At 40.6% G+C, this 57,671-nt stretch carries 53 protein-coding genes and 4 pseudogenes (1 of these 57 running past the window's edge); 6 read left to right on the plus strand and 51 right to left on the minus strand.

Annotated elements, in window-relative coordinates; all coding sequences use genetic code 11:
• Window positions 1–90: 90 nt before the first annotated feature.
• The 35 genes and pseudogenes from M3661_RS24420 to M3661_RS24590 all read right to left on the minus strand — a co-directional run bounded on the left by M3661_RS24420 (window position 91) and on the right by M3661_RS24590 (window position 35,213).
• Complete coding sequence (locus M3661_RS24420; RefSeq protein WP_251489389.1) at window positions 91–660, minus strand: serine hydrolase domain-containing protein; 570 nt, start codon at window positions 658–660, stop codon at window positions 91–93.
• A gap of 129 nt (window positions 661–789) precedes the next feature.
• Window positions 790–1,299, minus strand: coding sequence for a hypothetical protein (locus tag M3661_RS24425; protein ID WP_251489390.1), 510 nt, complete (start codon window positions 1,297–1,299; stop codon window positions 790–792).
• 41 nt (window positions 1,300–1,340) lie between these two features.
• Window positions 1,341–1,943, minus strand: a complete 603-nt coding sequence (locus tag M3661_RS24430) for a hypothetical protein (protein ID WP_139070708.1) — start codon at window positions 1,941–1,943, stop codon at window positions 1,341–1,343.
• Between the two features lie 85 nt (window positions 1,944–2,028).
• Window positions 2,029–2,496, minus strand: coding sequence for a hypothetical protein (locus tag M3661_RS24435; protein WP_251489391.1), 468 nt, complete (start codon window positions 2,494–2,496; stop codon window positions 2,029–2,031).
• Window positions 2,497–2,629: 133 nt separating this feature from the next.
• Window positions 2,630–3,277: a DUF1963 domain-containing protein gene (locus M3661_RS24440; RefSeq protein WP_065292458.1), complete on the minus strand. Its 648-nt coding sequence runs from the start codon at window positions 3,275–3,277 to the stop codon at window positions 2,630–2,632.
• A gap of 530 nt (window positions 3,278–3,807) precedes the next feature.
• Window positions 3,808–4,329 carry a hypothetical protein gene (locus tag M3661_RS24445; RefSeq protein ID WP_251489393.1) on the minus strand — a complete coding sequence of 174 codons (522 nt, stop codon included), beginning with the start codon at window positions 4,327–4,329 and terminating at the stop codon, window positions 3,808–3,810.
• Between the two features lie 61 nt (window positions 4,330–4,390).
• On the minus strand, window positions 4,391–5,137 hold the full coding sequence (locus M3661_RS24450; protein ID WP_251489395.1) for a hypothetical protein: 747 nt from the start codon (window positions 5,135–5,137) through the stop codon (window positions 4,391–4,393).
• Window positions 5,138–5,246: 109 nt separating this feature from the next.
• Window positions 5,247–5,639: a DUF4240 domain-containing protein gene (locus M3661_RS24455; RefSeq protein ID WP_251489397.1), complete on the minus strand. Its 393-nt coding sequence runs from the start codon at window positions 5,637–5,639 to the stop codon at window positions 5,247–5,249.
• Between the two features lie 58 nt (window positions 5,640–5,697).
• Complete coding sequence (locus M3661_RS24460; protein ID WP_251489399.1) at window positions 5,698–6,393, minus strand: hypothetical protein; 696 nt, start codon at window positions 6,391–6,393, stop codon at window positions 5,698–5,700.
• A gap of 105 nt (window positions 6,394–6,498) precedes the next feature.
• Window positions 6,499–7,068: an SMI1/KNR4 family protein gene (locus M3661_RS24465; protein ID WP_251489401.1), complete on the minus strand. Its 570-nt coding sequence runs from the start codon at window positions 7,066–7,068 to the stop codon at window positions 6,499–6,501.
• A gap of 186 nt (window positions 7,069–7,254) precedes the next feature.
• On the minus strand, window positions 7,255–8,217 hold the full coding sequence (locus M3661_RS31080) for a DUF5713 family protein (RefSeq protein ID WP_483874666.1): 963 nt from the start codon (window positions 8,215–8,217) through the stop codon (window positions 7,255–7,257).
• 110 nt (window positions 8,218–8,327) lie between these two features.
• Window positions 8,328–9,188, minus strand: a complete 861-nt coding sequence (locus M3661_RS24475; RefSeq protein ID WP_021252872.1) for a MurR/RpiR family transcriptional regulator — start codon at window positions 9,186–9,188, stop codon at window positions 8,328–8,330.
• Between the two features lie 608 nt (window positions 9,189–9,796).
• A complete protein-coding gene (locus tag M3661_RS24480; protein WP_251489403.1) occupies window positions 9,797–10,501 on the minus strand; it encodes an N-acetylmannosamine-6-phosphate 2-epimerase in 705 nt (234 codons plus the stop codon).
• A gap of 142 nt (window positions 10,502–10,643) precedes the next feature.
• Window positions 10,644–12,239 (minus strand): FAD-dependent oxidoreductase, encoded by a 1,596-nt coding sequence (locus M3661_RS24485; RefSeq protein ID WP_251489405.1) that lies wholly within the window; start codon window positions 12,237–12,239, stop codon window positions 10,644–10,646.
• A gap of 76 nt (window positions 12,240–12,315) precedes the next feature.
• Window positions 12,316–13,854, minus strand: coding sequence for a DUF4127 family protein (locus M3661_RS24490; RefSeq protein ID WP_065292847.1), 1,539 nt, complete (start codon window positions 13,852–13,854; stop codon window positions 12,316–12,318).
• A 15-nt stretch (window positions 13,855–13,869) separates the two neighbouring features.
• Window positions 13,870–14,700 carry a carbohydrate ABC transporter permease gene (locus tag M3661_RS24495; protein ID WP_251489406.1) on the minus strand — a complete coding sequence of 277 codons (831 nt, stop codon included), beginning with the start codon at window positions 14,698–14,700 and terminating at the stop codon, window positions 13,870–13,872.
• A gap of 12 nt (window positions 14,701–14,712) precedes the next feature.
• Window positions 14,713–15,606, minus strand: coding sequence for a carbohydrate ABC transporter permease (locus M3661_RS24500; RefSeq protein WP_021252878.1), 894 nt, complete (start codon window positions 15,604–15,606; stop codon window positions 14,713–14,715).
• 102 nt (window positions 15,607–15,708) lie between these two features.
• On the minus strand, window positions 15,709–17,013 hold the full coding sequence (locus M3661_RS24505) for an ABC transporter substrate-binding protein (protein WP_251489409.1): 1,305 nt from the start codon (window positions 17,011–17,013) through the stop codon (window positions 15,709–15,711).
• A 374-nt stretch (window positions 17,014–17,387) separates the two neighbouring features.
• Window positions 17,388–20,753, minus strand: coding sequence for a family 10 glycosylhydrolase (locus tag M3661_RS24510; RefSeq protein ID WP_251489411.1), 3,366 nt, complete (start codon window positions 20,751–20,753; stop codon window positions 17,388–17,390).
• A gap of 347 nt (window positions 20,754–21,100) precedes the next feature.
• Complete coding sequence (locus M3661_RS24515; RefSeq protein WP_251489413.1) at window positions 21,101–21,604, minus strand: SMI1/KNR4 family protein; 504 nt, start codon at window positions 21,602–21,604, stop codon at window positions 21,101–21,103.
• Window positions 21,605–21,654: 50 nt separating this feature from the next.
• On the minus strand, window positions 21,655–22,389 hold the full coding sequence (locus M3661_RS24520; RefSeq protein WP_251489416.1) for a leucine-rich repeat domain-containing protein: 735 nt from the start codon (window positions 22,387–22,389) through the stop codon (window positions 21,655–21,657).
• Between the two features lie 102 nt (window positions 22,390–22,491).
• Window positions 22,492–23,346: a hypothetical protein gene (locus tag M3661_RS24525; RefSeq protein WP_021258272.1), complete on the minus strand. Its 855-nt coding sequence runs from the start codon at window positions 23,344–23,346 to the stop codon at window positions 22,492–22,494.
• A 60-nt stretch (window positions 23,347–23,406) separates the two neighbouring features.
• Window positions 23,407–24,234, minus strand: coding sequence for a hypothetical protein (locus M3661_RS24530; RefSeq protein WP_021258273.1), 828 nt, complete (start codon window positions 24,232–24,234; stop codon window positions 23,407–23,409).
• A gap of 50 nt (window positions 24,235–24,284) precedes the next feature.
• Entirely contained in the window at window positions 24,285–24,686 is a 402-nt protein-coding gene (locus M3661_RS24535; protein WP_251489417.1) for a DUF2750 domain-containing protein, read from the minus strand.
• A 52-nt stretch (window positions 24,687–24,738) separates the two neighbouring features.
• The gene (locus tag M3661_RS24540; RefSeq protein ID WP_251489419.1) at window positions 24,739–25,197 is read right to left on the minus strand and encodes a hypothetical protein; all 459 of its coding nucleotides are present in this window, start codon (window positions 25,195–25,197) and stop codon (window positions 24,739–24,741) included.
• 12 nt (window positions 25,198–25,209) lie between these two features.
• Entirely contained in the window at window positions 25,210–25,692 is a 483-nt protein-coding gene (locus tag M3661_RS24545; RefSeq protein ID WP_251489421.1) for a hypothetical protein, read from the minus strand.
• Window positions 25,693–25,799: 107 nt separating this feature from the next.
• On the minus strand, window positions 25,800–26,213 hold the full coding sequence (locus tag M3661_RS24550) for a DUF6630 family protein (RefSeq protein ID WP_251489423.1): 414 nt from the start codon (window positions 26,211–26,213) through the stop codon (window positions 25,800–25,802).
• Between the two features lie 34 nt (window positions 26,214–26,247).
• Window positions 26,248–27,102, minus strand: a complete 855-nt coding sequence (locus tag M3661_RS24555; RefSeq protein WP_251489425.1) for a hypothetical protein — start codon at window positions 27,100–27,102, stop codon at window positions 26,248–26,250.
• 17 nt (window positions 27,103–27,119) lie between these two features.
• A complete protein-coding gene (locus M3661_RS24560) occupies window positions 27,120–27,725 on the minus strand; it encodes a hypothetical protein (RefSeq protein WP_251489427.1) in 606 nt (201 codons plus the stop codon).
• A 112-nt stretch (window positions 27,726–27,837) separates the two neighbouring features.
• Window positions 27,838–28,455: pseudogene (locus tag M3661_RS24565) on the minus strand (transposase); the annotation flags it as partial.
• A gap of 205 nt (window positions 28,456–28,660) precedes the next feature.
• The gene (locus M3661_RS24570) at window positions 28,661–30,400 is read right to left on the minus strand and encodes an ABC transporter ATP-binding protein (protein ID WP_251489429.1); all 1,740 of its coding nucleotides are present in this window, start codon (window positions 30,398–30,400) and stop codon (window positions 28,661–28,663) included.
• Window positions 30,400–32,100: an ABC transporter ATP-binding protein gene (locus M3661_RS24575; protein WP_397376554.1), complete on the minus strand. Its 1,701-nt coding sequence runs from the start codon at window positions 32,098–32,100 to the stop codon at window positions 30,400–30,402. Before M3661_RS24575 ends, M3661_RS24570 begins: the two co-directional genes overlap by 1 nt.
• Before the next feature lie 247 nt (window positions 32,101–32,347).
• Window positions 32,348–32,950: an MptD family putative ECF transporter S component gene (locus tag M3661_RS24580; RefSeq protein ID WP_251489433.1), complete on the minus strand. Its 603-nt coding sequence runs from the start codon at window positions 32,948–32,950 to the stop codon at window positions 32,348–32,350.
• Window positions 32,917–34,392 (minus strand): ABC transporter ATP-binding protein, encoded by a 1,476-nt coding sequence (locus tag M3661_RS24585; protein ID WP_251489435.1) that lies wholly within the window; start codon window positions 34,390–34,392, stop codon window positions 32,917–32,919. Before M3661_RS24585 ends, M3661_RS24580 begins: the two co-directional genes overlap by 34 nt.
• Before the next feature lie 62 nt (window positions 34,393–34,454).
• Window positions 34,455–35,213, minus strand: coding sequence for an energy-coupling factor transporter transmembrane component T family protein (locus M3661_RS24590; protein ID WP_251489437.1), 759 nt, complete (start codon window positions 35,211–35,213; stop codon window positions 34,455–34,457).
• A 315-nt stretch (window positions 35,214–35,528) separates the two neighbouring features.
• Here M3661_RS24590 and M3661_RS24595 point away from each other — a divergent pair, with 315 nt between their 5' ends.
• Together M3661_RS24595 and M3661_RS24600 are read left to right on the plus strand one after the other, a co-directional pair.
• Window positions 35,529–36,521 carry a helix-turn-helix transcriptional regulator gene (locus M3661_RS24595; protein WP_251489439.1) on the plus strand — a complete coding sequence of 331 codons (993 nt, stop codon included), beginning with the start codon at window positions 35,529–35,531 and terminating at the stop codon, window positions 36,519–36,521.
• Complete coding sequence (locus tag M3661_RS24600) at window positions 36,518–36,934, plus strand: metal-dependent transcriptional regulator (protein WP_065292862.1); 417 nt, start codon at window positions 36,518–36,520, stop codon at window positions 36,932–36,934. Before M3661_RS24595 ends, M3661_RS24600 begins: the two co-directional genes overlap by 4 nt.
• 40 nt (window positions 36,935–36,974) lie before the next feature.
• Here M3661_RS24600 and M3661_RS24605 read toward each other — a convergent pair whose 3' ends face one another.
• Window positions 36,975–37,718, minus strand: coding sequence for a dioxygenase family protein (locus tag M3661_RS24605; protein ID WP_251489441.1), 744 nt, complete (start codon window positions 37,716–37,718; stop codon window positions 36,975–36,977).
• 255 nt (window positions 37,719–37,973) lie between these two features.
• Window positions 37,974–39,193, minus strand: a pseudogene (locus M3661_RS24610) (amidohydrolase).
• Between the two features lie 260 nt (window positions 39,194–39,453).
• Between M3661_RS24610 and M3661_RS24615 the strand changes: the two are divergent.
• Both M3661_RS24615 and M3661_RS24620 read left to right on the plus strand, forming a co-directional pair.
• On the plus strand, window positions 39,454–40,092 hold the full coding sequence (locus tag M3661_RS24615; RefSeq protein WP_251489443.1) for a hypothetical protein: 639 nt from the start codon (window positions 39,454–39,456) through the stop codon (window positions 40,090–40,092).
• Between the two features lie 548 nt (window positions 40,093–40,640).
• Window positions 40,641–41,297, plus strand: coding sequence for a hypothetical protein (locus M3661_RS24620; protein ID WP_251489445.1), 657 nt, complete (start codon window positions 40,641–40,643; stop codon window positions 41,295–41,297).
• Between the two features lie 196 nt (window positions 41,298–41,493).
• Here the strand turns inward: M3661_RS24620 and M3661_RS24625 are convergent, their stop codons facing one another.
• From M3661_RS24625 to M3661_RS24640, 4 genes and pseudogenes are all read right to left on the minus strand, one after another.
• The gene (locus M3661_RS24625; RefSeq protein ID WP_251489448.1) at window positions 41,494–41,772 is read right to left on the minus strand and encodes a hypothetical protein; all 279 of its coding nucleotides are present in this window, start codon (window positions 41,770–41,772) and stop codon (window positions 41,494–41,496) included.
• A 242-nt stretch (window positions 41,773–42,014) separates the two neighbouring features.
• Window positions 42,015–42,179 (minus strand): Spo0E family sporulation regulatory protein-aspartic acid phosphatase, encoded by a 165-nt coding sequence (locus tag M3661_RS24630; protein WP_251489450.1) that lies wholly within the window; start codon window positions 42,177–42,179, stop codon window positions 42,015–42,017.
• Window positions 42,180–42,417: 238 nt separating this feature from the next.
• A complete protein-coding gene (locus M3661_RS24635; RefSeq protein ID WP_251489452.1) occupies window positions 42,418–43,698 on the minus strand; it encodes a helix-turn-helix domain-containing protein in 1,281 nt (426 codons plus the stop codon).
• Between the two features lie 369 nt (window positions 43,699–44,067).
• Window positions 44,068–44,379 (minus strand): annotated as a pseudogene (locus tag M3661_RS24640) (deaminase); the annotation flags it as partial.
• A gap of 250 nt (window positions 44,380–44,629) precedes the next feature.
• On the opposite strand from M3661_RS24640, the gene M3661_RS24645 reads away from it, so the two are divergent.
• Window positions 44,630–45,463, plus strand: coding sequence for a LysR family transcriptional regulator (locus tag M3661_RS24645; RefSeq protein ID WP_251489516.1), 834 nt, complete (start codon window positions 44,630–44,632; stop codon window positions 45,461–45,463).
• A 427-nt stretch (window positions 45,464–45,890) separates the two neighbouring features.
• Here the strand turns inward: M3661_RS24645 and M3661_RS24650 are convergent, their stop codons facing one another.
• From M3661_RS24650 to M3661_RS30860, 9 genes and pseudogenes are all read right to left on the minus strand, one after another.
• The gene (locus tag M3661_RS24650; RefSeq protein ID WP_251489454.1) at window positions 45,891–47,507 is read right to left on the minus strand and encodes a type I restriction-modification system subunit M; all 1,617 of its coding nucleotides are present in this window, start codon (window positions 47,505–47,507) and stop codon (window positions 45,891–45,893) included.
• An 18-nt stretch (window positions 47,508–47,525) separates the two neighbouring features.
• Complete coding sequence (locus tag M3661_RS30855) at window positions 47,526–48,743, minus strand: restriction endonuclease subunit S (RefSeq protein ID WP_397376553.1); 1,218 nt, start codon at window positions 48,741–48,743, stop codon at window positions 47,526–47,528.
• Between the two features lie 13 nt (window positions 48,744–48,756).
• Window positions 48,757–49,662: an AbiJ-NTD4 domain-containing protein gene (locus tag M3661_RS24665; protein WP_251489456.1), complete on the minus strand. Its 906-nt coding sequence runs from the start codon at window positions 49,660–49,662 to the stop codon at window positions 48,757–48,759.
• A gap of 41 nt (window positions 49,663–49,703) precedes the next feature.
• Window positions 49,704–52,760, minus strand: coding sequence for a type I restriction endonuclease subunit R (locus tag M3661_RS24670; protein WP_251489457.1), 3,057 nt, complete (start codon window positions 52,758–52,760; stop codon window positions 49,704–49,706).
• A complete protein-coding gene (locus M3661_RS24675; protein ID WP_251489459.1) occupies window positions 52,757–53,398 on the minus strand; it encodes a restriction endonuclease subunit S in 642 nt (213 codons plus the stop codon). The genes M3661_RS24670 and M3661_RS24675 overlap by 4 nt, the downstream gene beginning before the upstream one ends.
• A 1,064-nt stretch (window positions 53,399–54,462) precedes the next feature.
• Window positions 54,463–55,083, minus strand: coding sequence for a DUF6985 domain-containing protein (locus M3661_RS24680; RefSeq protein ID WP_251489461.1), 621 nt, complete (start codon window positions 55,081–55,083; stop codon window positions 54,463–54,465).
• A 162-nt stretch (window positions 55,084–55,245) separates the two neighbouring features.
• Complete coding sequence (locus M3661_RS24685) at window positions 55,246–55,920, minus strand: hypothetical protein (protein WP_251489462.1); 675 nt, start codon at window positions 55,918–55,920, stop codon at window positions 55,246–55,248.
• A 147-nt stretch (window positions 55,921–56,067) separates the two neighbouring features.
• Window positions 56,068–56,637, minus strand: coding sequence for an SF0329 family protein (locus M3661_RS24690; protein ID WP_065292871.1), 570 nt, complete (start codon window positions 56,635–56,637; stop codon window positions 56,068–56,070).
• A 275-nt stretch (window positions 56,638–56,912) separates the two neighbouring features.
• Window positions 56,913–57,032 (minus strand): annotated as a pseudogene (locus M3661_RS30860) (phosphonoacetaldehyde hydrolase); the annotation flags it as partial.
• A 38-nt stretch (window positions 57,033–57,070) separates the two neighbouring features.
• Here M3661_RS30860 and M3661_RS24695 point away from each other — a divergent pair.
• Window positions 57,071–57,304, plus strand: a complete 234-nt coding sequence (locus tag M3661_RS24695) for a DeoR/GlpR family DNA-binding transcription regulator (protein WP_397376555.1) — start codon at window positions 57,071–57,073, stop codon at window positions 57,302–57,304.
• Window positions 57,305–57,423: 119 nt separating this feature from the next.
• Here M3661_RS24695 and M3661_RS24700 read toward each other — a convergent pair whose 3' ends face one another.
• A protein-coding gene (locus M3661_RS24700; protein ID WP_036591706.1) for a GAP family protein crosses the window boundary here: on the minus strand, window positions 57,424–57,671 show its final stretch. 388 nt of this gene lie beyond the right edge of the window; 248 of the gene's 636 nt are visible here — the last part of the coding sequence; its start codon lies beyond the right edge, outside the window; the stop codon is at window positions 57,424–57,426.

Consider the following 57,671-nt stretch of genomic DNA (forward strand, 5'->3'; position numbering starts at 1 on the left):
ATCTGTTTCTTGAAATCATCTGTAAATGTTCGTCTTATTCTTGGCATAGTAGATCCGCTCCTTGTTATGATGTGTTAATTCTACTAGCCCTTAATTTTTCTGTCCAACTAAGTGTAGCCGATCTATATAACTAAAGCTTTTGCCTGGGATAAACTCTAATTCAGAATCGCTAACGGTTTTTACAATATCATTTGGATTCCATTCTTTGCTGTAGTCAAAATTGAAATTCGGCTTTAAATAATCCGGAATTCCCGAGCTATGACTTAGTAGATGACTTATTGTAATGGACTCTCCATTCGGAAAGTCTGGAAAGTATTGCGAAATTGGATTATCTACGTTTAGAAGTCCCTTTTCTACTAGTTGCATGACTGCTACTGCAGTGAATGTTTTAGATAATGAAGCAATCTGATAGAGCGTGCTTGGGTTATTCGGTAAATCAGTAGCTGCCAATCCATAACCTTTTGTAAATAAAACTTCCCCCTCCTTTGCAACTAGGACGGTTCCCTGAAATTTTTCATTTATCAAATATTGATCGATTTTATCAGGAACGCTTCCAGATAAATTACTATGGTTGTTACGTCCAAATACTAGCAAAGCTCCTATAGACACGATTACAATTACAAGAATAGTAATAGAGAAAATCTTTAAGAATTTTTTCATATGTATACCTCTCAGTCTATTCTTTAAACGAAACCAAAATTCTGACCTTTTACCCCAATTAACAGTTTTTTATCATATAAAAGCTTCCCTATTTCATGTAGGCGTTCTCCTGGAACTGTCCACAGCCAATTACCTTGCCCTATTTCTTGGATTTAAGGCAAGCCACCAACTATGATTATTCTCCATATATAAATCTAAACTTTCACCTTTGCCCCAAATTGTGTCATATGAAAAATATCCAAAGTTGATTATTTTATCATCTAAGTAAGCACTTAATAGATCTACAAGAGTTTGTGTATGGTTCATTTCTAAGCTTGTATTGAAGAAAATCTGTAACTCTCTACTGGGTTTATCAAACCTTACCCCATATTCCCAAGAGCTTGGAACCTTCATGCTTTTGCCCTTGAATATCGTAAATGAAAATAAACTTTCCAAACTTCCTTCATTCATCTCATTACATTCACTCTGAAACTTGTTAAGGCTCTTCCTCTCTAACTTCTGATAGTTCACATCGTAGCTAACACTTTTAAGCGGAAAACCAATGTTAGAGAAAAGCTCAACAGATTTTTTTATCCATTCTGAGACACTGCCGCAATAGCCATAAATATTACAGTTAATTCTTCCGTTTTCTGTATCCATTATTAAACCTCTTTTCAAGATTGTTTTATGAAGAAATAATATCAGCCTTGTTCCATGACAGAACATATGTGTTTATACTTTTTTTCAAAGTTCTTTCTAAAATATTCATTCCCGTCCTTATTTAATTTTTTTTCTTCAAAAGCCCAAGATAATAAATATTCTTGAAAACTATTATCTAAATCCAAATCTAATGGAATAATTTTGTCTACAGATATTTCACTATCATTCGATGTAGTAATAAGTTTTCGCGCCCTTATCACAATAGGCAATTCTATCCACTCTTTGTAAGAGCCTACTATTTTTATTACTTCTATATCGTTCAAAACATTAAAAATAATCTTGTCAGAAACAAGATCATTTATAAAAAATTTTTTCATAAACGAAACACGTTTATTACTGTCATTTATCTCAGAAAATAAATGCAAAAAATCAGAACTTTGTTTTATTAAAAAAACACTAGTAAAGTTTATAAAATACTCTGCACAACTTTGTAACATCGTTGTTGGAGAGGTATCATGCTCAACTTCCATTACTAGAGAGAGAATCTTTGAAAACTCTTTTTTATTTGACCAAAGATTTTTCATTCTTTCTTCATCTCTATAGTAGTAAATTATTATACTCAAAATATCCGTTTTTCCCCTCATTTGCATCTCCCTATTGGCTCTCATCCACCTGCTCTATACTGGCGTCTGCCTACCATAGCTCCTCCAACTTTTCTGGTAAAATTGACTAATGGAATCTTTCGAGATTTTCAAGTAAATCAAAATCTACTAGATTGGTACCATTATATCCAGTCTCTCTCAAGACCTGTCGTAGTTGCTGCAATAGCTTGAGCCATTCTTTTATAAATAAATCAGTTTTCATCGTAATGCTCTCATAACCATCACGACTATCCCAATTAATGTTAATATCACATTTTCCAATTTTACATATCCATGTTTCGAAAAATGCTTGACTTGGGAAAGTTACGACAAACCGCTCTTCTCTTTTTTTGATTGCCTCTAACATCTTAACAACATCACTTATGCCATCGGCTATTTGTGTTCCATAATTGATTCTTAATGAGGTATCATGCCATTTCATTGTAAAGTGTTGGTTATTAACATGCCTATTATCTAGTGCTTCCGATATCGTTGTATCTTCTGGATCACGTATTCCAATCTTAAAATTTGGGTTAATTATGATTTCAAATTCCACTTTACTCACCCCAAGGACATTTAACTTTTGCATGACTATCTTTTCTAACAAAAAAACATATGTAAAGAATGAGCTTATGACGTCTTCTTCTTTATATATGTTCGGGAGCTTGTATATTTGAAAAGTTATTCTTCTAAGTGCATTGTGTAAAAAATACACCTGCATTATTCTGATCAACATTTTTATTTATAAACAAATATCCGGTCGAGTCACTGACGCAAAATATATCATGAAACCCTTCAGGGAAATCGCCGCCATAAATTTGTAGGCAAAATTGATAATCAGCCAGACCCACGTCTTCTATTTGTAACAGAGAGGGTGTATGCCCAATCAACGAACCACAGTAAATCTCTCCATCATCCAACTCCTCTCCATCTACTTCTTCTTCTAAATCTAAATTCAATTCATCCCCTAAAATGAACTCTTGTGCTGGTATCAAGAACTCTGATTCATTTCGAATATTACCTACTTCGTGTAATAAAACTCTCGTGTATCCTTTTCTAATGTTTTGTAACTCTTCGTTATCACCATGAAAAGTTATTACATCTAGAAAGTAATCATCCTTGCTATACGTTGTAAACACGGATAGTACCTGTTCTTTTGGCAAGTTTACATCTAACGTTTTATTAAGAAAATCCGTTGGCAAGCTTAATACGAGTGTTAATTTATCTCCATCTGGGTTTAATGGCCAATCCATATTTTCAGGCAGGAAGCTATATCCACCAAGCCGTGGTACATTGGATTCATTTTCAACATCTTTAAAGGTAATTTCAACTGACATCTTTACAACACATCCTTGTCGTTTCTTTAAGAATCTTTAAATCTCTCCTGTTAATCCCCCTGCTATTCACATTCCTATATAATTACGTCCTGTTCATCCTCCCACCATACTTCGACATAAATCGAGTTAAATCCTACCAGTAAAATGAACTGTGTTTAAAACGTCAAAAGCCTGCCCAAAGGCAAGCTTTTTTATTTGAGACATGTCCCATATCGTATTATTGATGACCCTCGTGACAGTTGAGTAGCATCCAAGCCACCTCTGAATTCAAAACATTAAAGCTCTACTTCACCTGCTTGATCTTGCCCTAGATGAACAAGTGGAACAGGAGAATAAATAAACGTATCCCCGCCATCTTCAAGCTTATACATGATACAAAACAAAGCTGAACCTCGCTGATCGCCACTCGGTATAGAGAAAATCATAGCTGAACAACGCAGCTCAGCAGAATGAACGCTTGCACATAGATCTTTATAAGTAATTGCAGCGAGGCAATTCCCTGATTCCTCCTCTTTTCGAAATCGAGCTATTCAGAATAATTGAAAAGGTAATTTTTTCGATAGCCCCTTTTTTATCTTTTCAATTTCTTCAATGGCTTTTTGTTTCCAATGCTCCTTAAGTCTAAAATCTTCATCATAAAAATCCTTGTTATGAAGTTGCAAAATTAAATCTGCTAATTCAAACCACTCTAATATATGTATTGAAACATTCTGCATATTTTCTGGACTAAAATCTTCAAGATCATGATCATAAAAAAGTACTGTTGGTGGTGATTTACTATCATCAATATCGATTATCCAAAAATCGCCTCTGCCAGTTTCGGCGAATATCCAATGGCTTTCTTTAAGTTCACTAAAATCTGCGTGATACTCTTTATTATATTGTTTTGCTTTTTCATAAGATAAAAAAACATGATCTGCCTCGATGCTATTATCGGCAAGTTTCTCATATAAGAATAAACAATCCTTCCTTGTAAACTCACTGATCTTTGGAATTCTATTTCGATGTTCTAAACTATCCATTATTTCATGAAAATTTCTTTTCCTTATCATGACGTTCACTTCTCTCTACATGGATCATTCCTCATAATTTTCTCCTAATTTAACTTTACATCTAATTGAAAACAAAATTGGTAACGTATCTTCTTATCTCCTCAAGCTCGCCTTGTAGCAATATCTCTTTCTTATTTCGAATAACCAATACATGTATACTTAATATTGAAATGTGAATATATTCATTCTTGTAATTTTCAACTTCAATAAAAGAAGAAAAATCTGTACAGTCTTGTAAACTATTTAGTTCATGTGAAAGGTTATTCCATTTATCTAAATATAATTTTCGCCCAATCGTGCCGCTTTTGGTTTTGTTATTTTTATAACGAAGCTTAATTTTTGGAGATTTTTCTCGGTTCCAATTTACAGTTGAAACAATATCTTGTCGCAAAAGTTTAACTGTATCAGGAGACTCATCCCCACTAAATTCACAGTTATATATTGGAAATACATCTAAGGTTTTTTGATGGAGTCTATCGCTATAAGTTGCAAAACTAGTATGATACGATGAAGGTATACATAACATTGCATCAAAATTAGTTTCCTTGTAAGCAATATTAGTTATCTTAACTATTCTATCGGTACAATCGGCAGTTATGAATTTTTTAATGGAATTTAAAAATTCATAAATCACTTCTACCTCCATTTCACCTCTTATTGAGACTTTTATTATATGCCCTTCTAACAATGAGAAATTTAAATAATGCGTAAAAATAAAGGCAGGTGTTTTGTTAGAATAGAAATACCAATCTTTCATACCTCTAATAGTACTGATTTCACAATATTCCTGTAGCTCGTCCAATAACATGTTTAATCACCTTCTGTTCAATCAAGGTTTATCATTATTTAAGCCAAGCAGCTTCTCAAATTTCCTTTAATCCAACTAATGATTATTTCTTTTATCAAAGACTATAATGTTAATATACCCCGGTTGATTCACCGAACTTTTCTATACATACTTCATCTGCGATGCCGAATAAAATTACACAATCTTCAGCTGTAGATGGGATTTTCTCAGGATTATTAAGTATCTCTGCATAGTATTTCTTCCCCTGACTTACTACCAAATAACTTACGTCTTCAATCCCATCCTCTGACTCTTCTATGTAATCTAAAAATGGCTCTTCTTGTAATACACTTGCCGCATCTAAAAATTGTTCCTGAAACTTCACGATATGTTCCTGATCCATTTCTCTCAATATTTCTCTTAATTTATCCGCATTCTGATCTGCGTTCATAATAATATCCCAAAACCAATCGCTTACAATGTCACTAATTTCGGTTGGTAAAATAATATCAGAATGATTCATAAGGCCACCTCACTTGTGATTTTAGTTGAAGGCGTAAATCTATTTCTGTGGAAATATTCTACTTGATTTTGGATTTTTTGATCTTCCACCTTATCTGTTCGACATCCACCTGATTTTGTTTCATTTGTTTTGAGTATATCAATATACCTTCATCAACATACTCAAATCGAAATGTTGTAGTTGGTATACTATTTTTATTTTCATGATAGAAGCCATTTCTAATAATTGTATCAACTGCTTGATTGCTATTATACAAATACTCATCCACCAAAAATGTTTCTTCGTTCAATTCCTCATCTCCGTCCAAGTCGACGTCTTTCAAATAGAATAATACTTTTTCTATCACAGTCTCTTTCAAAACTACACAATATACTTGTTCCAAAACGATTTCATCATTATCGTTATTTAGAAACCTAAGATAAAGTTTCATCCCATCTTCTTTTATTACAAAAACACTGCCCCATCCCTTATTTTCTTTATCATAAGAATAGTACAGTTCACCATCTTTTAACTTATTTACGATAACTCCTTCATTAGATTCAGGCTCAGTTTTATAGATTTTGGGCTTCTTTAATTGATTTAGTGCATTTTGATATGGAAAAAATTCTAAAAATGAATCACTCCAAATAACTGTATCTTGTTCTACATTTTTAGCTCTGTTAAGCAATTCTTCGTATGAGTCATAATATTTTTCAAAAATTCTGAGCAGCAAGTCATATTCTTTTTCTATCGCTTTGTACTCTATTTTTTTCATGTAATCACCCTCTCACGCCCTAAGCCTGTATATAATCAAAGATCATGGCCAACCGTCCATAGGGCTGCTAATAGGCAACCCTATGGTTTGTATTCTTTGTCGTGCTTAAAGTTTTAAATAGCGGAAATCAAAATCAATACCCTCGCCATCCAACAAGTTTCTTTTATACTCTATTTCTTCCTTAGAACTATCAAAAGTAACTTCTGCGTACAATTTTTGAATTTCAATTATTTCATTTAATAAATAGTCATTGAAATCTTTAAATACTTTAGCCCTTTTAATCGGATCATGAGAAAATAAATAAATCTCCCCAGTATCCCTTTTAAAGCAAATAGGATCATTGCTAGGACTTTCAGCAAAAACAATATATTTATCTGTTTCATCTTGCTGAAAATACAATGATACAAATTCCCATATAGAATTTGTCAATGCTTCCCACTCATCCATTTTCTTAAGGTTGTACATGAAATCAGAGCTTTCTATACCACCGAAATGTAAGAAATAATCTTTCGTTTGTGAGGGAATTATCCAATCTAGATATTTCTCTGTCTTTTGAAAATTTTCAGTTTCTAATGAAATCACTTCTACATCCTGATCCTCAAGAAAGCATGTCAGGTTTTCAATCCAATTGTTTTCCCCTATTTGTCTAATTGGTAATATGGGCTCTCTATTCATCTTCATACTTACTCCTTTAATGATAAGATTCTCTCGATCTCTTGGCCGGGTTCATTGTCTGCAGCGCTGCTTCTCACCATACTTCGACATTAATCGAGTTAAATCCTACCAAAAAGGGGCTGTCCAGAAGTCAGTTTCAATGACTTTCTGGACACCCCCCTTTTTGTCTTTGTGTACAATTATCTCCTACCATTCTCTTTCTCTGAGGGCATCCTCAATAACAATATCGATCTTATAATATTGTAAGACCGATTCTACTGTAGCAGCAATTGATTCCCTTGCAACAGTCTCTATTTCACTATTATTTTGCCCAAACTCATCTGCCAAATCATTAATGGCTATTGTCATTTCATCAAGTTTACTTTGAATCTTATTTACATCACGATTCCCTTTTTCTATAAATTGAACAACACGCAAAATGCATTCCTTTACTTTATCAACTAAAAATTCTGGGTAGAAAGGGTCATTATACATCTCAATTAGATAACTGATTTGGGCTGCTTCATTCTCATTTTGTCGATTCCCGTCTTTATCCTCTACCCCATATTTCGGAACCCCGGCTTGCCACATCTCTTCGACTGTTTGTAACGGATAGTTATCGATACCAAGCAATCGCTGTTCTTTTAATGGATCGATCCATCGGCCATTCTCAATCGATAGAATTAAACGACGTACAAATTCGTAACCCGTGTTATACCCAACAATTTCGTAGTTGGTTAACATGTTCGGGTCATTTCTATCAATATTGTATTGGATAATTTCATTCCCCATAAGACCCTTATCACCGACTGCGGGATCGATTTTCACCAAATTGTATATGAGTTCATCATCACTAAATTCAGAGCGATTTCCCCACTGTCCCCTGTCACTACTAATAAAAATCTCTGGTATAGGGATATTCAAATTAGGTTGTACATTTTTTAGTTTCCCTACGGAACACTGTTTGAAAAACCCCTTTAACACCATACACACCCCAAAAGGTTTAAACGTATTTAAGTCAAGCAGCTTCTCATTAAAATGATCACGTTCACTCGTTATATTAAAAAATGCAGCGTATGGATTGTCTAATAATTGAGCAATGATGTATAGATTTTCTTTTAATTGTATGGAATGAATATCATTTTTCTTCCAAACAAATCTTTTTAACATATCAGCACCCCTTTTTTGTGAGTATCTGGCCATAAAATGACAAAAAGCTCTCCAAACGATGGAAAGCTTCCTCATTTTAATAATTATAATTGAAATTAATGATGTAATCATTAATACAGTTTCTCAGAGATTGATTTTGCCGTTATCTCGCGGTATTTCATAGCTTCATCCTTTATTTTTAAAGAAACCCCGACATTCAAAATGTCAATAACAGCTAACTGGGATATCTTTGCAGCAAGTGAGCTGCCTTGTAGTGGATTTTCTCTAGCAACCATTAACAGTTCGATATCTGCCAGTTTGGTTATAGGGGAACGCGCATTACTGGTCATAACGACTATTTTGGCGCCCGCTTTCTTGGCTAGGCTTAAGTTCTCCAGCGTATCTTTGGTGCTTCCCGAAATGGATATCCCAACAGCTACATCTCCTGGATGCATTAATGCAGCTGTCATGGCCTGAAAGTGCGTATCTGTCTTAGCGAAGCTCTGCTTGCCAATCCTGGTGAAGCTATGCGCGGCCTGTAACGCCGTCAATCCTGAAGATCCGACTCCAAAAAAGTGAATATGATTAGCTGCAGTCAATAGATCAATGGTCTTCTCCAACTGATCTGAACTAATAAGTTCCGAGGTTTGTTCCAGCGTCTCAATATGCATAGATATCACCTTGCGGTTTAAAGTCGCTGCATCATCCTCTTCAGTAACTTCATTATACAAGCGATCGGAAGGCTTAACCATATCTTGTGCCAGAGATAATTTAAAATCCTGAAAGCCCTGGAATTTCAGTTTCCGGCAGAGGCGAATCACCGTCGTCTCACCGACGTCCGCTCTCTCTGCAAGTTCGGTCACCGAATGATAAATGATATCCTGAGCGTTTTCCAGAATAAAATTTGCAACTTTTTGTTCTGTTTTGGTTAATCCATTGAAATGACTTCTTATGGATAACAACGTCTTTCCCATTCCCTGCTCGTTAGACAAATCCATTCTCCTTTCAGGTTGCCTAACAAATAGTGAACTGTAGACTAACCTATATTTAGGATATACACAAATTCCTTTAAGAGGTTGTTCAAAAAGTCCGCTTTTGATCACGAAGTAAATCGGGAAGGTGATTCGGCATCGAATCTTGAATTCAGCCGGGCCTAAGCAGATGCTTACGAAGTCGTTTTCTACGAAAACGTGTAGCTCCGCTCCTCAGTCCCTATCTTCATCCAATTCAAGCGTTTTGAAAAAACGCACATCGGAAGCATAAGCCTCGGTGCTGAAAACCGACCTTTTTGAACACGCATTTTAAAAGGCAAACTAGTATGCTATAACAAATTACATTATACTGTGAATTTTATTTTAAATAAAATAACCCGCTACAGCCCCTACTACACCTCCATTATCTCCTAAAGAAGCTGAGACTACCTCAATTTTCCGAACCCTCTCTCTAAAAACAGGAAGCAGCTGGCGCGACAGACTTTCACGAACCGGATTAAGTGAAAAATCGCCTTGCCACCGATATCCAGACCTATAGCTACTTCCCCAGTATGTCCCATCCATAGAACCTCCTCGCTTAAAGGATGCTGCAACTAAAATAATAGAGACTACATTTCAGGAACGTTATGATATTGAAGTATAGCATCCGTATATTTCTTAGTAATCAATTGCGGCCTGGTAATGGCTCCGCCAATTACAACGGCGTAAGCTCCGGCCCGAAGACACGCAACAGTCTGTTCAGGACTATGAATTCTCCCTTCAGCTAATACGGGAATGCTAACCATTTGACTTAAGTCAGCAACTAATTGAATATCTGGTTCCTCACTTTGCGGGCTGTAAGCTGTATAACCAGATAACGTAGTAGAAATAAGATCAAAACCCAATTTCTCCGCCTCTACTCCTTCTGCTACAGAAGATACATCTGCCATTAATAGTACTTGGTGCTTCTCCCTTATTTCTTTAACCAAATCCGCAAGACAAACATTGCCCGGCCTATTGCGAATTGTAGCATCCGTAGCGACAATATCGGCTCCAGCAGCGATAATATCTTCAACCTCTGTTAAGGTAGGAGTTATGTAAACGTCAGAACCGGTATACTCCTTCTTCCATAAGCCGATAATCGGCAAATTCGTCACCTTTTTTATCGCTCTAGTATCTTGAGGCGTATTCGCCCTGATCCCTACCGCCTTGCCCATTTCAGCCGCTAGAGCAAAGCGGGCCATATAATCACTTCCGTAGAATGGTTCTTCCTCAAGAGCTTGACAGGAAACAATAAGTCCGCCTTTTAAAGTTTGAATCATTGAATCTACCATAGTGCACACCTCCGTAAATAAACTGTTCATTGAGTAATATGTAGCTCATAATATGTACTCTTTCATTTCCTTAGAATCAGTAACAGCCACCCCTTATTATCAATAGAGTGGCTGTCTGCTCAGTTTTTCTACTCTATCGTTGTTATAGAACCAGATCGTCCGGCCAGTGGATTTGGACCCCTTGCCTTTGAATCAGCGCTTGATAGGCCTGAAGATGCTCCGAATTGGCGTGAACCTCATGCGGCGTCACTTGATTCTGCAGCGCATAGGCCGCTAAATAACCGACCGATTCCCCAATATTCCATTCTGTCGGGTGGAGGCGGTAGCATCCGTTCGTGATCTGAGTGGTCCCGATATTTTTACATGCGGGAAGCAAATTCTTGACCCGGATCGGCAGTAACGCACCAAGCGGAATCTCATACGGATAGTTCGGAATATAGAACGTCCGGTTCGTGACGGTCGTCAAGTGAACATCCAGATGATAGCTGCCTACACCGACGCTATCGTCGTAACGGCGAATTCCTTGTTCCCCGCGGATGTCCTTACTAACATCCTGCTCCGTGATGGTATACATCGCTTGAATCCGGCGCGACTCGCGAATATACGGGTACTTCGCCAGTCCGTCCTCTGTACCCAGTACATCCGTACGCAGCCGGATGCCAGGATACCCTTGCCCTCCGTCCGGACGAGGCGTCTCGGTCTGGAGCCAGTAGATCAGTGAGAGGCTTAACTGTCTAGCACTCGCCAGATGCTCCGCCCGTTCTGCTTCAGGAACGTCAATAATTGAACCTAGAAAATAATCATTCTGCGGCCAATTGATCAAGGTGATGTCACTTTCATATAGCCCAGGCTCAAATAAAGTCGGGTCGATGACACGACGATACGTCCACAGCGACAGTAGCTCCCGTCCAGAAGCGTCCTTGCGTTCACCTGGAAATAGGGCGAACTCCTTCATTTTCTCCGCGTCATCCGTATCGTTCGCATACCAGCTTAATAGCGGAATATTCGTATGCTTCGGTACGAACTTGCGCCAGAAATCATATTGCTCAGGCTTCTCAATCGTGAAATCGCCACCCTCTACATAATCGAGGGCAAACACATGGGTGATCGACTGCACATCGAGCGGATTTGCCTCTTCCAGCGCATGCGGCTCCCCTGTCTCACGCCTGGACTCCGCGCCTATTACATATTCCACCCCCGCTAACGGCAGTACGTCTCCACATTCCGTAGCATCGAGGAAGTATGATCCCCTTAGTACAACTTCTTCACCTGAGCTTATATGTGTAACGGTTACACTCTCTATCTGATCCTCGTTCACTGAGGCTGCAGTTGGTCTGAAATGATACAATACCGTGATACGGCCGCTGTTCACATACGGGGCCAACATATCCTCGATGACGCGCAGCGCCACCTTCGGCTCATGGCATAAGCGGCTTACCCAACCGTTGCCTGGATTAAGCAGTTCATTATTCTTCGCTTCCTCCAACATCGGATAGTTCTCTCGATAATAAGCACGCACCCGGTCTCGAAACTCGCGATACGTCTCTGTGCAGCCGAATTCCTCGATCCACCGATGTTCATCCGGCGGAACCGCCTGACTTGTCAGCTGACCGCCGAGCCAATCCGTCTCCTCTGTCATGATTACACGCACGCCCATTTTGGCTGCAGCCAATGCGGCCATACATCCGCCCAACCCGCCGCCTAGGACGGCGACGTCTGTCATTTGCTCGTTATGCATCTCTCGCTGGCTCCTTCTCCGGCGCTTCCAGCATCCACCTGAGCTGTTCATGCACCTTTTCTGTTATTTTCGTACTTTATTGTCCTTGCTTCGTATCACGGACATGGGTCTTCAATCCGACCTCAAACATCCGACTCCAAGGCATATAGCAATCGTCGATCACGATCTCATAATTATTCTCTGGATCATGCAAATGCTGCTCGATGAACCGAGTCAATTCAGCTCTGACCTGCTCGGCGATTTGTCCCCGCTGTCCGTCGATCGAGAAATAATTGTATTCCGTACCAGGCAGCACCCGATCACTTACATTCCTGCGTACGAAGGCACAATAGCCCCCATCCTCGACATAGCGTAGTGACAGGAAATCGCGATGCTGCGGCGTATTGCCATTCACGGCATAGATCATGCCTTGTGCAATGCAAGTTCCAAGCGTGTTGCCACTTGTATTCCAGCCTGCATAACCGGCCAATTCGAACAATAGCTTCTTATCGCGAAGCAGCTGCAGCAGTTCAAGATCTGCTCCGTTGGCATAGGCCACATCGGCGATAACACAAGGCTTGCCAAGACGGTGAACAATATCATCAGCCATCTCTACCAGTTCAACTAGATTCCGGTACACCTGATACCCTAAAGAAGACTGCCCTTGATCATTCGACTCCATCATGCTCTCGCCGGGTGAATTGATGCATAGGGCCATATCGGCTTCTGCCAGGGAAGGCGACATAAGTCCTCCGGCCGCCATAATCTGATATTTGACCGATTCATATAGTACGCGGTCTTCATAGAGAGGCATCACGAACGGCCCTTGCACACTGGCAAAATGAGCATGCACCCGTGGCTTGCGACGCTCAAAATGGTTGATCATGCGGGCAAGCAGCGTACATCCCACTTCGTCGGCCCCGGGATACATATAGACGGACAGCTGCTGCTGACACTTCTTGACATGCTCGCGAACGTGCTGCTGATCCACCGCAGTCAGACCATAAGGAGCCGAGTCATCCTGTGGGATGATCATGAAATCGACGGCCCCGGCCTGCACCAGTTCGATTGCTCTCTTATTCGCTGTTAAATTAACAGCACGGCGCTCCGTGTAGTCCTGCCACATGAATTCAGGCAAAACGCCCTCGATCTGCTGCAATTCATGTTGCTCTTCTTCTGTAGCGATGCCCAGCTCCAACCGGTGGCGGATATACCCGCGCCGGAAAATCTCCCTGCCCCAATTCTCGTAATAATCCGGTTCTTCATCACTGCTGGAATAGCGCGGGCAACGCATAATAAGCTGATAAGCAAATACATGCAAAGCTGGGTTGATCCGCTTCAATTGACGGAGCTTCTCCAATTGCTCCCCGCATTGTTCCTCCGTCATCTCATGCAGCCGCGAGGGGATTATTCCTCCGTATAGCAATGTGTCCAAGGCCACAATCGCTCCGTCTGCATCACGCGCCTGCTCGAATAGCCAGGCCCATAGCTGTTCGATGTCTCCAGGGCGCTTCTTCAGCCCCATCATGCTCAAATCCGGACGAACGACATGATAATCCGTTCCCGCGGCAAGAAGTGCCGGAAATTCGTAATTGCACGGACGTTCGTCCAGCGGAATATATATAATTTTTCTCATGTGAGTCGTGTCCTCCTATCCTTTAACTGCTCCGGATACACCTTCCATGTAATATTTCTGGGTGCACAGGAACACGATGATAATCGGTATAACCGAAATAACGGTTCCGGCGGCAATCCAGCCAAAATTATAGGAAAATTGGCCATTTAAAAAGCTGAGCGCGGATGCGATTGGATACTGCTTCGTATCATTAAGCACAATCATCGGCCAGAGGAAGCTATTCCACATCCCCATGAACTCCAATAATCCGATAACGGCGATCGCCGGCTTCACAATCGGCAGCGCCAATTGCAGCCAAATACGAAATTCGCTGGCACCGTCCACTTTGCCGGAATCGCGCAGCTCATGCGGCATGCCCATAAACGCCTGTCTCATTAGGAATACGTTGAACACGGTAACCGCTGAAGGAAGCACGACTGCAAGAAACCCGCCCATTAAGCCTAGTGCTTTTACCGTCAAATAGTTAACTACCATGCCTGCTGCAGCGGGAATAATCATCGTCGCTATCAGTAGTGTAAAGATTAGATCCCGGCCTTTGAAACGGAATACGGCAAGCGGATAGGCTGTAAGACAAGAAAAGAAGATGTTCATTACAACGCCCATCAGCGCAATGATAACGGTATTCATTAAGTATCTTGGAAAGTCCATGTAATTCCACACTTGGACGTAATTATCAAAGTCGATAAATGTCGGGAAGATCGCCGGCGGAGAGCTGAACACATTCTTGCCGGGCATGAGCGACACACTTACTATCCATAGGAATGGTCCCATCATAAAAATGGCAAACAGAATCAGTGCTCCATACAACAATAATAATTTCACTAATCGAAGTGGTTTTTTTCTCATATCATGCATCCATTAATATGGATTGACACCACCCTTCCGGTTGAATCTGAAGATGACGATACTAAGCGCACCAATCATGACGCTGACAATTAAGCCAAGTGCCGAAGAGTAGCCGAAATTAAATTGCTGGAAACCCTGCTGATAAATATACAAGCTCGATGTTAAGGTAGCATCCCCCGGTCCACCCATCGTTAGGATGAACACTTCATCGAACACACGGATTGCCGCCATTAGTGAAATAAGCGTGCAGAAAAAGACATACGGTCTCAACAGCGGAATTGTAATTTTACGAATCGTCTGCGCCCGGCTCGCGCCATCAATCATCGCAGCCTCTGTCAGATCCTTCGGAACGGATTGCAATCCGGCCAAATAAATCATCATATAGTAGCCAAGGCCCTTCCACATCGTAATGAACATCAGTGTCCACAGTGCAGTATCTTTGTCGGACAGCCAGGTAATTTTCTCTTTCATTAACCCTACATTGGACAGCACATAGTTTATGACCCCATTCTGGTTGAGCAGCCAGCCCCAAATAAGCGCTACCGCGACCATAGAAGTAACTACGGGGATGTAATAAGCCGTTCGAAATAATTTAATGCCTTTGACATTGCTGTTGACTAGAATCGCCATAAGTATAGATATAATCTGAATAAATGGTACAACAATGACGTATAGCAATGAGTTGAGCAGTGACGTGATGAAGCTCTTATCCTGCAACGCCTTAACGAAGTTATCCAAGCCAACAAACTCGGTCTTGCCTATGACGGAGTAATTCGTCAGCGCCAGCGGTACGCTATAAATAATCGGCCAGAAGACAAATAGGGCCAGTAGAATCAAACCCGGTGTCATGAAGAGCCAAGCCACTGCCGCTTCCGACTTGCCGAATCTAGTAAAGAATTTTCTCATGATAGTAATCCTCCACCACCATTAATTAGGTAGTTCAAAAAGTCCACTTTTGAACATCCATTATAAGAATCGGGCAGGACAAGCCTGCCCAATTTGAAGTATTTAGTTGCCCAAGATTTTGTTAACATCGCTCTCGGCCGTAGCCAATGTCTTCTTCACGTCAGCACCGTTCAAATAAATTTCCTGCAATGCTTTGGTGATGGTCTGATTAACGTCTTTAGCACTCTCAACGCCGATGTAGAAATCCTCGGCTTTATCAAGGCTGACTGCGGATACGGTCTTAGCGACCCCTTCTAGAGTTCCGTCATTCTCCGAGAAGAATGGAGCTTTGGCACTCTCTACCGTGGAAGGCAATGTATTAGCGATCTTGGAGAATTCCACCTGATTGGCCGCATTCGTGACGAATACAGCGAAGTCAACCGCTTCTTTCTTATGGGATGTTGCCGAAGGCACGACGATGTTCATCGTGTTGGAATAGCGGATGCCCGCTTTGCCAACCGGACTTGGAACGGCAAGCATTTTGTTGTATACATCAGGCGCGGCTGTCTTGATCTTGTTAATAAACGGCGAGCTGGATAAAGACATGGCTACTTGCTCACTCGCGAAGTATTGCACTTGTTTATCGTAGTTGATAATGTCTTTTGGAATGACGCCGTCTTTTAACAGTTGTACATTCTCATTGACATACGCTTCCACTTCCGGTGTATTAAAAGCTGCCTTCTTATAATCCTCAGTCAGGAACGGCAGGTTCTCTTCTAACAGAGTCCGTGCTTCCATCGTGAATATGTAGCCGTAGGCGCCGGTTTTCTCTTTGATCTTGCGGCCCCATTCGTTCAATTCCTGTTTTGTCTTCGGCGGATTGTCTGGATTCAGTCCAGCTTTCACCACCAGATCCTTATTCATGAATAGGACAGGCAATCCAGTGTACCAAGGGAGTGCGAACGCTTTGCCGTTCATTTCTGTTGAGGAGTAGATTCCTTGGAAATAAGCTGCCTTCTGGTCCGCTGTCAGCTCTTGGTTGAAGTCAACCAATGCATCCTTGGTTCCCATCTGATTGGCCAGTTCCGTATTAAGGTTCACCACGTCTGGCGCATTACCGCCAGCAATATTCGTCATGAGCTTGTTCAGTACAGCATCGTAAGGGTAGTCCTTCCAATCTATCTTGACATTCGGATTCTTCGCTTCATAATCCGCAATCAATTTGTTGAAGTACTCATTGAAGGTCGGCTGCAATGAGATTGTCCAGAATTCTACCGTGACTTGTTCCGCGGGCTTCTCGCTATCGTTGTTTCCACTTGAAGCAGCCCCCTTGTTGCTCGATGAATCCGAACCACAAGCCGCCAATAACCCCACCATCATCATTGATGCCAATAGTAATGAAATCAACTTTCTACCTTTGAAACTCATGCCACAACACCCTCTCTTCTTTATAAACTCTCTCTCAAAGCTAGGAGAAGAAATGACTATAAGTCCGAAAACGGTAGCGCTTACAAAAAAGCCTTATTATTCTACGCTATATCTGTAATTGCTCCAATCCATGAATGATTTCGGAATAAGAGTCGTTCCTGCCACCTTTTCCCTTCTTGCATGTTCATTGTAGCACGCATTAAATAATTTCTCCACTATTTTTAGAATATTTGGAGATTATATTCTTCATATTCTGATATAGCACTCGGATTTACAAAAACTAAAAAAATTCGGGGTGCCAAAATCGATCTGCGACACCCCGTGAATTCATTAGAAATTGATGAAGCCTACATATTGCAGTTTCAACTTTGTCGTTATTCTTCGTAGTTCCCTTTATCATTACCAGCGCGCTGAATCGTCACCGTGTAGTTTTTCATTCGTCCATCTTCGGACATCACTTGTAACGTAACCAGATTCGATCCCACTTGAAGTGGTACGGGAATGACCGAATCATTTTCAATAGGCTTGCCACCCACGGAAATAACTGAATTCTGATTCCTTGTAGTCGCCGTAATATTTAGCTCCGTAACCGAGTGCCCGACCTTTACCTTGTAATCATACGTCGATGGTGTGAAGGAAGGCGTTACCTTCATTACCTTCTTCCCCGAGCTCACCGTCAATTTACTTAATTGCGTTTTCGCTGTTTTGGAGAAATAGATGTCTATCATTTTACGGCCATAGTCCAAATCATGCTTCATTCGATTCTTCACTTCTTTATTAATCGAGCTGCTTGCGAGAAGTTTGCTTATGCTGTCGATCTTCTGTTTCACGTCACTTGCAGTCTCATCTGTCATAGTGGGATTCACATGTAGATCTTTTACAGCGGATTCCAGTTTCTGTATTAGTTTCCCGCCGTCCTTACGGCTCATCCCTTGGAAAGGAACGTAAATCTCATTGATTTTACGGATCATTTCTTCCATCACGGTCGCTAGAGGCTTGGTCGTATCATATTGAGGCAAAATTGCTTTATTACGATACAACCCAATCTTCAGCACCTTGTCATACTTATAATTAAATAGTCCTTCGTATTCAAATAATGCGGCTCCAGCTCCATCATTCTTTGTCGCTTCGGTAATTTGATCCACAACAGCCGATGTAGGATTGCCTTGGAATGTGTCCAGACCCGATGAGACGAATGCATTGTCTCCCGCTAATGCCATCGAGTTTCTCAAGTCCGTTACCGTTAATTCCGAACCTGGTGCATAAGACATATGGAACAAGTGATCGATCAAATTATGATCCAACCAGTATTTCGCTTCTTGTGCGTGCGATTTCGGCGCTTCCTCATAGTTCGGCCATACCGCAGTTGTAATTTGTAGGTTTGGTTTGATTTGATGCGCCTCGTTAACTACCCGAACGACCCAGGTATTGATCATGTCCGCACGGAATTGCAGCCACTCATCCCAGTAACGATCTCCTGGATGAAGGTCAAGCGGATCAACGCCGTATTTCTCGCTGAACAAATCGCGGGTATACGTGTCGTAACCAAAATCATTCGTGTAATCTCCGGATCCTGGATACCTCGCATAATCCAAATGCAGTGAAGCTATGTCATATTTTGTGACGAGTTCATCGTATACAGAAGCAACGAAATCTCTAGCTTGCGGGAACGCTGGATTAAGCCAATACCACTTGGCATTGTGACTGCCTTCTTCATAATCAATACCTTTTCTGCTTTTCATAAGCCAATCGGGATGATTCACCACAACCGGTCCGCCGACAAAGAAGTTCTCCACCCAGGCATGAATTTCAATCCCCTGTTTTTTGCCTTCCTCAATAAATGCTCCAAGTACATCAAAGCCTTCATACAAAGGATTTAATTCGGTATCTGGCAAAGACGTTGGCCAAGTGGTATATCCATTCCACCATGTTTCTAGATAGATGGCATTGATACCGGTCTCTTTGATTTTCTTCACATGATCTCGAACCTGCTCCAAGTTCTTTTCCTTCGGTCTCATCCAGAGACCTCGAGTCTGTACTTTTGGAGACTCAAAATTCATATAACTTGCTTCCGTAACTTTCTGATCCAAGTCATTCAGTAGATCCATCAACCCGTTGGTACCGCTTTCATTTAAGCGCTGTTTGACCAACTCATAAACGCCCTTCGCCTCTACAATCTTCTGTTCAATATCGGCATAAGGCACATCCATAAATTGATTCTTGGATAACTGGAGCGCCTTCTCTGCGCTATTGATACTTATCGACGCTTTATCTAAGTAAGATTCCGGCGTAAAAATAACCAACACTTCTTTTTTAACAAAATCCAGACTCAATTTGGCTCCGACCAGTGCGTTGTTCTTTAACCATGTGTTTTTAACCCCATGACCGGATAATACATAGCCGCCTTCAGGAATTTTACTGTTGTTCCCGCCGTTATTCGTCACATATCCATCCGCATTAACAATCACTTCATTGCCCCATGGGTTCGTGCCAGTCTCCGCGCCATAATTACGACTATAGACGATCAACTGATTCGATCCACGAAATCCTGGATAAGGCACATTGCCGACATTGTCCCAGCCTCCGGGATTATCTTCTTTTACTTTCGGATTAAATGCATCAAACGAAGTTCTAGCCGCTTGGTATATTAAACTATCTGTCACAAGCTCAACCTCTGCGCCGATACGCACTTGACCCGCTAGTTGGTTATAGAATGGACTTGCCGTTTGAATCGACAGTACATATCCATCCGATGGGATGGAAGAGTTGTTATCAAGATAAGCCCCTGTGTTGGGATCGTATGCAATCGCCACGACGTTGGTCACCTTATTGCCAACGACTGTAAGCTCCATTCCCCAAGCATTCTGATTGGTGGTTGCGCCATAAGTAGGCTGGTACAACACCACCTCTCCCGCTCCACGCGATCCATTTATTTTATCAATGCCTACCACAATACCATTCACTTTCAAATACTTGCTAGGCAGAATAGGAATATCTACGTTAATCGCTTGTACGGACTGCCCCACCTCCAAATTCAAGGATGACGCAGCGTTGCCAGAAGCCGAAATGACATAACCGTTCGCAGGAATGTAGGTGCCACTCTGACCATGAACACCATATGTGCTTTTCACGACTGACACATCATTGGTGATGATATATTGAACGGTATCATCAGAGAATGGTCTTGTCATCTCACCAAAATGACGTGTATAGACGGCGATGGTGTTCGCCGGTTGATCCTGATCAACAACGTCGATTGGTATAGTGCCCTGCTCTGTGATGAGCTGTGGACCTCCGACTACCGGTGCGGGCAGCGTGTAGCCAACAATCTCAACCGGGTCTCCCGGACTCATATTGTCTTTAATCCACTGTTCACTCGATCCGTGACCAAACAGTACAAAACCATTCGTCGGTATTTGTACAGCACCCTCACGATATGTGACGTCGGTAACGCTGTAAGCGCCTTCATGGTAGTCCACGACTGCAGCAGCCGCATAAGGGTTCGAATCTGTGAGCTTACTACTATTTTCTCGGGTAAACAGGATCATTTCATCTGAAGCTCCGATGGCTCGATTCACTGCTGTAATGCTGATGGTGTTACCGTTTGCAGCTTTCGCTGTGATGGTGTTGCCATCAGCATCTTTTGCTGTGATGGCTTCATCGGCCAATACAGTCAATGTCGTCCCTGAAAAAATGAGAGCAAAACATAAGATGAAAGACAGCGTATTCTTTAATCTCATTTTCAAACCTCCCCATGGGTTCATGAAAAAACAGCTTCCCAAGCACTCCATCTTATGTACAACTAATCTCATCTATAAATCTATTTTTATGCCGAGTTTTCTACAAGCATCACCTCCATCAATCGTTATGGGGTATTCCTCTTGATCATAACAGACAACTCATATTCGAGGAAGGATATTTCCGCTTATTTTATGAATAATATTAAATTATTCCTCCATTTTATCTTTGCTTTATAGGAACGGCATCCATTCCTCCCGTAAGATGGAAGCCGAAACACAAAACGAGCCTTAGAAGCGATTCTAAAGGCTCGTTTTTGTGCAGACTTTATTGTTGATGTTTTTTACAGTTACCTGCCATCATAAGCATCTCCATACGACTCGAAATTGTCAGCCAACCAAAACCAATTTTCACCTTTACTAGCGTATAAATGCTCTAACAATTCCGTAAAGCTTTTAGCAATAATCTGACTATCCCCTAGTGTTGCATGGGTTTCCAAGAAACTATCATAGCAATAACCTAAATGAGAATCGCTTAAGTCAATGCTAATGTACTGGTTTATTTGTTCAGATTCAGCAATTAGATACCACTCGTTACTAATATCTCCTTCTAGTTCCTCCCAAATAACATCATCCTCTGGGTAAAGCCTCTTACTAGTTGGAATAAACTCATTTGAAGAAACTATTTTTATTCCATAAGGCTTATCTGAGAACATTTGCAAGGAGTCATAATGGCTAAAGAAATAATTCAAATCTTTTGGAAGAGCGAATTCATTTGTGAAATCTGTTGTCCTCTTCACAAGTCTGCAATTACTATCCTGTTCAATTTTCTTAATAATCTCTATGATCTTCATAATTACTCCTTTGATCTCAAATTTACTTGCATGTAGTATATGTATCGCTCCTATTCAAAGTCTTGTTTGTTCAGCAAATTTGGAAAACTGGCTGTAATGGTTTCCTTCATCCCCTTTGTGTATCGCGGCAATAGATGAAGTTTCCTTATATTTTTTAATTTTAGAATAGGCGTAATATCTCGGCTCTTATTCTCTAATGCCAGGATCAATGACAAATACTCCAATCGCATTAATTCCCCAACAGGCTCAAAGCTTTTAACTGGATTTCCCGTCCCACTCATTCGTCCATGATCAAGACTTAATTCCTTTACATTCGATAAAGTGGTAAGCGCCGTTAAATCGTACAAGTGATTCATGCCATAGATATATAAGGTTTGCAGGTTCTGTAACCCTATCAGAAAGTCCAAATCTTTTACTTGCGGCAAATTCGCCAGGACCAACACTTCTAAGCGATGTAAACATGATAAATTGGGTATATCCCCCATTTTCCCAGAGGAAATTTTCAAGTATTTTAAATTCGGCAATGTAGAAAATATTTGTAATCGCTCTTCATCTAAATCAGTGAGGTAAATTCCTTCTATCATTTGATTACCGGCCAGCGATTCATAATTCACATATTTCTTCTTACTTTTTTTCAGAGGCGTAAATAAATCAACAATCCGAGTATCTTCTTCCAATGTAGCAAGATCAAAGTTCTCCACTCTCCGAGTCCCCTCCATCACGCCCAAATGAGCATAATAGGAGACAGGAGATTTCTCGTCCAGCAAATATTGCTCCCAGTTCATCTTGTTCTCTCATCCTTCTCAAAGACGACCGTGCTGCATTAACACAGTCTCAGATTAAACTTCTGAAGAAATTTGATTCTTTGAATTTCACAATGAATGCCTTTAACGTATCATCCGCTGCGAATCAGGCACTTTTTCATTTTGAATTACGAATTGCAATATCTCATCCTCATCAATTTTATACCCTGGTTTATCCTTTGGAATTGCAGCCAGAGGCGTTTGAAGCAACTGATGTTCTATATTAGGGGTAGCCAGCCCCTCTTTTTCTCGTATGAATTGAATGCAATAATAATCGTAAGGAATACAGGCAAACGATAAAATTTCACATGATTTATCTGGCGTGTCGCTTAGACTATAGATGTGAAAATCACATAATTCATACAGATGCTCTCCAAAATGATTTGTATCGTTCCAACTGCGCATTAATTTTTGGTAGACATGATCTTCTGGTAAAATATCAAACAATTCAGGCATGTCTCCCGTTTTCCATTTGTGATATAGGCATGTCATAAAAACATGGTGCGTATTATTCTCCGCATAAAAATCTCGATCTTTCGAGAACATATTCGTTGTATATTTGTAGGTTAGCTCTGCAATATCTTCATAACCCCACAATAAGGAAAGCCCGATAAGCCCTCCTATTTGACTGTCCGATACACTCCCCCTACTAGGATTGCTTTTGATCATTTGAATCAGCCAAAAAAGTTGCTGCTCTAATAAAATCCATGCTGATGGTTCCCCATTTAGTATTCTATGTTTTGCATTCATTTCAAGGTGAACACCTATTCCCATTTTCAAGCGATCCGCTAAACGATTTCGTTCGTTTTTTTCAATTAAGTCCTTCATTTCGTTCATTCTATTATCTCGTAATTCCTTCACTTCTTCGTCTGAGATTACTCGCTTTTTGTACGCTTTCATCGCTCGATCAAAATACTTCCAATATTTATTAGCACGCATTCTTTCACTTCCTTTTTGAAGTCATACAGCTAAAGGAAATTGCGAATAAGCATCTTGTATTTATATATATTCGACAACCTTTAAAAATACAGGATCTGTATCAACCTCTATTAACCCCTCAATGACTGGAAACAAATCTTTAATAAGTGGGTGTTCAATATTTTCTACATCCATTCCCATTCTTTTTCTTAGCAATAGAGGTGCTACTATTTCTGATGGTAAAAGCATTTTGACTTCCGTATCAAATTCCTGGTACATTTTTGTTCGACTTAAATGAAATTCACAAGCTTGATTCGCAGAAGCATTGATGTCTTTCTTTGTTTCATCCGTCAAATCGTTAAACAAATTAGAATATATGTCATTAAGCGGTTTGGGGAATTCATAGGAAATTTCTTTATCCTTATAAAATATTGAAAACATTTTGTTCACAAACTGGCAAACTGATTCGGGTGGCTCTACATTAAAATCGATATTCTCGGGCGAGGTGTATTCCAACAATTTACGTGCTTTATCTACTTCTAGTAAAATTAATAGATTACAAGCAGACAAACATACATCTACAAACCAAATTGGTTTAATATCCCCTTGTTTTCCTGCTGCATATAATAGAGGATCTATTGTTCCCCATAACATACTTTGTTTAAGTGAATATGAATAATCACCCTTGTTGTTCAAATAGCGTTCTAAAAAGTCAGCACAATACCATGTTGAAAGTATATTACATGTATTACCCAAGGTAATATAATCTTTTTTTTCTTTAGAACCTTCTAAAAATTTCCCTATAATCGTATAACTTTCTTCATACATATAAGGCCGTTCTTTTTCTGCGAACCCCTTGCTCCATCTTTTAACTTTATTCTGTATTTTTTTATGAAGATTGCTTTCCAACCGTAATCCCCCTCTCACGTCCTATGCTTGAATATAATCAAAGATCATTTTTATTCATATTGAGAACATTCATACAACAAATTGTTTTTAAAGTCATCCGCGGATACTCTTACAACGTCTGGATCTTCCGGAACTTTGAATACAACTACATGCGTTCCTTCTTCTAACAGGTTAGGCAATATCTCATCTAAGAGTTTATCTAAATGTATTTTTTGTATTTGACAGTTCTCCCATTCATCTTCGATACATTTCATAGCGTACTCTTTAAATGGCCAAATCGGCATAGACAGATTTCCCTCTTTATCTGAGGTTGTAACAAACCCATCATTTAATTTCAAAGACCACGCCTCTTCCCAGTCTGCAATACGTTTTACGGAATAAATATATCGATCTCTAGCTGATCTTTTTATCATGGCTTTAAACTCTGGACTTGATTCAAATCCCTTACCCATATGGTTCTCCTCATTTCTTCTTTAGTTCAGTTCAGCCAACATAAAACTATCTTTATTTATCAAGATCTACAGACCAATCAATCTCTTCTTTAAACCAATTGTTCAATTTTGTTGAACCATTATCCATTTTCAAAGGGATTTCTCTTGCCCACATTTTAATGTCATTTATGAACATCTCTTTATCAAGTCCTTCGAAGTTGTGTTTCTTTAGCGCAGTGTTTAGGAACTCTAAAAATAGATTCCCCAAATGATACCGTTGCTCTACTTTATACATTTTTTCATATTCTTCTACCTTGACTGCAAGATCGATTGTCAGATAGTTATCTTTTTTTGTGTATCTAATAAATGACCTTCTTCCATAGGATTCAGGCAAGCATCTAAAAGCTATCCCGATCGAGATATCAACATGACCATATTTTGAGTTTATGTTAGATTCCAATGCGCTACTTAATTCACTTGCTAAATCACCAACTCTCGCACCTGCAGTATCTGAGACGATTGAAAAATCCATGTAGCGCACCTCCTAATCAGAAATGATTCTTTTCTCTTTCAGAAACAGAAACCAATCATCCTGTTCAGAATCCGGGATCACCCTGCAATATCCAGATCCAAACACATCATTTATCAAAAAGAAATCTAATTCTCCAAAGCCATTCATCGTAGTTCCGTCTTCATCCAATTTATAAACATTCCCGTCAAATCTGTTCATTATTAAGGGTTCATAGAGAATCTGGCCTATTGCTAACCATGATTCTTTGTCATCTTGAATATCTGAGAGAACATATTGACGACTCTCAAATTCACTGTAACTCCAGAAATCAATATCACCACATCGTGCTCCATTTGTTATTTTTAATAAGTCGTAGTATTTCCCTAGCTTTAACGAATCAGCTTCTTCATGAATCCCCGTGAACCCATCATTTAATTTTCCAAAAATAATCGTTGAGGGATCTTCTTTTAAACCTTCTTTTAGGCAATCAATTATTTTTTTAATGTCTTCGTTCATTCAAATCCATCCTCTACTTAAAAAGAATCTTGAATTCTGTAGCCTGCTTTTTGTGCCAACTCCTTAATTTCATTAATGTCAGTTGATGGAACCGTGATTAGAACGTATCAGTCACTTTCAATATCCAAACATGCCAACGAGACTCCCTTTTCACTTAGCCTTTTGGAAATTTCATTTAAATATTGGGATGTTGGCAGCTCATCAAATTCTCCATCCTCAAAATCTTCCCAGCTTATGCACGCCATTTTCTTTCTATCTAGCAATTCATCAACAACATCGCATAGGTATAAACCTGATTCTTTCCAATCGATTTCAAATGCCAAATCATGATCAAGAAGTGCGTCAACCAAAGAAATCCATGCCAATTGATCAATCGGGCTATCGATCCCTCTTTCATCCAGCCGCTCTTTGAAATTCTCGAAATAGACTTCTGGCTTTTCTATAGCTAATGAAACCTCTGAATAAATTTCTTCTTCCACATCATATGAAAGCCTTTGCACAAGTAACAGCATTGCATTCATACACTCACTCCTTTTCTACCTAACAGTTGAAGGTTTAACGTATCATGCGCTGCGAATCAGGTACTTTTTCATTTTGAATGACGAATTGCAATATCTCATCATCATCAATGTTATACCCTGGTTTATCCTTTGGAATTTCGGCCAGAGGTGTTTGAAGCAACGGATGCTCTATATTAGGGGTAGCTAGTCCCTCTTTTTCTCTTATGAATTGAATGCAATAATAATCGTAAGGTATACAGTCAAACGATAATATTTCACTTAATTTATATGGCGTGTCGCTTAGACTATAGATGTGAAAATCACATAGTTCATACAGATGCTCTCCAAAATTACTTGTATCGTTCCAACTGCGCATTAACTTTTGGTAGACATGATCTTCCGGTAAAATATCAAACAATTCAGGCATGTCTCCCGTTTTCCATTTGTGATATAGGCAGGTCATAAAAACATGATGAGTCTTATTCTCAGCATAGAAATCTCGATCTTTCATAAACATATTCGTTGCATATTGGTAGGTTAGCTCTGCAATATCTTCATAGCCCCACAATAAGGAAAGCCCGATAAGTCCCCCTATTTCCCTGGCTGATACATCCTCTCTACTTGGATTGCTTTTAATCATTTGAAATAACCAAAAAAGTTGCTGCTCTAATAAAACCCATCCTGATGGTTCCCCATTGAGTATTCTATGTTTTGCATTCATTTCAAGGTGAACACCAATTAATAACCCTAAACGTTCCGCTAAACGATTTCGTTCATTTTTTTGAATGAAGTCTTTCATTTCATTCAGTCGAGCATCACGTATTTCTTTCACTTCTTCGTCTGAGATTACTCGTTTTTTGTACTCTTTTATCGCTCGTTCAAAATACTTCCAATATTTATTCGCGCGCATTCTTCCACCCCTTCACATTAAGAATATTGCCAATAGCTCTTTATGGGGTTCTCAATCGAATCTTCTAACATTTGTGCATATAAATAGACAGAACCGAACGCGAAGGGATAACTTTTTCTCGGCTTTATGAGTGTATCTGGATACCCATCCTCATCGACCTGGAATAGAAAATCAAAACCGTCATCATGCAACCCCTTATAGTAATACTTTTCTCCCTGGATATGCCTTGGAGTTCCTCCAAATTTGATAAGAAAACGTTCTTCAAATGACGCTTTATCACTTACAATGTTGGCTTCTGAAATATAGTGCTTTACTAAATCAGGATCGGTAAAAGTATCAAGTTTACTCTCTTCTGTTTTAGGATGTTTCATTGTGAATAATGAACAATTGGGATATCTATTTTTAGAAATACGATCTTCAAACTGTTTAGGAGCGAATATGGAGATCATCTCAGTTTCATCAAAAGGGTTAACGATAGACAAATAAAAATACCTCTCCATATCCTTATTTACCATGTCTTCTAGTTCATCAAAATAAGCCGGTGCATTCCCTCCGATCCATCCATTGCGGCAATCATTTTCACTCGTTTGAAAAAGCATACACTCTTTTCGTTCTTTAAGCATTTTGAAATCTCCCATTGTGATCTCCCTTCTCTATTTACATTTCAGGTGATACCGTCCTGTCCATCTCCTCATCATACTTCGACATTTATCGAGTTAAATCCTAACAAAAGGGGACTTGAATGAGCTTCTGACAATAGTCGATTTCGGCTTCGAGCATGTCCACCGTATTATTAGCAGGAAGCCTTTCCTTTAGTGATTCATCGACAGTGTAAATGGCTTTTCTCAATTTGCGGGAGCGCTCTTGGAGAATCTCTTGCGGCGATTTGTGGTTGTAGCGTGCTTTTGTATGCGCTGCGTCCACAATAATAGAGGTGCTTTTCAGAATGCCCTGCTCGATAGCTAATTCGACTGACTTTCCAATCAGCATGTCCAACAGATTCAGGTCTTTGAGCCTCAGCTTGCGGAACTTGGTGAGTGAACTTGGGTCGATGACTGGTTCTTCCGGCGTCATTTGAAGGAAGTATTTGAACGACATGTCGTATCGGGAACGCTCAACCAAATCCACGTCCGATAGCTCGAAAATGGCTTTCAGAAGTAAATATTTAAACATCCGAACAGGGTCAATGGCGTTCCGGCCATTGTCCAGACAGTAGTTCGTTTTCAATTCATCGTAGACGAAGGAGAAGTCCACCAACTCGTTAATTTGACGAAGCATATTATCTTTCGGCACCACAAGGTCATATAGAGCCGTGTAGGAGCTAAATGCAAACGAGATTTGAGGCTGGAACATTGGACTTCAACCCTTTCAATGTGATTTTTTCATTATACAGCAAAGAAGGCACTACTCCTCCAACAATCTTGGAGAAGAGTACCTTCTTTGGCTAAAGAACTTTTTCAGTGGCCTCCGTTACCGATAGGGCATTGTCCTTCCTTACTCGTGAATAACAACAAGCGGTATGATATAAAATGAGTGGGTAGGCGGTAGTAAGATGGCCTCATTTATGAACCTTCCAACCCGTCGTTCTGGTCTGTAAATCCCACAGCCTGTTATATAGGCCGCCGCTTCTGAGCAGTTCCTCATGTGTCCCCCGCTCTACGACTTTGCCTTTGTCCATCACGATGATCTTATCTGCCTTTACAACGGTTTTCAGCCGATGAGCGATCATAATGACCGTGCGCCCCCGAATCAAGCGGCTGATTGCTTTTTGCATTTCCACCTCGTTCTCCGGGTCAAGGGAGGAAGTGGCCTCGTCGAGCAAAATCACCGGCGCGTTCTTAAGTATAGCCCGGGCAATGGAAATACGTTGACGCTCTCCGCCAGAGAGCGTAGATCCGCCTTCGCCGACCATTGTGTCATACCCATGCGGCAGTTTCATGATGAAATCATGACAACAGGCTTCTTTGGCCGCTGCCTCAACCTCCTCTTGAGTCGCATCTTCTCGCCCGTAACGGATGTTATTGCGGATTGTGTCCTGGAACAGGTATACATCCTGGAATACCATAGAGATTTTCTTCATTAATATCTCCGGATCAAGCTCGCATTCATTCACGCCGCCGAACAGCACTTTTCCTGCCTGCGGATCATAGAACCGCGCAATCAGGCGCAGCAGTGTACTTTTCCCGCTTCCCGAAGGGCCTACGATAGCAGTCAGCTCGCCTTCCTCCATCCGGACAGTAACGTCGTCCAATACGATATTGCTCTTGTAAGCGAACGTTACATTTTCAAACCGGATATCATGGATTTGCGGAGGTTCTTTGTCACCCTTCATGACTGGCTCCTCCAGCAGACTGACGATGCGTTCACCCGCCAAGACGTCATATTTAAACGAAGGCAGACGCATGATCGCAACCGATAGCGGATCGAAAATTCGGGTGCCCATGAGCAAAAACATGGCAAACAGCGGTACCCTGATTCCACCGTCCAAAATAAGATACACGCCTAGAATCGTCATGAGAGATAATCCCATTTGAATAAAGGCAATAGCAACTAAAAAGAAAGGTCCAAGTCCACCTTCCAGTTTGATGCTTTCTTTCATATATCTATAAAAACTATGATCTAATCTTTTAAAATTTTCTCCGCGCAGATTGTAGGCCTTGATCATTTTCATGCCAAACAGATATTCCTGCAAATGGTTCGCTTGAACGATCTTGGCCTCAGCATGACTAGTGCCGATCTTGCGTTCCAAGCTGGAGACTCCCCACAGGATCAGTATCGTTACGGGAAATCCGGCAAACATCGCCGCCGCCATGCGCCAGTCCAAGAAAATCAGCCCGATAAAAGCGAATACCGGTATAATGGCACCGCTTATCAGCTGTGCCAAATTGTTGGTCCCCGCATTTTCCAGCTGGGTAAAATCATTCATCATCGTATGTCCCAATTCGCCGGGACTTTTGCTCATCAGAAAGCCAAGGGGAAGTTTTCGTATATGCTCGGCCAAATTGGCCCGCCCTTCGGCAGAAGTTTCATATGCGCCACGATAGATGGAGCGGTATGCCATTCGCTCGCATGCCAACACGAGAACAAGGAACACAACCATGCCACCCCATGCATACCACAACTTCTCCATATTCAGGAGTCCCTGTTCCCCGCTGTAGTAAGCGTAAATAGTGCTTATGGCCAAGGCCAGGCAACCGAACGGGAACATGTTCGCCAAATTGGCCAACATCGTCCAGAGGATGGGCTTCAACATTTTCCGGGGGTTGCCCGCCGTAATACAGTACAGTTGTTTCATCATCAGTCGGACGCCACCCTTTCCTGCAATAGATCGATATTCCATTCCGTGGCAAGCGTATAAGCATCCCACATGCTTTTGTATAAACCGCCACGGGACAGAAGTTCATTATGTGAGCCTTTATCGTCGACCAGCCCTTCGTTTAATACTATGATCTGGTCTGCCTCACAGATGGTGGTCAAACGATGCGCTATAATCAGTACCGTCTTCCCCTTGATCAGTTCCTGCAGCGCAAGCTGCATATGATATTCGTTCTCCAGATCAGCGTAGGCAGTCGCTTCATCCAGCACAAGGATAGGCGCGTTTTTAAGAATGGCCCTTGCGACAGAAACCCTCTGTTCCTCTCCTCCCGAAAGATACACGCCGCCTTCACCGATCTTTGTATCATAGCCCTCGGGCAAGTTTTGGATAAACTGATGGCACTGTGCCGCCTTAGCAGCCGCATACACTTCCTCCGTTGTCGCCGTCTGCCTGCCCGCTGCAATATTATTGTAGATGGTATCTGAAAACAGGAACGTATCCTGGAATACGAAAGATAACGTATCCATGAGGTCGTTTGTTCTCATCTTCCGGATATCGATTCCGCCAATCGTGATACTTCCTTTTTGAACGTCCCAAAACCTAGGTATCAAATGCGCGATAGTAGATTTTCCGGATCCAGACGGTCCCACCAAGGCGGTGATTTCCCCTTGAGCTGCAATGAAGCTAATCCCTTGCAGCACCTCCGCACCATTGTCGCTATACGAAAAGGATACATTATGGAACTGAACATCATAGGAGGACGGCGTTAGACAAGTTTCCGGCTCTTGTATGGATGTTTCTGTGAATATCTCATCAATACGTCTGACGCTCTCGACAATGACATTGAGGGTAGATGCAAAACTGTTCAGCTTGAAAACAGGAGTAGAAATACCCGGTGCCAACACGAGGAAAAGCATCAGCGTTGCCGCAAATGCCACGTTGTCAGGATCTCCGCTGATGAATAGCAGGCCTACAGGCAAAATAAAAGTGACCAGCGATATCAGAACAACCTTAAAGGAGACATAGCCGTTTTGAAAATTATCGGTATACTTGACACTGAAATCACGATAGTGAATCATGTCTTGATAGAACTTGCGAAAAGAGCGTACCGTTTGTCCAAAGATTTTAATAGAAGGCATGCCTCGGACATACTGTATGGATGAAGTATTGATATTTTCCAAAGCGTCAAAATACTCCTTCATCCCTTCCTTTGCTTTTTTCCCTGCCATCATGGAAAATTGAAGGCCAAATCCGATCAAAATGGGGATGAAACAGGCCAAAGCGAGCCAAACATTGAATGAAAACATAATGATAGCCATGGCAATAATCATGACTAGCGTATTGATCAAATCAGGCAATTGATGAGCAATAAAAAGCTCGATCTTCTCTACATCGTGCTCTACGATTTTTTTGATTTTACCCGTGGAATTTTTAGTAAAGTAGCCGAGCGGTAGAGACCCGACGTGATTCGACAACTTCTTCCTAATCCCATATAGGATACGATACGCTGCAATATGCGAGCACATCCCCCCGACATACAGAAAGAAATACCCAAGCACCATCCCGGCAGCGCCCCATATCGCCCATCGGATGACATACGACCCATTCACAGCCGAAAGATCCGATGCGTGCTTTAACAATTCGGCCATCACCGCATAGATAGAGAAATACGGAACCAACATTAAAAATACGCTTAGCGTAGACAGGATTCCCGACCACACAAGAAGCGACTTTTTTTCACCTGCCAGCTCCAAAAGTCTGGGAATGCCTGCTTTCTTGTTCTGTTTCAATGTTTCTCCCCCCCATTCTTTTATTTTTAGCCGGTATCTGTTCATCGACTTTGAGCGGGGCCATAAATATATTCAACATACCGCAACGCGAACAAGCCTAGGGTGATTCATGGACTTTTCGCGTTGCGGCAAATCCAATCTATACAATGCCTGCTTTGGTAAAGTGCTTTCGAAGCATCTTCCTGCCCCAAAGACTACCCGCGTACGCCGCAATGGCAGTTACAACTAGTGCCGCGATAAATACCGGTAAATTCACCATACTTAGCAGCTTGTCGTAAAAAGCCGGATCCATTCCTCGAGAGGTCTTAAAATCAATATAGGCTTCCTTCATAAATACCATGGGAGTGTATGCGCCTACAGCATAACCCACCATCAATATCGTATAAGAAATAGCGCCAGCGATAAATTTCGTGCGACCCATAAGCTCGAATACCGCCTCGGCCAAAATTCCGCCAACTATTGTGCAAATCGTCAAGATAGGCATATCTCCAACCAACATCATAAATGACCCAAGCAATATGCCGGTTATGATGAATACGCCGCGAATCGGAGCTTTGGCAACCATCAGCATGACGACAATTCCTCCAGGAATCGCGATAATGGCTGGCAAAAGGAGCCCCGTGACAGGAATTAATCCAAACGCAATCCCAAGAATAGTTACCAAAACCATCAAAATGGCATTTAAGATGCCGATAAGGATCAAACTTCTTACTTTAGACACGCTTTTCGATTTTGCATACATGTCGAACTCTCTCCTTCTTCGCTATCGATTTGGATGACGGATCGAATCTCCGCCAACGTTTCCTTGTTAACTCTAATTTCTCGAATTCCCTTGCTCCCTTCCAGGTGGAGGACACGATCAACGGTGTTCAATATAAACTCATAATCATGGGAGATGACAAAAAGGCATCGGCCTTCTGCGGCGAGTTGGCGGAGCATTTGGCTTACCTTGTGCATGTTGGCTCCGTCTAACCCGCTCGTAGGCTCGTCGAAGAACAACAACTCGGCTTCCTTTAAGCAAGCAATTGCAATCGCAAGCCTTTGCTTCTGCCCCCCAGACAAGGTCGTCGGATGATGCGTCCGGTAGTCCTCGATTCCGAAATACCGAAGCAATTGGCCAGCTTTTTCTTTCACAGACTCCTCTTGTTCCAGTCCTAGTAAAATCTCCTCTTCTACACTGGAGGTGAAAAATTGGTAATCCACTTCCTGCATCACGATGAAGCTGTCGCGCAACCGCTCTCTTGGCGAACGAATGCGCCCGTCTATGCGAACGGTACCCGATTTCTGCCGTTTCATACCCATCAACGTCCGAAAGAGCGTGCTTTTACCGACGCCATTACCGCCGATGATCCCGACCACTTCCCCCGCATACGCTTCAAGCGAGATGTTGTTCAAGATCGGATCTTGTTTTCTATAGTAGAAGGTCACGTTCTCTGCCTGAATAAAAGGCTCGTTCTTCTTTGCCGATTGTTGCGACCTGGCGGCTGGAAGGAGATGCTCAGGACGGACGCTTCTCAAGCCCTGTGCCTTAAACCATACCTCAGGCAACCTAAAAAATTCCGTGCCGCTCCACTCCCCAAGCTTCTTGCCGTCCTCGATCATAATGACGCGATCGGCTAGTTCCCTCAAATAATAGAGCGTGTGCTCCGAAACCACGATGGTGTGCCCGGATTTCTTAAGCCGCTCAAGCGCTTGCCTCAACTGTTTGGTGCCCTGACCGTCTAAATTGGCCGAAGGTTCATCCAACACATAGATTTCGGGAGTGGAAGCGTATACGGAAGCGATTGCAACTTTCTGCTTCTGTCCGCTGGACAGATCGAAAATACGCCGCTTAACAAGTGGAGCAAGCTCCAGTTCAGAAACGGTACGCTCAATGTTCGCTCGCAGTATATGTGCTGGGATTCCCAGATTTTCTCCGGGAAACGCGATTTCCGAAAGAACCTCAAGCGTGAAAAATTGGGAGCGCGGATCTTGAAAGACAGAGCCTACTTTGGAAGCTATCCGTTTGATTTCTTCCTTCGGAACGTCTAACCCGCTTGCTCTGACATCACCCCCTAGCTCCCCTGCGTAGAAGTTCGGAACAAGTCCGTTAATACACCTGGTCATTGTTGTCTTTCCGCAACCGCTTCGGCCCGTCACAACGACGAATTCACCGGGCTTTACCGACAAGTGGAAATGACTCAAGCTTTCTCGTTCTTCCTCTTCATATCGGAACGATACATCATGCAACAATATGGAGATACTATTCATTCCTTCCCTATGATATTTGAAAGTCGACCGGTAAAATCGTAATCCTGCAGCCAAAGCAGAAGGATCGCCGTAAGCACGCATAACAAGGCATAACCGGCATCCATAATGCGAAACCGCACATCGGTCGCCGAAGTCCGCTTTCCGTTGGCATCGACGCCTTTGCTGAGGGCAGCGGCAGACAACTCCTCCGATACTTTGCTGCTTCGAATAAGCAGCGGAACAAGCAGATGCTCCATCGCCTCCATAGGATGCCGAAGCATGCCGAATATCGTCGCGTGAAGTCCTCGCATGACCATGTTTTCACGAATGTAAACAAGCTCCCGCCTGACGGTTGGCACATAACGGTAGGCCATTGCCAGAGGAATAATAATCAAATTCGGGATGCGCATCCGTTCAAGCGCTACGATCATCTCGTTGACTCGCATTCGAGACAAAACGATAACACCTACCATAATTAAGGGAAGAAAACGGTGTGCAATGGCGAGCAATAAAGAAATCGCCGTTACGACTCCATTCGTGGGAAGCTGCATCAACGCATGCTCCAACAGGTACCCTAATATGCTAACAATCGCAAAGACCGCCGCATACTTTCTTAATTCGAGAACCGCCATTACTATGGCAAGAAGAATAGATAGGCCAAGGAGCAACTCCCGGTTATGTAAGAAGAAGCTCAACAAGCAGACGGTTAAAGACATAAAAATGAATACTCGAGGATCTGGTCTGGTTGCACGGAAGCTGATCTTCTGGTTTTCCACCCTTCTCACTCCTTTCGCTTGGCGCGATGGATTTGGATTATCGTAAAGATGATATCCCCAGCTCACACGAAGTATTCTTATATATACTCAACTTTATTTCCTTAGGGAAACTTTATGCGTGCGTTTATGTCATGTATCCTCTGCTCTGCGTCTCTTGTTTTTATGACCTGGTTTGTTATACTAGCCATTAAGTTAGAACTCTCAAACTTTACCACCCTGCCAGATGGAGAGACAATGGGTTTAGGCCACATTTGTCTTTCATCGGCATTCGATTTGTCTCTTATCGTCACTTTACATAGAAAGGAGCTTGCTGTTATGCAGCGGTTTACGATCGAAAGTGAATATACACCTTATCTGGAAGCGATCGGATTTTCCGTCGATCCACATTTTCATGCCGAATCCGCAGTTCGCTTTATTCTTGATCCAGCGTTGGGTGAAGGGAGCGTATGGGTTTACGCCAAGACAGGCCATTTTTTTATACAGTCTATGGACTTTTACTTCTATGAGGATGTTTCGTTCGAATACCCGCAGTTCGACTTTATCAGCTTCGGATATTATGAATCCCTGCTCTATGCAGACGAACATGAGGTCTCTACCTCCCCCTACCTATTGGGGTATAGAAGCTATACTCAGGCTTTCAAATGCGTGATTCCGAAACAGCAGGCGGTAAGAAACCATTGTATTGTGCTCGCGCCCGCTTATTATGAGCATCACTTACGAAAAGCCTATCCGGACGAATACGAGGAATTGCTGACCGCGCTTGAGCAGCATTGCGGATTAATTCATCTCCCCGAGCTTGCTTTGCTTCTTAAGCAATTGACACATTTCTCAGGGAATGGCGCAGCAGCCAGGCTGTATTATGAAAGCAAGGTAGCCGAAACGTTAGCGCTGATCATCGACCATAACCACAAGCGAGGGATGCAAAAAGCGCCTCTTACCGATTTGGATCGCGACGGACTTGCGGCTGTCCTCACCTTTATTGAGAACCAATGTGGCAACTACCGCATTACTCTTGATCAGTTGGCACAGCTAGCTTGCATGTCCCTAACCAAGCTGAAATACACCTTCAAAAAATCGTACAACTGTACGATTTCCGAATACATTAGCCGGATAAGGATGCAAAAAGCGAAGCATGCGCTTGAACATACGCAAATCAGCATTGGGGAACTTGCCCGTAATCTGGGCTACAAAAAGACACGCAGCTTTTCCGATTACTTCTATGCACATACCGGCCTGCTTCCGAGCGAATATAGAAAACTAGCGCAAGGCAGTATATCCTTGCACCCACAGGAGGTTGAATTCGTATGAAACTGAGCCCCACCATGGAAGATTACTTGGAAACGGTTTTCCTTTTGTCCCAAGAAGGGGCCGGTGCTCGCCTCTCCGATATTGCCGATAAGGTCGGGGTAACGAAGGCCAGCGCGAATCGGGCGGTAGCCACCCTGTCCAGTTTAAGACTCGTTCAGAAAGAGCACTACAAGGAAATCCATCTCACCCCTGAAGGCCTTGCCTATGCAAATCGGATTGTTCATAAGCATGAGGTAATCAAACAATTTTTCATGAACGTCCTCCTAGTCGATGCGGATATTGCCGAGCAAGATGCCTGCATGATCGAGCATGTCATCAGTTCAGACTCGGTTCGAGCCATGCAGCAGTTTGTGACCAATACTCCCGCCAGCAATGCACCTCGCTCTATCCGTACAAATCCGAATGCGGACTAAGGAACGGATCCAGTCGCCGCCAATCATATAAAAAACCCTATCATCTTTGATAGGGTTTTGATGATGGAATCAACGTGTTACCGTAATCAACTCCAATCGTTAACGTGCCCGTATAAATTCTCTCTCCCCATTTCGTAAACTTAGGCCACCCTCCTTGAACCCCATGAGATAGCGTAAGAACGAAATCATTTTCGTTGATGTAGGGACTGAGTTGCCTTGAATTATATGGTGGCAAGGATTCAATTTCATAGGTAAGCTCTTGAGGGAAAAATAATTGCGTTGTTAATATTTCTTTTAAACCATCAATTATTTTGATGTGAATATGAGGCGTTCTAAGATGATACCATGCTGGAATTATGGTCAGAAACTCAACCATGCCATTCACGTCCGTAAACTGGCGACCACGTAGAAATGTTTTATGGTCTGTCGGTGTGGCAGATTGTCCTGGAGCGAAGCTACTATTTTCGTACCCTGAAAATCCTGAATAAACACCACAGGCGTTACTATTCCAAATATCAACGGCCAACCCACAGATGGGTCTGCATCCCTTAACATCAACCACTCTTAATCGAAGTAAGAGGTCAACTCCGTACTGGTCTTCTCGAACATCTTTTCGAATCATGGAGTTCTTCAAATAGAAGGGGCCTTCACTCGTGGAACTCGTAAGTAGACATCTATCTGTATCTTCGAAACTATAGCTTACAATACAAAATTCGTTATACTGCTGTTTCAGGATATTTTTCTTGACCCATTGATTACACGGATTGTTCATATCTCGAAACATACATGCGGTTCTCCTTTAGGTTTCTGATTATACCCTGAGCATATGCCTATATTTCGTAATAAGTGCAATTTGTTTAGGAAACCGCTGTCAGGCGATACATGAATGGGAAACATCCCGATGTCTGAGGGAACGACAATTGACTCAGGCAGAAGTGATAAAGGATTGGGAAAAGTTCTATAGAAGAAAATAAGCTCAAGCGTCGGTCTGGGAAGCCCGGCGCCTGAAACTTTTATAAGGGAATAGCGGCAATTCACATTAAACTGAACCTGATACGATATTGCCTCTGAACATCGTAGCGACACGTTTCGAACTTCTTGCGATGGCTTCAGCCGAACATGAAGCTTCGACTAGCACCATATTTGCATCGTCTCCGACTTTGGGCCACACTCTTTCGCCATTATCATTTAATGGTGTCTTGCCGTCTGTAATAAATTGCAGCGTCCGGGCTAATGCCCGCTCATCGGACCATCCGTACATTTCCGCCAAACGACCGGCGCGTTTCAAAATATCCCCATCTCCAAAAGGCGACCACACGTCAAAAATATTATCGCATCCGACAGCAACATTGACACCTTTCCGATGTAATAGACCGACTGGCGGAAACTTGTGGTTTATCGGTACGCTGGTAATGATGGAGATCCCTGCATCCGCCAGAAGCTCTCCCATGACTTCCGCTTGAGCTTAAGAGATGTCCCCCAGCCAAAGGCATGGCTAACGGAAACCTTGCCTTGCAATCCAGATTCTATCGTTAGCTGGGCCAATCGTTTTATCGTAAACACACCAAGATGATCGGCGTCATGCAAGTGCAGGTCAATGCCCGCGTTTCCTTCTACGGCTAGCTCCACCATTTCCTGCAAGGAAGCTTCGAGATCCCCATCCACCGTGGCTGGATCGACCCCGCCCACGAAGCTTGCTCCTTGGCGATGGGCTTCCCTAACCAACTGTTTCGACTTGGAACGCAATAAACCGTGCTGTGGAAAAGCAACGATTTCGTAGGTCAGCTTGCCTTCAAATGTTTGCAGTGCTCGCTTAACTTGTACTAAATTCTCCAATCCAACCTCAGGATAAACATCGACATGCGTGCGTACATGCGTTACACCAGACTTCACATACATATCAAGCAGCTGTTCCGCACGTTCTTGCGTCGTTGTTTCCAAAGAAGAAAGTACTTGCTTCTCGATTTCAAACCGTTCAAAAATATTGCTAGCAGGTGTTACCGCACGCCATCGATCACCAAGCAATGTTTTATCCAAGTGACAATGTTTTTCGGTAAATGAAGGCAGCACCAGACGCCGTTTCGCATCTTTCTTAGGGAGTTCATTCGGTACGAGCTCAACCGCCGAGGCGATCTTCACCACTTTTCCGTCCTCGATTAAGAGATGATAGCATTCCGTTTTAGTACCCGTAATCTCACCGTTATCTTCCTGAAAACCCGTTTCCAATAGGACATTGGTTAACCAATAAGCAGTATTCAAAGAAGCCATCCTTTCTACGTTCTATGATAAAAGTTCTCCGGCCGCCAGATTCCCCTGAAAGATAACCGCGACCCTTCTTGCTCTTCGTGCAACCGCTTCAGCTGAACAACTTGCATCAACTTCTCGGCCCTTTCTAAGCGAATATTTAAAACAATGGTTTTCTCTCCAGAAGGGGAGCCAGAAATGGTAGGGAGATGGACTACGGAGGAAGAGGCACAAGCTATGCATGACCAAACAGTCTAACGGCTGACTGAGGGCTCATGACAGAAGAGTACGAGGATTTTTTCATTAAGGAAGTTGCAGATACGGATGCGGCATTAGCTATGATGGCTGAAAGTTTCAAAGAGAAGTGGAAAACTGGATTTAACTACTCAGTAGCTACCCCAGTACATTTCTTAGGTGAATCGTTGGGCGAACTTGAGAAAAGCCCTATGCTGCAAAAGAACATCTATTATTGCTTGCTTCTTTATCAGTACTCGGCATACCTAGATAAAGGTGAATATCTAAATGACATCGCTAAAAAGGAAGTAACCAAATGGGAGTGCGTTGGGGGATTGTGCATCTACTTGCAAGCCCTCCTACATTCGTTGCTAATCCATGACAAGCTGTGTAGTGAGAATGAGATAAGGTACTGCCAAGGTCTGTATAGGCATGAATGTAGAGCGGACAATCTGCTTGGTCAGTTTTTTGGAAAAAATCAGTACGACTTACATGCTTGGTTAGAGCTTAATGGTGCTATCTTAGATATAGCGATTAAACAAGAGGAACAGTTCTTCGAGTCTAAGGAAAAGCCGTTTATCACTGGTAAGGTTCCAGAAGGGTTGGAACTGATCGGATACCGAGAAGTCACAAAACTGCTAAAGACTATGCTAGGGTGGCGGCTAAATCGAGCGGCATGAAGTATAATGACTGGATAGCCATGCATTCAAGAGAAGCGACAAAAGCATATTTGCTGTTATAAGTTTCAATAAGGATGTCCGTATAGGGCATCTTTTTATTTGAAATAAATAAGAATTCATGTCAATTTTCGACATCAAATGAACTTTGTGTATGTTACATTAAAGACAGTCACACTTACAAGTGATTATCTATGTCAAATTAAGGAGGTGGAATGTTGTGAAGTTAATTTTTCCTGCCTTATTCGCTGTGACATTTGTTGTATTTTTTGGAATAGACCTACTTGGTCTAAAAGGGATTTATAGGTATTCCACAGCATGTATCTTTTTGTTTTTCCCGATGTTTCTAATTTTCAAATCTGAAAAATTAAACAAAAAAATCCCATTGATGTGGGGCATTCTGTTAATTACACTGTTATTTGTTGCTTCGATTCTGATTCCAGCTCTGATGGTATAATATCTTAATTTATACTATTATTTACTATACTTGGGAAATATGATATATTTTATTCAGGCGGAAATTCGTCAATAAATAATAAGGAGTTGCATAGATGAAAAAATACATTTCAGCAATCTTGTCATTAAGTTTGTTCTTCTCATTGTTTGCATCCGTTGTAACGGCTAATCCTGTCACTAATCAAACCGAAGTGCTTCAAGAAAGTCTACAAACGAAGAAATTAAACGTCAACGGTGTAAATGTCGAAATTGTGGGCGTGAATGGTTCTCCTGTTTTTGATTCCTCTTCTGAACTTTATCAGGAGACAATCATGGATGTGAAAAACTTGATCTCTGGAACAAATAATGAAAATCCAAGTGTGCTTTGGGACCCAGATCAGACTTCAAGTGAGAGATTCACACCAGAAGTTTATAACACCTTTACTACTGATACTTACAGTACAGTTAAACGCGCACTAGAGGCTTCGCTTGCAGCGTCGGCAGCATTAATTTCGGCAATCGTATCAAAAGACGCTACTACATCTGCAATTGTAGGATCTTTTACAGCCGTTGCTGCAAACTGGATTGTTGATGCTTTAAAACCGTCTCACACTGCAACGTTCTTCATTAAGGCATGGAGTCCTTACTATAACAGAAGTATTTATAAAATGGTTACAAATATTTATGAGGACAACGAAAGAAAGAAATTGAAAGAAATTAAAATTTCAACACCTCTTGATTTAGTAAATAAAAATCAGTTTAGAGCTATTTAGAAATAACCTCTTCACATCCTCATAAACTTTTAACTCATCTATGATTGCCCAATAAAAGAAGAGCAGATTGCTCACGCACAGTGGGTCAGTCTGTTTTTCTTTTATTATTCATTAAGTCAAGATAGTCAAAGCCAAAGACATTAGTACAAAACACGGATTTGATAAAACAGTCTATATGTAATACTATACATAATGATTATGTATCAAAGCTTTTACTCTTAACACAGTCATTATTAACTACAAGTTTAATGTTTGGCTTCTTGTTTAGTTCGGCTTTAATTTGCTTCCACCAATGGTAATGAAGTGCTAATCGTTCAAGCAGAAGATCTACGCCTTTTTCAAAATTAGCCCGATCGTTTATAGGAATACTCGATACTGATTTAACAACTTCTTCGTTCATACGAATACTAGGAATCTTCTTTAACAGCCTCATAAAACGCTCCTCCGCTGTCATTTCCCAGACCTCTTTAGTCATCGTTTCAGCCTCCTTCATATAACTCTATTATTTCCAAGTTAATGAGTAATAAACTTGTTGTCCGGTGAGTAATAAAATGGCTGTTTTCTATTTATACAAAAACAATTCCGACCTCGGCCAGTCGGAATTGTCCCTTAATACACGTATATTCTATGTACCAACGCAGATGTATTGTTCGTAATTAAAGCAATTTTGGAGCTGCTCTAGGAAGACGTTCGTTCGGATATTGTTAGTTACAAGTGCTAATTTCTTGATCGTTTCTTCTTCTGCATTTCTAGTATTAATTCATCCAGTTGTCGGCTAATTTCAACTACTTCTTCGTCTATAAAGCCACCTTTAATCTGAAAAATTTCTTTAAGTTTCTTCCTTAGTTCAATAATTCTATTCTCTAAAGAGTCTATAATCACTCACCTCGCGTACATTATCTCTTCTGAGTATAATGCACGTTCCAGTAAGATATGTTAGAAAATGACACTTCAACACATTGTCGAAAAATGAAAAAGAGTAACACCATATTGGGTGCTACTCTTTTCACTGCCTAAAACGGATGAACACTTCCAGAGCCACCAGTAAACTGGACTACTGCTTCGGAGATAAAAACTGCAATAAGAAGGGTGCTAAAAACCAATTGACTAAATTTGCTTTTCATGACAATCCCTCCAATTTAGAGCTTCGATGATAGTAATCCCTTAATTTATCAAGTGTAGACTGAGGTGAAACGTTATTCATAAAATGGATATGCATTGCGGTATTCAAAGCTTCTTTTTCCTTTGACGCATTATCTATTTTGGAGTACCATAAGGCACATTCTACCATGTGTTCAATACTTTTGTCTATGTCGCCCACAGTCTTATAATACTCTGCCTTGATCCAAAGATAATCAGCATATGTAGCACAAACTAATGCATTTCTTTTATCCACGAGAGATGCAGTTGCCCTTTCATTTTCCAGAATAGCTTTTGCTCCTTCAATATTATTTTGCTGTAAGTACAATTGAAGTAATTGTTTAGATGCAGGAATAATTGAGTCATTGCTACACGTCTGTAAAAAAGCTAACAGTAGCTCCTCTGCTTTTGACGTTTCTCCTCTTCTAACCATGTAAAACGCATCCATAAGAACGACATTATCTTTTGTATGCGGATAAGAAAAGTCTTTATATTGCAGTAGGTACAATTCTGATTCAGTGTACGCCCCAATGCTGAAATACGCATCGATAAGGACGCCAAGTGCATCTGCTTTGAAATGACTATCTCCGTTTTTCAATACTTTTTTACAATAATCAATGCATTCATTGTGATAATTTAGAGTATACGCATGAATAGCTAACTTGTAATATAGACTTACTCGCTCTTCGGACGATAAGAAATCAACATATTGGAGAACGTATTTCCCATTTTGATAGGTTTCTTTTAACTTGGAAAAGTCGTATCGTTCAATTAGATATCGTTGATACAATCCTTTTGCAATATAGGGCATGATTCCATGTGATCGTGAATAGTCAATGATGAGGTTATATAAGGACAATTTGATGGAGGTGTCTTCTATGGAGTTGATTTGTTGATACAGCTTTTCGGTTAAGTCAATGCTGTCTTCATTCGGAGATTCAAGGTATTTTGTTGCAACTTTCTTAATTAGTTCAGCATTACTTCCTTCTGAAATCGCTGATTGCAACATACTCAGTAATGTCTCAGCCTTTTTCTCAATCTCAGCATAATAATCAACCAATGTTTCAAAAGGAATATTCAATGCAGTAGCTAACAAATGTACGCTCGAAAATTCTGGACGCTTTACTTCTCCGTTTTCGATTCTTGATATTGTCCCTCTAGGTACGCCCGATAATTCTGACAATTGAGTGATCGTCATATCTAACGAGCGCCTTTTATCTTGGATTAGTTCACCGATTGTTGAAATTATTTTTGCGTCCAATACCATCCCTCCTTTTAACATTTTACCACCTATATTTTACCATGTTGTGAAGGGCATGTAAATTGAGAATGATATTTTGAGGTAAAAATAACATAAAAAAGGAAGAACTCACCCCTTGGATCGATTGCCAAATATCTCCTTTAACTCCTTGACAATCACTCCTGTGCCATAAGTGTCTTTTCGCTTGAAACCGTAGCTTTTAATTGCAGCGTATAACCTTGACAGTTCATCATCTGGGATAGTTATGATAACTGGTTGCTGTGGAAGGCTGCCATGAGTTGCTGCGTACTCAGCGGCTTCATAGGCATTTATAGGATTTGTTGATACTGTTTCAATATCGTACACGCAGGATACCTTGGCAACAGGCAACAAGCGCGGAAGTAATTCCTGTTCTTCCTCCAGCCTTGTCAGAAGTCCTTTGCGTGGAATCGTTGGCGCCTTCCATGGGCACTGTAGTATATCTTATCAAGATGTATATGCATATCGCGGAATGATGGGAGCATCAGATATCCATTTGCATCCCGTTTCTAAAGGTTGATCTGCGGGGACGATTTCGCTGATTTTCCCATCTACAATCTGTACATGAAAAAGCCCTGTTTCTGTCCCAGTTACGATGCCATTCTCATATTGATAACCAGTTTCCAACCGCACATTCGTTAACCAGTAAGCATTGTCCGCCACTTCCGTCTCCTCCTTCGTTGCAACTGTTTTCCCAAACCAGCCAGTAAGACAGCATTACAATCAGCAAGAGACGAGACGTCGCTCGGTCTCCTTTATCGTGCTTTACAACTATGCTAACATGAAGGCGATCAAACGAAAAATATATAATAAATAAGTTATCTATATGTTTTTCATTTAAGAGAAAGGAGTCTATGCAACGATGGATATCAGACAGCTTCGCTATTTTATTGCGATTGTGGAGGAATAAAGCATATCAGCCGCAGCGAGAAGACTTCATATTTCTCAACCGCCTCTAAGCCAACAATTGAGAGCAATGGAAGAGGAACTCGGTGCAATATTGTTGGAGAGAAACGGTAAACACATGGAAGTAACGGATGCAGGCAAGACCTTATATTCCTATGCCTTGCAAATGGATCAATTAATGCAAGAGGCAAAAATGGAAGTGAATGAGGTCGGAAATGGGGTAAACGGCAAATTGACGATGGGTGTAAATACGTTTTCGGTTCCTGATTTGCCTGAAATCCTACATCAATTTCAAAAGCACTATCCAAAGGTAACGTACAAAATCCAGCAAAATGAGTCCGCTCATCTGTGTCAGCTAGTCCGGGATCGGGCTGTCGAATTAGCATTCATACGATTACCGCTTGAATTGGACGATTTCTCAGTTCTTCACCTGTATACCGAACCGTTTTATTTGATTACATCCCAGAAACAGAAACGGTTTGAACATGAAGTAACGCTTGCGGACATGGCTAACGAGCGACTCTTATTGCCAAGCACGCAGGGATTAGGTGTACACTATTTAATCTTGGAGGCATACTCAAGGCTTGATATGCATCCCCCTGTTGTCGGCGAATGTTCCGATATAGCCCTGTTGATGGAGTTGGTTTCCACTGACTTTTGTTCGTCGATCGTTCCGGAAACATTGCTTCATCGGCATAAAGGGTTTTCGATTCATGCGTACAAAATTTCTTCTACCGTTGGGATGTCTTCTCCGCTGGGGCTAATATGGCTCAAAAATCACCGCTTATCCAACACGGCCTGGAATTTTATCGATTTGTTCAAAAAAGAAGGAAGGGTCTGAACACAGATATATCTTATTATTAATCTTTCCATACCTACAGTGAACAGCACTCCACATGTGTGGAAAGCCCATTATTGGCAATTAGAGACTAAGAGCCTATATCCCCTGAATTAAAAGATTCCTAAAATATAAAGAATTATTATAGCTCCATTTTCTTGAATTTTTATCCGATCAATGAGCCTTTGAAAAATACTACAAAGAATTTCCTTATTTGTAATATCAAGTTCAGTAAAGCGTTGAAGCTCCGATTGAAATTGCTTCATGAATGCTTCATTTCGTTGCTCCTGCTCAATTAATTCGTTCAAGTCTTTTAACTTTGAATCACTTTTGATTTCAGTAGAACGAATAAACGGAATAACATCATTATCCAACTTGCGCTGTGAAAAGAGCCAAGGTATAAATTCTCCTTAGCTCTTTTCCAACACTATTATTTACCTAAAAGACTGATAAATTTGCTCAGTTCTTCTTTGGCTTCATCAGTTGTCCCGTTCAACTCACTCAATAACCCAAACAAGTTATCATATGAATTCGCAATTTCTGCTCTAACTTCTACCAACTCTTGAGCCACTTGTGAAAGTGGAATAACTTCTTCTTCTTCAAACGTGTCGACATAACGTGGAATGTTCAAATTGTAATCATTTTCTTTGATTTCATCCAAAGATGCCACATGAGCATATTTCTCAACATCTTCACGGTTACTGTAAGTTTCGATAATTTTGTTAATATTCTCAGCAGAGAGTTTGTTTTGGTTCTTACCCTTTTCAAATTCATTTGAAGCATCAATAAACAAAATATCTTTATTCTTTCGAGCTTCACGACCTTTGAACACCAGCACACATGTTGGGATACTTGTCCCATAGAACAAGTTAGCTGGCAATCCAATAACCGCATCTAACAGATTGTTATCGATGATATTCTTACGGATTTTACCTTCAGATGCACCGCGGAAGAGTACACCATGTGGCAGCACGATAGCCATTGTTCCAGCTTTATCTAAATGGTACAATCCATGAAGAACAAAAGCATAATCTGCCTTAGATGCAGGTGCTACACCATAACCCTTGAAACGTGTGTCTTTTTCTCGGTCAACGTCTTTTATATCCCAATTTTGAGAATATGGGGGGTTAGCTACGACTGCGTCGAACTTCAAAGGAATTTGTGTGCCATCTTTTTCAGCAAATGGCCAGTCAACATCAAGTGTGTCTGCACGATTCAACTCCATATTGCGATAATTAACACCATGCATCATCAAGTTCATGCGAGCTAAGTTATAAGTCGTAGTATTCAACTCTTGGCCGTAAAAATCAACGCTTCCTTCTTCATCACCATTTGGCAATTCTTTTTGAACTGTCAAAAGAAGTGAACCTGATCCCATTGTAGGGTCATATACGCGGAATTGATCTCCAGTACCATCCGCATTAATCGTGACAATTTTTGCCAGAATTTGACTAACTTCATGAGGTGTATAGAATTCCCCACCTTTTTTCCCAGCATTGGCAGCAAACTGTCCAATCAAATACTCGTACACGTCACCCAAAATGTCACGTCCTGAATCATCTTTGAAAGTGAACTCGTTGATCATCAAAACGATATCATTCAAAGCCTTCGCACGTTCATTTGTACTTGAGCCAAGACGTGTATCCCCGAGGTTAACATCTGAGAATACGTTAGCAAAGTCCGCTTCTGCGACTGCGTTACGTTTAGCATTTGTATTGAATGAATCAAACATGTCTTGGAAGTCACTAGCTTTGATTTTGTGATTTTCAATTTTAGATACGATTTTGTCCCAAGTGTAGGATGGATCAATCGCATATCCGATCCCTTTACTGATTTCTTCAAGGTAATCTTCTTTTTCTGTGTCATCTTTCACTTCGTAGAACTCTTCCAACTCATTGACTTTTAAGTATTCATCTTGATTTTCTGATAAGTAGCGATAGAACATAAATGGCAAAATATAGTTCTTATATTCACTCGCATCCATTGTCCCACGCAATTTGTTAGCCATTTCCCATAGCTTTGATGTAATATCTGTTGCATTACTCATTTGTGTAGTCTCCTTTTCTTATACAAACATTTGTTGAATTAGTGATTTCTTCAAATTTTCAAGCGAATTTATCTCACGCTGATGAAGGGTGATAAGGTTATCGAGGTGGGTGAAAAAACCGCTAATTTCCGCTTGTTCATCAAGACTTGGCTCTGAAATAATAACGCTATTTAAAATTTCTTGGCTAACATTAAAACGCGTGCTCCCACCTGCTTTACTTTCAATCTGTTTTCTATGAACGTTGTTTAATGAAAGTTCTATAAAGTAAGCGTCGTAATTATTTTTTCTTTTTCCTCGAATGGAAAAGCCGCTATAAAGTGCATATTCATCTTGCAAATAAGCCTTTGCCCACCCGACTTCTTCAGAAACCTCAGAAGAACGAACAAAAACTAAATCACCATTCTCGACTTTGTTTTTTTCTTCAATCTTTTTATCAACACTAACAGAATTTCTTATTTTTTCGTAGGTAAGTGGCTCCTTAGCTAAGATATCCATAACGCTGATCATTTTCCTTCCCTTACCATAGTTCTCTTTTGGGGCATTTATACCATTAGAGAAAGTCATTAAATCACTCAATTCACGCTGTTTCCAAGCGTCAGTAAATCCTTCAAAGCGAATTTCAGGAACGTTGGCTCCATCTTTCGGAAACATTTTTTGAAGGAGACTCTTTTTTGTATCCTTCAGCAGTTGCAACTCACGCCGATGGAGTTCTAGTTGGTAGTCTAGTTTTTCAAAAAAGCGTGCTATTTCAGTCTGCTCCTCGTAGCTAGGTATAGCTACTTTTATGGAGCTTAGAGCAGGGAACTTCAAATTCCACGTATCAGAAGTAAGCCCTTGTGAGTTTATTTGGAAAGTCGAAATCATTTCATGCCTTTTGAAGTTGTAAGCAAAGAATTTTGGATTACTATTTTCTTTCGGTGTGATGACCGTATATGCTGGACTCAAAATACCATTATACGGAGAAAAACCACTTGCTCCCTGCCACATACGCATGGAGTTATACGCAATATCTCCAACTTTTACAACTTTATAATTCGACTTATCCGAACTAGAATTATCTTTTCTGTCTAGGTCTGATGCTTTTACAACACCTGAATTTATCGTTACAGAAATCAATTCTCCTTCAGCAGAACGTTCAGACCTTTCTGTAAAGCAATCTTTAAGCTTGACCTGCTTCCAAACATCTGTAAATTCTGCGAATCTGATTTGAGGTGATTTTGATATTTTATCACTCATTTCTAATCTCCTTTTATTTTAAATATTGAATTGCTAAAGCAATTAACGACAAGCAGCGGTTAAAAAAGTAATCATAATGGCGATTATCTGTAATATCAATTTTATTTGTCTCGTGATGACGGATTCTAAAACTATTACCAATGTCCGTTAGTGCCCTAAATTCAGCATCAAAAATTGTGATAAATTCTGACTTTCCGTTACTCATATCATTTACCACTTTGTTTGCAGAGCCACGTTTGTCAAGATTAGTATAATAAGTTTTCAGACGCTCAAGGGCATCCCATATTTTCTCAACTGAATCTTGGCGAGCTGCTGGATTTGGTGTTTTGTATAATGCAATTGCATCATTCATCAATTCTCTTGTCCCATATTCAGTAATTTGCTGTACGTGTGTCTCTATTGCAGGTGAAAGCAGGTTGTTTTCTATTATACGCTCAATAAGTTTTCCGTGGGTTAATGTAAACAACAACCCCGACTCTTGAAATATTTCGTTTATTTCATTTCGATAATCATCAAAAGCATTTGTTGTATCCAAACAACGGATATCCCAATAATTTTTGTAACGATCATTATTCCATCCTTCAGAAATATCCCTTATATTTTTAGCAACATATTCTATAAGGTCAATTAATGAATATTGGTCATAATCATCATTATATTGTGGGGCAGCTATATGACCATATTCATCCCTGAGAATATTAGGGATTTTTATTGCCATTCTATTTTCAAATTGACTACGATCAAATTCAATATAATACTGATCCACAAAAGAACAATGCTGTTGAAGTTTGAAGATATGTGTTAGATTCTTATAATATTTTTGACATATATTTAATAGCAAAGTATAGACTTCTTTTGAAATTTTACTCGTACGTGCAATTGGTTTTCTTAATCCATGGCGTTCTGTGTATAAATTCATTTCTGTTCTCCTTTTTTAGGCTATATAATTTTATCACTTGACTACTCACCCTTCTTAATTTCGTCAGCCATTTCATAAAATGCCTTACGGAATTCAATACGATATCGTACCCAAGTTAATTCTGCAATCTTTTCAGCTGCAATTTCTTTATAATCAGCTCTTGCGTCATTCATGATTGCTGTTAATTCACCTTGTTTATCCATATCCTCTTGACCTAATCGATGTTTTTTAATCAAGCTTTCAAGTTCCTTAGGTTTTGTACTGTTATCAAGTCCCCAAGTACGGATGAAGTTCGTTAGAAGTTGGATATTTGTATCCTTTTGTGCTTTGTCCATCGCTTGATTCATTTTTTCAACACTTCGAGGTGCTGGATAATGATCAAATTCAAATTCTTTTGAGAATATCTTAGATACAAAGTTGCGCATCTTAGATTTTTCTCTTTCATTATCTGACTTGGCAATTTCAATATGGATTTCATCACGTGTTATTTCCGCTTTCGACATCTCGTTCGCGTGAACTTCGTCAGCCATTCGAGCAATCAAATCAATCAAGTAATCATAGTTGATGGTAACATCGTGAATATGAACCATAGAGAGATTGACTTGTGAAATATCAATGTTTTCTCGCTTAGCACGTCGTTCCTTCAACTCACCGGCGATTACAGTTGTTAAAATGACTTCCTGTTCTTCAGTAATACCTAATCGTTCATAGAACTCTTCAGGGTTATCATAGGCAGAAATAGGATTTTTGTCATCATCTTCGGTATATTGTTTTAACTGACTAAGTAAGCGATTGTACTCTTTCAAATTCTCAAAGACTTCATCTTGTGCTTTTTCACTTGGTGGTAATTGAACAAAATCATCCGTGAGCGTTGAAAGCTTCTTGATGACTTCTTGCATCTCAGCTTGAACCTTGCTAAATGGTTTAGAAATGATACCAGACTCTTCGTTACCATCCTTCAAATCTTCAAGTGAAAGCTGTTCGTCAGCAGATGCACGATTTGAATAGATAGCAAAAGCCTTATTCATTTCATACTCGTTTTGCTCTGGCCAACGATAATTTACGACATTTCCCCAAGGCTTATCGACAAGGTTATGCATTCGGTTTGTACGTGAGTATGCCTGAATCAGGTTACCACCCTTAAGCGTTCGGTCAATATAGAGCGTATTCATTTCAGGGGCATCAAAACCGGTCAAAAGTTGATCAACAACGATAACCAAATCTAAATACTTACCATCATCAGCTGTCTTGTTCAAACGTCGTGCTAAGTCTTCTGTGTAAGCTTTAACTGTCGTCATATCAAAAGCTGTGCCAAACATTGCGTTATAAACTGTGATAGCTCTATGCAAATTCTCGTTCGTTTTCAATTGATGAATACTATTGGATGTATCTACCGAGAAACTCACTGCAACTTTTAATCGTTGATCTGCTGGACGGTTCGCATTTTCTTCAACGAACTTATCGAAGTATTCCATCGCTCTTGGTGTACTTGCTTTGTTACCTCCAACGTGGACAGTAAATAAGGCATTATACTTACGATCATTTGAACGTTTCTTCCAATTATCGAAGATGTCTTTAACTACCAAGTTGACATGTTCTGGGCTATAATCGTAAACACTACCACGAACGTTATCGTCGATATCATCTTCGGTTGGATCTTCGGGAGCCTCGATCGTTTCCTTGAATTCAACATTAAACCCTAAGACGTTTTTATCCGCAATCGCTTCTTTGATTGTGTAAGCATGTAGAATATCACCAAAGATTTCTCGCGTTTCGGGGAATTTGGGTGTACCAGTATAACCGACCCAAGCAGAATTAGGAATAGCTTTTCGGATCGCCTCAAGCATGCCTTCATTTTCAGTGCCATCACCAGTTGAACGATGGGCCTCATCAACGATAAAAAGAATACTTTCATTAAGTGGCTTGAAGCTATCTCGCGTTACATAACGTGACATCTTTTGAATACTTGTAACGATGATGTTCTTATCGCTCTTCTTCGTTAATTTGCGATGGAGGTCTGAGATATTTGCTGTGTCACTCACCACACCAGTTTTCCCTTCAAATCCCGCAACAGGATCATAGGCTTTATAGGCATCAGCTGTTTGGTTTGTAAGCGCAATACGGTCAACCAAGAAGATAACTTTATCTACATTAGATAGACGACTTGCAAGCCAAGCTGTCTTAAAACTTGTGATTGTCTTACCTGAACCCGTAGTGTGCCAAATGTATCCTAACTTTCCATCATCGTATTTGAAGTCAAATTTTCTAACTTTATCAAGCAGACGCTTCGTAGCATAGACTTGATAAGGACGCATGACTTTGATACTTTCTTTGTTTTTAGTACCATCAAGTACCATGTAGCGTGTTGCTAAATCATGAGCCATTGGAATTGACAATGCTTTATCCGCAAACGTCTTCCATGAACGAACAGGGCGCGCATCATCTTCATTCTGCCAGTTGAATGCGAAAGCTCGATTAAAGCTTTTGAATGGCGTATTTGCCATGTAACGAATATCAAACGGTGTCATCGCAATTAGAATCTGCAAGGTTGAAAAGATACCGCTGTATTGTTTCTCAGCAATATACTGTTCCATCTGGTTCAAGGATTCTGTAGTACTGTGAAGTGCTTTCTTTAATTCGATTTGAATAATCGGTAAACCATTAATAAGCAACGTCACGTCAAATCGACGGTTGGGCTTACCATCAATAACTTTTGGTCGATTAATTTGATTTACAACTTGATAAACAGTGTTTCCACCACCAACTTGGGCTTGGTCAAATACTGTCAAAAACACATGCTTACCATTGTCAAGGTCAACTTCAATTTCAGAAACACCGTTAACACCATACAAAAATTGTCCGGCCTGATATGGAGATTCAATACTAGTGATGATTTTCTTCACCTGGTTAAATTCAGTGACAGACAATCGTTCATCTAAACGGGCGCAATTGTTTTGTTCTAGGATCATTTTAAAGTTATCCCAGAGTTGTTCGGTTGTTTTGATGTCTTTTTTGTATTCCCATTGTTTTACTCCACCAATTTTGGTCAAATAATCGATGACTTCATTTTCAAAAGCTAATTCCGATTGACTTTTCATTTAGTTATTCCCCTCTTTAAGGTTTCTTCAATTATTGAGCTCGTAAACTGCTCAATCAAGCCTGCGTATTTGTTTAACTTACTTTGCAGCTTCAATGTTTCTGCGTAAACAGCGCCTATTTTTTTCTGTTCCTCGAGGGGAACAACAGGAATGTTAATTTCCCCAAGAGCACGAAGTGGAATTCTTAGAATAGGGCCACTCCCCTGTAACTCCTTTTCTTTTTGACGCCTCACATCTTTATAAGCATTAAACAAGAAAAGAAAATATCTCTTATCAAGTTGTTCGCTATCAAACTCTATTTTTGTGAAGTTGAGCGACAACACTTTACCAACATTATTTTTACCGACCATTGTTGCAAGCTGTAACGAGTTACTGATAACAACATCACCTTCATTTAACGATGGGCTATTTTGAAATGAACATTTTTCCTCATTTTCAAAAAATACATCCTCATGATTATAATCAGCTTCAAAAGACGGCTGGTCATAATAATTTATTGTTTGATTTTTAAACTGTTTTTGCGCCCTTGTTGGATTTATACCTGGAACGAATGTTACGAACTCTTTTAATCCTCTTTTCTCCAACCAAATCGCCTCCAAACTATAGGTATGATTTTTTGAAATATCTATATATTTCATATTAAATCACCTCAAACCCACTTTGTCAAACGATATTATGTAATAATTATATATTTCATAATATCGTTTGACAAAAGCCTACAGTAATTATTCTACAAGCCATGTTTTTATTTCACCCTTCCGCAAAAAGATCCTCCTGCCAAATTGCTAAATCCTCTCCGTAAAACTCCACTCCCTTTTAATGTCATTCTGTTTCCACAGTCGGCTTCAATAACAAAAAAACCACGCCCATCACAATCAAATCCAACAGTCTCTAAAAGAGAAAAAACCTTGAAACCACCACATTAGGCGATTTCAAGGGTTCTAATTCTTATATTAACTCTAGCAATTCAGTATGTAGGAGAACATGCCGTGGTAAACTCCACTTTCATGTTGGGGATGCGGCAAAAAGTTATGATTGTTTAAGGCTCCCTTGTCACTTGAAAAAGAAATATAAGGCACTTCCATAACGAGACTCATCTATTGAAGTTAGGACGCAAGATTTCAGCCATAAGTCCCTTATACTTTACCAATTGGTTTTACTCTTCTTCGTAGTGGCTCTTCGCTAATACAATATGGGGGGATTAACAATAATTAGGCTCATAGCGCGATTTGACACGGAGCCATTGAGGACTCACGAAAGCCATGATAGGTAAGGATTCCGCATTGCTACCTAGCTTATCATGCCAGCTTCCCCCTGCAACTTGGACATGTTCCTACGGTAATAATAAAGGGATTTTAGAGCCACCGGATTCCAACCCGTAAACCTCAAAACCCCTAACCTATTAGACTTTTAAGCCCTTACTCTTTTACCCTAGATATCCATGCTACACTCTCAACATGTATGATTTGCCTGTCCCTTTACTTTCTTAAGCGAATCTGTCACTTCTCATTTCGTTCCATCAATATTACCACTTCCACATGTGTTGAGTGTTCAGTGAGAACAAAACATGAATTGTGTCCGAAGGAATAGTGTCTGCTCTCTAATAATGATATGGATCTATTCGTTCATCTTAAAGTTTTCTCAGCTCCATAATCGAGATTGTGCATCTGAACATCGGAAAGTAGAGTCCTGCAAAGGCTTATTACGTATAGTCGTTTTCTTCCCAAATTGTATATTCCCCATAACCTAGAAACTCACGCACTTCAAGAACTTCCTTGCCTTTGATAATAATTTCAATACCATCTTCAAATTCCCATTCCATACCAGCCCAGATGCTTGCTCCAAATAGGGTATCATTTTTATCATAAGGATTTCTGTAGATATAAATATCGCTTACTGAAATAAACCGTAAGATATCCCTACCCTGAGCATCCCACAAACCATCTGGGCGTTTCATATCTGGATAACAATCTGTCAGTATATCATTTTTCCAAACGCACATTTTTTTGCATAATTCGTCGACAGTTTCATCAGGTAGATTATTTAAGTAATTTTCAATATATGACTCCGCTTCGTCTAAACTCATGTCTTCCTCTCTAAAATGGTATTCTATGCGTTCATTAGACAAAGCAAACAAACCGAATCCTGAAGTAGCTTCTTCGTTTGATGCATAAATGTCTTCCTCTTTTCCGACATTCTCTAAATGAAATTTTCTATTAATCGGATATTCCCCCAAAAAATATAGTAGTGATAAATCGGTAACTGATAGAACCCACTTTGCAGTAGATTCGACATTCTCATTTATACCCACTAACAAAGTCACAGATTCCACATATGTGGAGTGCTTAATATTGACGTAATTACAGGGTGAATATAGATCTATTGACCAATCGGCGCAGCCGCGCCGTAGAGAAGCCAGTTCTTGTAATCAACATCGTTATCCCCTCTATCACTTAATGCTTCCATTCAGCTAGCGTAGAAGAATCTATAAAAAACCATTCATTCCACCAAATATCCTACCGAGAACATTGAAATATATGAAAAGAAGAGATAATCCAATCGTTATAAAAAGTGTCAAAAACAATTGTTTGCCTTTTTTTGCGATAGAAAGAAACAAAATGATTATCATGAGTAAATAAATTCCCTGCATCCATGGAATCAAATAATAATGTGTATGTACGGGCAAGTACGCATTACGTAAGTTATACCCTTCTGTAAGCAACACCGCCGCCGGAAGGGATAACACAGTATTGGAGAACAATCCGTTCCCACCTGAGTACCACATAATATATGCACAAATAGGTGAGATCACCGCGCATATGCTCAAAAAAATAATGACTTTTTGCGGAAAAAAATGCAATATGAACACTGTATATACATAATACACGGTAAGTAGCGCCACAAAAAATGTAAATACTTTTACAGCCGCTTGCTTAGGCGAATCGCTAAAGACCGATAAAAGCGTTGCTACAAATACCCACACGCCAAGGCGCGATCCAATGTGGTCAAGTATAGGGTTTGCGCCGGGATCATCCACGAGTTTCGCTACTAAACCCAAAACGGCTCCTAAAATAAAAACATATACGATTGAGAAAGCGATTTTCTTCGTATTTGATTTAATGGGAGCTCTAATCCCAGCTAACTTGTTGGGTATTTCCATGATCTGATATTGCACCTCCCAATTATATTGAACTGCAAAAGCTTTAGAAGCAAGAAAAGACCTGAACGAAAAGTTCAAGTCTTTAAGGTTTATCCACCAAGAAAACCAATTTGAGAAGAGTCAAGAAACTTCCTGACATATTTATTGTCATAACGTATTACGCCGTAGCTCATAAAAATACTGCACAATGGGATGCTTTACCTTCATCTTCTCGCCCATGTTTAAAATTCGCTTTTTCCCAACTCTTCTATCCACCAAAGCCAGAATATTCAATAAGATGTCATTGCTCTCTATGCTTTCCTCTATAGAAGTAGATAAAAAATGATTCGCCACAACGTTAAAATTTGATTTACTCAATGATGCCTGTGCTGACAAAAGCTCCCTAGCATATTCTGTTATTTTTCTATTTCTTGCAATAACTTGTAGACGATCCTCTGGAACTGTCCCCTTGGTATCCTTTCTGACCGCTTCAATTTCTTCATTGCTGATCGGAATTTGGATTTCTGAATCATTCTTAATTTCCATCTCCGTTTGATACCATTTGATTAAGCTAGTTTTATCACTCATATTGAATACATTCTTTTTGTCGACCGAAATATAACAAATACCTGCTTTATCAGGTAAATAACGATAGCTCGTTGCACGGTATTCGACCCTTCCATGTAACGCAGGACAGAGAAAGCTCTCCAGTTGTTGCTTCAATTTGCTCCAGGACATGTAATCCCCCTATTTTCTACTAGAATTCCTACCCCCATATTATCACATCTTTATTCGATTTTTAGACCGTGTATATTGCAAACAATATTTCTTTATTTCAAACACCCCGGTCTCTTTCCATCCGAGATCAGCTTAATGATTGCTTCGATTAATTGCGGAAGCTCACGCATCGTATCAATCGCAAAATCTGCACCATATTGCGATGGATCATGTAAGGATATGGTCTGCCATAAGAATCCGTTTCACTAGTTGTGGCCAGATGATCGGAACTGTTAGAGCTGCTCCACATCCTGTTCTGTAAATGGCCTGCCATATTGATCTTCCCATAATGCCGAAACTCTGGGCATCGACAGCATCGCCCGAATATGATCGATTTTCAGCATCCCCATGGGTGCATATTGACAGCGGCTCCACCACCTGCAGCGGCATTACGATGGAACGAGGGATTTCGGATTACAATTTGGAGGAAGCTACTACACGCAAGAAGATGATCGAACTGTCCAAAGAAGTGTATATCGTGGCAAACAGCACCAAATTCGGAAAAGACGTTAAGATTGCCATTACACCACTAGATAACGTGAACGCCATTATTACCGATGCGAATATCGATCCCAGTTACCCGCCGCAGTTTAGGTCGATACGAACGAAGCTAATCATTGCAGATTAACCAACTGGCATATTTATCATCAGTAGAAAGATGGGGCATGGAAACGGCATGCTTATGTATGGAATCAGGTAATCATGAAAAAGAGGGGCCATCGCCCCTCATACGGTTTATAAAACTCTCTACAGATAATCCAAACTATAAAAAATCATAATCGCCCCCACGATACACATGACCCACGAAACAGCCGATCCCGAATGCTTCGAAAGCTTGATTTGAAGCCTTTCTAATGGTCTTTTCATCACTCGCCCTAATAATAAATGCAATGTAAATAGGATTAATGGCGGGAGAACCATTATAAAATTATAACCTACCATAATTGGGAGCCACTGAAAAACAGTTAAATTTGAGGTATTCATAAGACCAATCG

Source organism: Paenibacillus sp. MER 180 (assembly GCF_023713665.1).
Classification (GTDB): Bacteria; Bacillota; Bacilli; order Paenibacillales; family Paenibacillaceae; genus Paenibacillus_B; species Paenibacillus_B suaedae.

Excerpts from the sequence above, each read along its gene's own strand:
- M3661_RS24570 (WP_251489429.1), bottom strand. The coding sequence starts at position 30,400 with ATGATGAAACAACTGTACTGTATTACGGCGGGCAACCCCCGGAAAATG.
- M3661_RS24515 (WP_251489413.1), bottom strand. The coding sequence starts at position 21,604 with ATGAAGATCATAGAGATTATTAAGAAAATTGAACAGGATAGTAATTGC.
- M3661_RS24695 (WP_397376555.1), top strand. The coding sequence starts at position 57,071 with ATGGAACGAGGGATTTCGGATTACAATTTGGAGGAAGCTACTACACGC.
- M3661_RS24560 (WP_251489427.1), bottom strand. The coding sequence starts at position 27,725 with ATGCTTAAAGAACGAAAAGAGTGTATGCTTTTTCAAACGAGTGAAAAT.
- M3661_RS24495 (WP_251489406.1), bottom strand. The coding sequence starts at position 14,700 with ATGAGAAAAAAACCACTTCGATTAGTGAAATTATTATTGTTGTATGGA.
- M3661_RS24425 (WP_251489390.1), bottom strand. The coding sequence starts at position 1,299 with ATGGATACAGAAAACGGAAGAATTAACTGTAATATTTATGGCTATTGC.
- M3661_RS24465 (WP_251489401.1), bottom strand. The coding sequence starts at position 7,068 with ATGAATAGAGAGCCCATATTACCAATTAGACAAATAGGGGAAAACAAT.
- M3661_RS24460 (WP_251489399.1), bottom strand. The coding sequence starts at position 6,393 with ATGAAAAAAATAGAGTACAAAGCGATAGAAAAAGAATATGACTTGCTG.
- M3661_RS24685 (WP_251489462.1), bottom strand. The coding sequence starts at position 55,920 with ATGGAAATACCCAACAAGTTAGCTGGGATTAGAGCTCCCATTAAATCA.
- M3661_RS24540 (WP_251489419.1), bottom strand. The coding sequence starts at position 25,197 with ATGGATTTTTCAATCGTCTCAGATACTGCAGGTGCGAGAGTTGGTGAT.
- M3661_RS24575 (WP_397376554.1), bottom strand. The coding sequence starts at position 32,100 with ATGTTGGTTCCGTATTTCTCTATCTATGCGGTGATGGCCGAATTGTTA.
- M3661_RS24450 (WP_251489395.1), bottom strand. The coding sequence starts at position 5,137 with ATGTTATTGGACGAGCTACAGGAATATTGTGAAATCAGTACTATTAGA.
- M3661_RS24600 (WP_065292862.1), top strand. The coding sequence starts at position 36,518 with ATGAAACTGAGCCCCACCATGGAAGATTACTTGGAAACGGTTTTCCTT.
- M3661_RS24670 (WP_251489457.1), bottom strand. The coding sequence starts at position 52,760 with ATGAAAAGTCAATCGGAATTAGCTTTTGAAAATGAAGTCATCGATTAT.
- M3661_RS24605 (WP_251489441.1), bottom strand. The coding sequence starts at position 37,718 with ATGTTTCGAGATATGAACAATCCGTGTAATCAATGGGTCAAGAAAAAT.
- M3661_RS24580 (WP_251489433.1), bottom strand. The coding sequence starts at position 32,950 with ATGTATGCAAAATCGAAAAGCGTGTCTAAAGTAAGAAGTTTGATCCTT.
- M3661_RS24690 (WP_065292871.1), bottom strand. The coding sequence starts at position 56,637 with ATGTCCTGGAGCAAATTGAAGCAACAACTGGAGAGCTTTCTCTGTCCT.
- M3661_RS24595 (WP_251489439.1), top strand. The coding sequence starts at position 35,529 with ATGCAGCGGTTTACGATCGAAAGTGAATATACACCTTATCTGGAAGCG.
- M3661_RS24500 (WP_021252878.1), bottom strand. The coding sequence starts at position 15,606 with ATGAGAAAATTCTTTACTAGATTCGGCAAGTCGGAAGCGGCAGTGGCT.
- M3661_RS30855 (WP_397376553.1), bottom strand. The coding sequence starts at position 48,743 with ATGAGTGATAAAATATCAAAATCACCTCAAATCAGATTCGCAGAATTT.
- M3661_RS24510 (WP_251489411.1), bottom strand. The coding sequence starts at position 20,753 with ATGAGATTAAAGAATACGCTGTCTTTCATCTTATGTTTTGCTCTCATT.
- M3661_RS24485 (WP_251489405.1), bottom strand. The coding sequence starts at position 12,239 with ATGCATAACGAGCAAATGACAGACGTCGCCGTCCTAGGCGGCGGGTTG.
- M3661_RS24505 (WP_251489409.1), bottom strand. The coding sequence starts at position 17,013 with ATGAGTTTCAAAGGTAGAAAGTTGATTTCATTACTATTGGCATCAATG.
- M3661_RS24520 (WP_251489416.1), bottom strand. The coding sequence starts at position 22,389 with ATGAACTGGGAGCAATATTTGCTGGACGAGAAATCTCCTGTCTCCTAT.
- M3661_RS24625 (WP_251489448.1), bottom strand. The coding sequence starts at position 41,772 with ATGACTAAAGAGGTCTGGGAAATGACAGCGGAGGAGCGTTTTATGAGG.
- M3661_RS24555 (WP_251489425.1), bottom strand. The coding sequence starts at position 27,102 with ATGCGCGCGAATAAATATTGGAAGTATTTTGAACGAGCGATAAAAGAG.
- M3661_RS24455 (WP_251489397.1), bottom strand. The coding sequence starts at position 5,639 with ATGAATCATTCTGATATTATTTTACCAACCGAAATTAGTGACATTGTA.
- M3661_RS24665 (WP_251489456.1), bottom strand. The coding sequence starts at position 49,662 with ATGAATTTATACACAGAACGCCATGGATTAAGAAAACCAATTGCACGT.
- M3661_RS31080 (WP_483874666.1), bottom strand. The coding sequence starts at position 8,217 with ATGTTAAAAAGATTTGTTTGGAAGAAAAATGATATTCATTCCATACAA.
- M3661_RS24490 (WP_065292847.1), bottom strand. The coding sequence starts at position 13,854 with ATGAGAAAAATTATATATATTCCGCTGGACGAACGTCCGTGCAATTAC.
- M3661_RS24430 (WP_139070708.1), bottom strand. The coding sequence starts at position 1,943 with ATGAGGGGAAAAACGGATATTTTGAGTATAATAATTTACTACTATAGA.
- M3661_RS24525 (WP_021258272.1), bottom strand. The coding sequence starts at position 23,346 with ATGCGTGCTAATAAATATTGGAAGTATTTTGATCGAGCGATGAAAGCG.
- M3661_RS24445 (WP_251489393.1), bottom strand. The coding sequence starts at position 4,329 with ATGATAAGGAAAAGAAATTTTCATGAAATAATGGATAGTTTAGAACAT.
- M3661_RS24535 (WP_251489417.1), bottom strand. The coding sequence starts at position 24,686 with ATGGGTAAGGGATTTGAATCAAGTCCAGAGTTTAAAGCCATGATAAAA.
- M3661_RS24545 (WP_251489421.1), bottom strand. The coding sequence starts at position 25,692 with ATGAACGAAGACATTAAAAAAATAATTGATTGCCTAAAAGAAGGTTTA.
- M3661_RS24615 (WP_251489443.1), top strand. The coding sequence starts at position 39,454 with ATGACAGAAGAGTACGAGGATTTTTTCATTAAGGAAGTTGCAGATACG.
- M3661_RS24650 (WP_251489454.1), bottom strand. The coding sequence starts at position 47,507 with ATGAGTAATGCAACAGATATTACATCAAAGCTATGGGAAATGGCTAAC.
- M3661_RS24620 (WP_251489445.1), top strand. The coding sequence starts at position 40,641 with ATGAAAAAATACATTTCAGCAATCTTGTCATTAAGTTTGTTCTTCTCA.
- M3661_RS24440 (WP_065292458.1), bottom strand. The coding sequence starts at position 3,277 with ATGTCAGTTGAAATTACCTTTAAAGATGTTGAAAATGAATCCAATGTA.
- M3661_RS24480 (WP_251489403.1), bottom strand. The coding sequence starts at position 10,501 with ATGGTAGATTCAATGATTCAAACTTTAAAAGGCGGACTTATTGTTTCC.
- M3661_RS24675 (WP_251489459.1), bottom strand. The coding sequence starts at position 53,398 with ATGAAATATATAGATATTTCAAAAAATCATACCTATAGTTTGGAGGCG.
- M3661_RS24550 (WP_251489423.1), bottom strand. The coding sequence starts at position 26,213 with ATGAATGCAATGCTGTTACTTGTGCAAAGGCTTTCATATGATGTGGAA.
- M3661_RS24420 (WP_251489389.1), bottom strand. The coding sequence starts at position 660 with ATGAAAAAATTCTTAAAGATTTTCTCTATTACTATTCTTGTAATTGTA.